The sequence below is a fragment of the Streptomyces sp. NPDC059398 genome (assembly GCF_042751845.1).
In the GTDB taxonomy this organism is placed as follows: domain Bacteria; phylum Actinomycetota; class Actinomycetes; order Streptomycetales; family Streptomycetaceae; genus Streptomyces.
Genome location: NZ_JBHYWP010000072.1, coordinates 1 through 43,575, shown reverse-complemented (window position 1 = coordinate 43,575; position 43,575 = coordinate 1). Strand labels below are relative to the sequence as shown.

Sequence of the window (43,575 nt, the reverse complement as noted above, 5' to 3'; positions counted from 1 at the left end):
ACTACAGCCATGACAACGAGGGCGGCTTCCTGCTGATCTGCAACGGGGCGACCACCACCACGGACGGCAACCGGGTGCACGACAACATCAGCATCAACGACCGCAACACCTCGGCCCCCTACGGGGTGATCTCGGTGGTCTGCGGCAGCACCACGGACACCCGCGTCTACCGCAACACCGTCGTCACCGACCGGCCGGGCACCGCGCTGATCTCCAACAACGGCCAGACCGGGACAGTCTTCTCGGACAATGTCCTCGTCGGAGCCGTGGGCGGTTCACCGGTCACCGACACCCTCAGCACCTACTCGGGCAACCTGTACTGGAACACCGCCCAGCCCCGGGACCACGCGGCCGTCGACGCCGACCCGCTGCTGCGCTCCGCACACCCCACGGCGCCGGACGGTGTCAGGCTGCGTGCCGGTTCGCCCGCGCGCGGCGCGGGCGCCCCGGTGGACGACGGCACGCTCACCGACTACTTCGGGCAGCGGATCCCGGCCCGCCCCAACCTGGGCGCGGACCAGGGGCGGCGGTAATTCGGGGGCGGGACCGCCCGTGGCCTGGGACCGTGCCCGGATGAACACCACCCGCACGAGCGCGTCCGCCCCCGTCCGTCTCACGGCAGCGGGGCCGGGCGACAAGTCCGTCCTGGCCCGTCTGCTGCAGCTGTACCTGTACGACTTCTCCGAGTTCCGCCCGGCGGAACTATCCGCCCAGGGCACCTATGAGTACCGGTATTTCGACCACTACTTCACCGGCTCGGCCGACCGGGAGGCATACCTGATCACCGCGGCGGACCGGCTGGCGGGGTTCGCGCTGGCCCGCCGCGATGTGGAGGGGGACGAAGGCACCTGGAACATCAGCGAGTTCTTCGTCGTACGCCGCCACCGCCGCCGGGGTGTCGCACGGGAGGCGGCGCGTCTGCTGTTCCAGCGGCATCCCGGGCCTTGGACCCTCTCCTACCTCTCCGCCAACGCTCCGGCCGCGTCCCTCTGGCCCGCCGTGGCGGACGCGGTGTCGCCCGGGCCGGTGGTCCGTACCGAGGGGCAGCCGTCCGACGACACCACTCTGCTGCGCTTTCACGTCCACCCCGCCCGCGTACGATGATCCGCGGCGAACGGCGCTCCGCGCCCGCGCCGCCGACCGGAACCGGCCGCGCGGGCCGGCCCCTCCTTACGGGCCTTACGGGCAGGAGAAGTGAGTCGTGAGCGCAGCGCCGGGGAGCGGCCGGGACCAGGAGTCGTACGTCGTCGGTGTGGACTTCGGCACCCTGTCGGGCCGGGCGGTGGTGGTCCGCGTACGGGACGGGGCGGAACTGGGCGCGGCCGAACATCCCTACCCGCACGGTGTGCTCGACGAGGCGCTCCCCGGCGGCGGCCCGCGGCTGCCGCCCGAGTGGGCGCTCCAGGTCCCTTCCGACTACATCGGGGTACTGCGCCACGCGGTACCCCGGGCGCTGGAGGCGAGCGGGGTGCCCGCCGAGCGGGTGATCGGCGTGGGGACGGACTTCACCTCGTGCACCATGGTCCCGGTGACATCCGACGGCACCCCGCTCTGCGAGCTGCCGGGGTACGGGGACAGGCCGCACGCGTACGTCAAGCTGTGGAAGCACCACTCGGCCCAGCCGCAGGCAGACCGGATCAGCGCCCTGGCGGCCGAGCGCGCCGAACCATGGCTGGAGCGGTACGGGGGCCGGGTCTCGTCCGAGGGCCAGTTCGCCAAGGGGCTTCAGCTCCTTGAGGAGGATCCGGAGCTGTACGGCCTGACCCGGCACTGGGCCGAGGCGACGGACTGGATCGTCTGGCAGCTCTGCGGCCGCTATGTCCGCAGTGCGTGCGCCGCCGGATACAAGGGTCTGCTGCAGGACGGCGCCCACCCGTCCGACGCGTTCCTCGCCGCGCTCAACCCGGCCTTCCGGGACTTCGTACGCGACAAGGTCGAGCATCCGACCGGGCGGCTCGGGGCCCGCGCGGGAGGTCTGACCGCCCGCGCGGCCGCCTGGACCGGACTGCCCGAGGGGATCGCGGTCTGTGTCGGGAACATCGACGCGCATGTGACCGTGCCGGCGACGGGCGCGGCCGGGGCCGGCCGGATGGTCCTGATCATGGGGACATCGGCCTGCCACATGGTGAGCTCCCCCGAGCCGAGCCCGGTGGTCGGCGTGTCCGGGGTGGTCGACGGCGGCATCGTTCCCGGGCTGTGGGGGTACGAGGCCGGGCAGAGCGGTGTCGGCGACATCTTCGCCTGGTTCCTGCGGACCGCGGTCCCGGAGTCCTGTGTACGGGAGGCGGAGCGGCTGGGCCGTACGCTCCACGGCCATCTGACCCGGCTGGCCGCCGCGCAGGCCGTCGGGGAGCACGGTCTGGTGGCGCTGGACTGGCACAGCGGGAACCGGTCGGTGCTCGCCGACCACGAGCTGAGCGGCCTGGTCGTGGGGCTGACACTGGCCACCCGGCCCGAGGACGTCTACCGCGCCCTGCTGGAGGCGACGGCCTTCGGCACCCGCCGCATCATCGAGGCCTTCGAGGAGGGCGGCGTCCCGGTCACCGGCATCACACTCGCGGGAGGTCTGCTGGAGAACACCTTCCTGAACCAGCTGTACGCCGATGTCACCCGGCGCCCGCTGAGCCTGATCCACTCGTCGCGGGGCCCGGCGCTCGGCTCGGCCATGCATGCCGCGGTGGCCGCCGGCGCGTACGAGGACATCCACGCCGCGGCGTCGGCGATGGGCCGGATCCGCCCGGCCGGGTACGCACCCGATCCGGCGAGGGCGGCGGCGTACGACCTCCTCTACGCGGAGTACGTCCGGCTGCACGACTATTTCGGCCGGGGCGGCAACGATGTGATGCACCGGCTCAGGCGGCTCCGCCACGCCGCGGTGACGGAATCGGCACAGCCCGTGACCGCAGATGCCTCATCCGGGCCGCCGCGCACCTGACCGCTCCCCCTGAGTACTGCGCGTACCGGCCGCTCCCCCTGAGTACTGCGCGTACCGGCCGCTCTCCCTTAGTACCGCACCGCACATACCGGCCGTCCCCTTAGTACTGCGCGCATCGACCACTCCCGCGCGTACCGGCAGCTCCTGCCCGTTCCGGCCGGCCGGTCCTATGCCCCGGTGGCCCCGTGCAGCATGTACTGGTCGAGCAGTTTGGTACGGGCGACCTCAAGGCGGGTGGCGAGGACCTCGGCGACGGAGCGCGCCAGGGCCAGGCCGAGCTCGTGGTCGCTCTCGCACACCTCCCGGGCGGTGACCGCGTCGAATTCGTGCGCCCGGACCGGGCTGAACGCCTCGGCGCCGAAGTGCCACCGGTGCGGCGGGAAGAGCCAGGACCAGCCGAGCAGGTCCCCGACCCCCAGGGTGTCGACCATCACCCTGCCCCGCTGCGGTACATGCAGATCGAGGGCCACGGTGCCGGTGTGGATGATCCAGAACTTGTCCGCGGGCGACTCCTCCTCGAAGATCCTCGCGTCCTGGGGAAAGAAGACGTCCCGGGCCAGGTCCATCAGGCGTTCACGGTGAAATGTGGGAAGTACGGTCATCAGCCGTGTCGTGGAAGTCATCGTGGGAACCTCCTCGCTGAGTGTCCCGCGCGCCACGGCCGCCGTATCACCGGATGGCGGGCGGGGTTCCCTTGATTCGAGGGTATCTCTGGTGGAGCCGTCCGTTCCGGCCCTGAGCCGTCTGCCTCCACGGGCCTCCAGGTCCGTCGCGCGGCGCTGCCGAACCGGGCCCGGACCGCCACCGCACCCAGCAATCCTGCGCAGACACAGCAGAGGCGAGTGCCCAGGCACAGCGCGGCGAGAGCCCAGGCACGGCACGGGCGAGAGCCCAGGCGCCGCAAGGGCGAGGGGCGGGGAGCCCGGGCCCGACTCCGGGAGGCAGCCGTGTACCCACCACAGCGTCCCTGAATCACCACGAGGCCCCTCAACCCTGTGACCCAGACGACTTTTTGGGCATTTTCGGGCACTTCACCAGGTGACACCAGCCACAGGACCTAGGTCACTTACGACCCGTGATAGTCGGCCCTCAACGCCACCCTGCCCCACAGAAGAGCCATGATTTCGGGCATTTCAGCTCATCTCACGATGAGGGGTAGTACAGGGGGTCATTGCCACCGCTGAAGACGGGCGCTAACCATGGTTCCCGGCAAGCACCGAGAACGAGCCTGCGACCCACGCCAGTCGGCGAACGCGGCCAAGACCCTCGGTTCACATCCACTGCGCCGCCGAAGGCCGCACGTCACGTCCCCCACCTGGAAGAGGCCAGCATGCCCCGCATCTCCATGCCCCGAATGCACCGAATGCCCCGCATTTCTGTGCCCCGTACCACTCGTAACCACAAGATCGCCGCCGCCGTCCTCGTGACCGTGGGAGCCAGCACCGCTCTGGCCGCCACCGCCGAGTCGAGCAGCGCCCAGATACCCGCGACGCAGGCGGCCGCCTCGGTCAAGCCGGTCTCCGTCAACGGCCTTCCCGCGAAGGACGCGCCGAAGAAGGACACCGCCAAGAAGGCCGCGGCCAAGCCCGCCAAGAAGAACGACAAGGACGAGAAGTCCACGAAGGCCAAGGCCGCGAAGAAGAAGGCCGCCGTCAAGAAGAGCGCCGCGAAGCACAAGGCCGCCGCGCCCGTGCACTACAAGAACAACCTCGACGGCTGGATCAAGGAATCGCTGGCCATCATGAAGGCCAAGAACATCCCGGGCACCTACGAGGGCCTGCACCGCAACATCATGCGTGAGTCCAGCGGCAACCCGAACGCCGTCAACAACTGGGACATCAACGCCCAGAACGGCATTCCGTCGAAGGGCCTGCTCCAGGTGATCCAGCCCACGTTCAACACGTACCACGTCGCCGGAACCTCCTTCAAGCTGACCGACCCGGTCGCGAACCTGACGGCCGCCGCCAACTACGCGGCTCACCGCTACGGCTCCATCGACAACGTCAACTCGGCGTACTGAGCCGGAGTTACACGGCGTGGAGCGGTCGAGCCCGGGTGAGTGAAAGCCCCCGGCGGCACGGCGGACACGAGCCCGCCGGTGACAGCGGATCCCCAGCGGACCGCGGTCACCGGCGGGCTCGCGCCGTCCCCTTCCCGCACTCTCCGTACCCGGCCGGGGTGCGAGCCGGGACGTGGAAGCCGGGACGGCGGCCGGGACTCCACCCGCCGGGTTGATCGTTCTCACGGGCCGCAGGCCACAGACTCAGCACACAACGGCTCCATCCGTCGTGCTGAAAGGCCTCATGTTCCGTGAATAGCCCCGGCGTCCCCAACGTCGCTGCCGCTGTCGTCGTCCCGCTCCGGCAGCTCACCCGCCGGCCCGCCGCACGGCCACCGCGCGAGAAACCGCACCCCGCCCTGGCCCTGGCCGTCCTCGCTTCCCTCCTGGCCGGGGCGGTCGCCTGCGGCAGCGGCGCCGAACGCCGTACGGCGGGCTCGCCCACCGCGGACACGGCCGGAACCGGAGTGCGCTGGGGCGCCTGCCCGGCCGCGGACACCGGCACGGGCGGCGCCGCCCCGGTCCGGCGTGATCCGCGCCAGCAGTGCACGACCGTCCGCGTACCGCTCGACTACCGCGCCCCCGGCGGACGCCGCCTCACCATCGAGGTGTCGCGGATCCGCTCCGGGGCGCCCCGGCCGAAGTCCCTCATGACGGGGCAGGGCGGCCCCGGCAGCAGCGGGCTCGACCTGCCCTCGCTGGACGTGTCCGCGCTGCCCGCCCGCGTCACCCGGGCCACCGACCTGTACGGGCTCGACTACCGGGGCATCGGCCACAGCGACCCGCTGCACTGCGGCATCGCGCGCGCCGACCGCACAGCGGCCGCCGGTGTCTCCTATCCGGCGGCCGACGGGAGCATCGACGCCAATGTGGCGTGGGCCCGGCGCGTCGCGGGCGCCTGCGCCCGGCACGCGGGAGCGGCCCTGCCCTTCTTCAACACGGTCAACATCGCCCGCGACATCGACCGCGTCCGGACCACCCTCGGGCTGCGCACCCTGTCCTACACCGGAACCTCGTACGGGACCTTCGTCGGCCAGGTCTATGCCTCGCTGTACCCCGCGACATCGGGACGGGTCCTCCTGGACAGCGTCGTCCCGCCGGGCGGGGTGAAGGCGGTCATCCAGAACAAGGGGCGCGGGGTCGAGGACGCCTTCGGCGGCTTCGCGCGGTGGGCCGCGGCCCGGGACGGCGCCTACCACCTGGGAGGCTCGGCGCCTGACGTGCGGCGCACGGTCCTGTCCACCGCCCGGGAGCTGAACGGAACGCCGCTGCCGCTGATGACCGGCCGGGGCCTCACCGGGAACAGCCTGCTGGAGGCCGCGGCGACCCTGCTCGAACAGCGCGACTCCTTCCCGGCGCTCGCGGAGCTGCTCGGTGCGGCCGGCACCGGCTCGATTCCGCCCGACCTCACGTCGAAGCTCCAGACTGGCAGGGTGCTCCCCGACAACTTCTTCAGCGCGCAGGACGCCATCGTCTGCAACGACAGCGTCTGGCCGAAGGGCGTCGCGGGCTACCGGCGGGCGGTCGCCCGCAGCGCGGCGCTGTTCCCGCTGACGGCAGGGTCCCCGGCCAACATCTGGCCGTGCGCCTTCTGGCCGTCGGCCGGCTCCGACCACCCGCCGAAGCCGGTTTCGCGCGGTCCGCACAACATCCTCATGGCGCAGAACACCGAGGATCCCTCGACCCCGCTGAGCGAGGCCCGCCGGACCCTGCGGGCCTTCGGCGGCCGGGCCGCCATGGTCACCGTCGAGGCGACCGGCCACGGTGTGGCCATGGCGAAGGGGTGCGCGGCCGACGCCGTGGCGGACTTCCTGCTGAGCGAGTCACCGGCACGCTCACGGCACTGCCCGGCGGCGCGCTGACACCCGGGGGCGGTGGCTGCGCGGCCGTCGGCGGTGGTCCCGGAGCGCGATTGGGTGCGATATCAGGCGGTACGCGCAGAACGGTCCTACCGTGGGCTGGTCAGCGATCCGCACTGTACGAGGAGCTGTAATGGGCGACGACAACGCCATGGACAAGATGAAGGGCAAGGCCAAGGAGGCCGCCGGGAAGATGACCGGCGACAAGCGCCAGGAGGCCGAGGGCAGGACCGACCAGGCGAAGGGCAAGACCAAGGACACCCTCGGTGACGCGAAGGACCGTGCCGCCGGCGCGAAGGACTCGTTCAAGGACTGACACCCTCGCCTGCCGCGGGGGCCGGCCGGCAGGCCGGGGCCCGGCCGCGGGTGGCCGGGCCGGGGGGTTTGGGGTGGCCGCCCCCCCCCCCAAAAACCACCCCCCCCCCCCCCCCCGGCCCCGCCCCCCCCCTCCCGCACCACCCCGGCCAGGGTCACTGCCTGCGTACGCCCTTGAGCTGCTGCGCGATGTCGCCCACCGCCGCCCAGCTGAACGTCATGGCAGGGCCGATGGTCGCCCCGGGCCCGGGATAGGTCTCCCCCATCACCGCGGCCGACACATTGCCCGATGCGTACAGCCCCTGGATGACGGTGCCGTCCTCACGCAGGACGCGCGCGGACCCGTCGGCCACCAGACCGCCCTTGGTGCCGATGTCCCCCGGGTGGACGGGGATGGCGTAGTACGGCGCCTTGTCGAGCGGCGCGAGGTTGGGGTTGAGCAGCGTCGGGTCGCCGTAGTACCGGTCGTAGACGCTCTCGCCCCGCTGGAAGTCCTCGTCGCGGCCCTTCCGCGCGAAGCCGTTGAACCGGTCGATGGTGGCGCGCAGCCGTTCCGGTTCCGCGCCGATCCGGGCGGCCAGCTCGGGCAGGCTCCGGGCCTTCTTGACGAAGCCGCTCGCCAGCCACTCCTTCGGGAAGGACTGGCCGGGGAAGAGGCCCATGAAGATGTAGCGGGCCTTGGAGCGGGCGTCGAGGATCAGCCAGGACGGCACGGTGGAGGCGTCCGGCCGGTCGTTGGCGTACATCTCGTCGACGAACTGGTGGTACGGAGCGGCCTCGTTGGCGTACCGCTCCCCCGCGCCGTTGACGATGACCATGCTGGGGATCCCGCGGTCGGCGACGAGGAAGAACGGCTTGTCGTCCGGTCCAGGCGGGACGACGGACGGGGCTCCCCAGACCTTGTCGAGCAGGTCCGTGGCGGCCCCTGCCTCGACGCCGATCCGCAGCGCGTCGCCGGTCTGGCCGTCCGACGCGGAGGTCCAGGCCGTCGAGGTGGGCGCGGGCAGGTACTTCTCGCGCAGCGTCTGGTCGTGCGAGAAGCCGCCGGAGGCGAGGACCACACCGCCGTGTGCCCGGATGGTGACGGGTGAGCCGTCGCGTTCGGCGCGTACCCCGGCGATCCTGCCGTCCTCCTCCACCAGGCCGGTGAGCGGGGTGGAGAGCCACAGCTCGCCGCCGAGCGCGTCGAGCGACTGGCGCATCCGGGCGATCAGGGCCTCGCCGAGCGCGATGGGTTTCGCACCTCTGGCCAGCGCCCCGGCCGCCTGCATGCCGACCTTCAGCGAGGTCCGCCGGCCCTTCCAGGTGCGGGCGACCATGTTGAGGAAGCGGAAGTCGTACGAGGTGATGGTGAGCCCGTACGTGGGCAGGCCGGCCCGGCGCATGGTGGCGCGGCGTTCGGGCGGCAGCTTCTTGAAGTCGAAGACCAGCGGCTCGATGGAGCGGCCCTGCGGGTAGCCGCCGAGTGCTTCGGGGAAGTAGTCCGAGTAGCCGGGGGTGTAGGCGAATCTGACCGTGGTGCGGTCGTGGAACTCGCGGACCATGCGCGGTCCGTGCTCCAGATAGGCGTCCTTGCGCTCGACGGGCACCCGGTCGCCGACGGTCGCGTCGAGGTACGCGCGCGCCTTGGCGGGGGTGTCGCCGAGCCCTGCGTCGTCCAGATGGAAGTTGCCCGGTACCCAGATCGCGCCGCCCGACAGGGCGGTGGAGCCGCCGTACAGCTCCGTCTTCTCGATCACCAGGGCGGTCAGGCCACGCAGCCTGGCGGTGATGGCCGCGGCGAGTCCGGCGGCGCCGGATCCGACGACGACCACGTCGTAACTGTGGTCCCAGCGGGTGTTCATGGTGCGGTCCTCTCCGGCCGGGCGCCGGCCGGCGCCGGCCCCCGGTCACATGGCACGGCTGTGGCGCGCCGCGGGCACGGGCGGCCGGCGCGGCCGGTGCGCGCGCCGCGGTTCATCGGAAGTCGCCCGCCGCGTAGGCGCTGCCGAAGTAGAGCAGCGGCGATCCGTCGGGCCTGGCTGCGAGTTCGAGCACTTCGCCGGTGACGACGAGGTGGTCGCCCGCCTCCTGGACGCTGTGCAGTGCGCAGTCCACGGTGGCCAGGGCGCCGTCGATCCGTACGGTGCCGTGCTCCGACACCGTCCAGCCGACGCCGTCGAACTTGTCGCCCCCGCGTCCGCCGAGCGAGGCGCAGACCTCGCGCTGCTCCTCGGCGAGGACGCTGACGGCGAAGCGTCCGGTCTCCGCGACGCGCGGCCAGCTGGTCGACGCCTTTCCGACGCAGAGCATGATCAGCGGCGGGTCGAGGGAGAGCGAGGCGAAGGACTGGCAGGCCAGGCCCACCGGTCTGCCGTCGCCGCCTGCGGAGGCGACGACCGTGATGCCGCTGGCGAACCGGCCGAGCACCTCGCGGAAGGCGGCGGGGGCGACCGGTTCCGTCAGCCGTTCCACTGGTGGCCCCAGAAGCTGTCGGCCGTCATCTCCTTGGCGACCCAGGTCGTGTCGTCCACGAGGCGGCCCTCGGTGCCGTACTCGACCTGGAAGCCGCCGGGGGCCTGGGCGTAGAAGGACACCATCAGGTCGTTGGTGTGCCGGCCGAGCGAGGACGCCACGGGGATGCCCGCGGCGTGCAGGCGGTCGAGCCCGCGGCCCACGTCGTCGAGGGTCTCCACCTCGACCATGAAGTGCACGATGCCGGGCTCGATCAGGCCGGGGAAGAGACCCAGGCTGTGGTGGCGGGGGTTGCACCCCATGAAGTGCATCCAGTGGAAGTCGCGGCCGGCCGGGGCGCCGGAGACCATCGTTGCGGGCAGCCGCATCGAGTCGCGCAGCCGGAAGCCGAGGAGCTTCTCGTAGAAGTCGTACGACTCCTCGATGGCGGGCGCGGGGAGCACCACATGGCCGAGGCCCAGGTCGCCGGTGACGAAGCGGTTGCCGTACGGGGTGACGGCCGGGCTGTGGTCCTGCGCCTGGCCCCAGAAGATCTCCAGCTCGTTGCCGGCCGGGTCCTGGCAGTGGAACATGCCCTGCACCCGCCGGTCGGCCAGCTCGTCCGCCTTGGCGTCCTCGATCCGCACCCCGGCCGCGGTGAGTTCCGCGCGGGCGGTGTCGAGCGCTGCGGCGTCGCGTACCTCCCAGCCCGCGGCGAGGAGCCGGTCGGTGGCGCCGCGGACGACGGTGATGCGGTGCGCGCGGTCGTCGAGACGCAGCCGCAGGGTGTCCTCGGTCGAACCGGGCGCCTCGATCATGCCGAGGACGTCGAGCGTGAAGGCACGCCACTCGTCGAACCTGGCGGTTTCCAGACGCAGATAGCCCAGTGTGCGAATGTCCATGAACCCGGTGCCTCTCAGTGCGTGAAGAAGTCGACGGCGAGCCGGTTGAACTCGTCGGCCTGCTCGGTCTGGGCCCAGTGGCCGCAGTGCGGGAAGACATGCAGCCGGGCGTCGGGGATCGCCTTGAGCGCCACCAGTGCTCCGTCGAGCGGGTTGGCCCGGTCCTCGCGGCCCCAGGTCAGCAGGGTGGGCGCGGTGATCCGGTGGGCCTCGCGCCACAGCATGGTGTCCTGCTGCCAGGCCGGGTTGGCGAAGGACGCGGCCATCCGGGCGTTGCCGAGCCTGGCGCCCGGTCCGGTGGCCTGGGCCCAGCGCTCCTCGATCAGCTCGTCGGTGACGATCGCCGGGTCGTAGGCGAGTGTGGTGAGGAAGGTGCGCAGCTGGTCCTTGGTGGACTCGGCCGCCGCGCTGAACTCGAAGAGCCGCTTGATGCCTTCGGTGGGGTCGGCGGCGAAGAGGTTGAGGGAGATACCGCCCGGCCCCATCAGCAGGAGCTTGCCGACCTTCTCCGGGTGGTTCAGGGCGATGCGTACGGAGGTGCCGCCGCCGAGCGAGTTGCCGATGAAGTGGGCGCGGGCGATGCCCAGTTCATCCATCAGGGCGGCCACGGCGTCCGCGCTGTAGCTGAAGAAGTCCTTGTCGAGTTCGGGCTTGTCCGAGCCGCCGAAGCAGGGCTGGTCGACGAGGAGGGTACGGAAGTGCTCGGCGAACACCGGCAGGTTGCCGCCGAAGTTGGACCAGGCGGAGGCGCCGGGGCCGCCGCCGTGCAGCATGATCACGACGGGCGCGCCGGGGTCCGCGGGCCCCGCCTCGTGGTAGTGGAGGGTGAGTCCGGCGGCCGTCGCGGTGCGCGAGGTGGAGGCGTGGTCGATCACAGCATCGTGTCCTGGGGGTCGAGGCCGAGGGCTCCCCGGCCGAAGAGGACGAGCGCGCGCTCGGGGTCGTTGGCGGCATGGCCGCGGGCGTTGTGGGCGTCGCGCCAGGCCCGCTGGATCGCGTTGTCCCCGGTGCGCATGGCGCTGCCGCCGGCGTTCTCCATCAGCAGGTCGACCGCGGCGACGGCCCGCTCGGTGGCGAGCACCTGGTCGCGGCGGGTGCGGGTGCGCAGCGCGGTGGGCAGATCGTCGCCGCGTTCGGCGCACTCGTACAGGTCCGAGATGTTCCTGATGAGCTGGAGCCAGGAGGCGTCGATGTCGCTGGCGGCGCGGGCGATGCGCACCTGGGCGAAGGGGTCCTCGGCGACCTGCTGCCCGTACGAGACGCGTATCCGCTCTCGGGTGGCGGCGACATAGCTGTCGTACGCGCCTTCGGCGATGCCGATCACCGGGGTGGAGATGGTGGTGGTGAAGACCGAGGCGTACGGCAGGCGGTAGAGCGGTTCCGGGTTGTGCTGGATGCCGGGGGCCCGCAGGGCGGTGACCGGTCCGAAGCTCAGGGCGCGGTGCTCGGGGACGAAGGTGTCCTCGATGATGATGTCGTTGCTGCCGCTGCCGCGGAGTCCGACGGTGTCCCACACGTCGTCGATGCGGTACTCGGTGCGCGGCACCAGGAAGGTCCGCATGTCGACCGCGGTGCCGTCGGCGTCGTGGATGATGCCGCCGAGCAGCGCCCACTCGGCGTGGTCGCAGCCGGACGAGAAGCGCCAGCGCCCGGAGAGCCGGAAGCCGCCTTCGACGGGGGTGACCTTGCCGGTCGGGGCGTACGAGGAGCAGATGCGGACCCGGTTGTCCCGGCCCCACACCTCGTCCTGGGCGCGCCGGTCGTACAGGCCGACGTGCCAGGGGTGCACGCCGACGACGGAGGCGACCCAGCCGGTGGACCCGCAGGCCCTGGCGATCTCTCTGACGGCGCGGTAGAAGACGGCGGGGTGTGCGGCGAAGCCGCCGTACGCCCTCGGCTGGAGGAGCCGGAAGAATCCGGTCTCGGCGAGTTCCTTGATGGAGGTGTCCGGCACGCGGCGCAGCGCCTCGGTCTCGGCGGCGCGCTCGCGCAGGGTCGGGGCAAGGGCCCGCACTGCGGCGAGGACATCGTCGGCACTCATGCGCATCCCCTCTCGGTCGTCCTGGATGGATGCGAGGAACCTACGCTTTTACTATTCCGAAACGAAATACCTTCTTCCCGCTGAGCGGGAACCGTGGAAGCCTCACGTCATGGCAGAGCAGCCGCCCTCACTGTTGGAGAAGGCCGCCCTGGTGCTGGGCGCGTTCGAAGGCCCGGCACCCCGGCTGACGCTGACCGATGTGATGCACCGGTCGGGCCTTCCGCGCTCGTCGGTGCACCGCATACTCGATCAGCTCGTACGTCTACGCTGGCTGGACCGGGAGGGCCGGGACTACCGGCTCGGTATGCGGATGCTGGAGCTGGGCGCCCTGGCCTCGCACCACAACCGGCTGCGCCGGGCGGCCCTGCCGCATCTGCACACGCTGCACGAGTCCACCGGGCATGTGGCACACCTCGCCGTCCTCGACGGGCCCGAAGTGGTCTATCTGGAGCGGATCGGCGGCGCCCAGGACGGGGGCGTGCCCTCGCGGGTGGGCGGCAGGCAGCCGGCGTACTGCACGGGGACGGGCAAGGCGATCCTCGCGTTCAGTGAGGACGCGCTCGTCGCCGAGACGGTACGGGCGGGACTGCGGCCGCGTACGGCGCGGACGATCACCCGGCCGCAGGCGTTCCACGAGGAGCTGCGGCGGATCCGGGAGCGGGGCGTGGCCTTCGACGTGGAGGAGGCGTTCCGCGGGGTGTCCTGTGTGGCGGCGCCGCTGCGGGGCGCGGGCCGGGCGATCGCTTCGGTGTCGCTCTGCGGCAATGGCACCCACCGCGAGCTGGAGCGGCTGGCCCCCGTGGTGCTGGCCACGTCCCGGGCGGTGTGGCGCTCGCTCTTCGGGCCGGGGCGCGCCGAGGCCCGTACGCGGACGGCCCCCGCCCCCGCGCCGCCGCCCGCCCCCGCGGTGGCTCCGCCCATCGACCCCGCCGAGATGGACAACATGATGTCGTGGCTGCGGTTCGCCGACTGGATGTGAGGGATCGGGCCCCGGGGGGGGGCCGGGCGGACCTGGACCGGGGCGCAGGCCGGGGCAGCCACGGGGCGGCAGGCAGGGCAGCTCAGGCAGACAGGCAGACAGGCAGACAGCTCAGGAGTAGCTGATGCTGATCCGCTCGCAGGCCGGCAGCGCCTGGCAGGCCAGGATGTATCCCTCGGCGCGGTCCTGGTCGTCCAGGACCTCGTCGTGGGCCACGGTGACCTCCCCTTCGAGCACCCGGCAGGCACAGGCGGCGCACGCCCCCTCCCGGCAGGAGTAGGGGGCGTCGATACCCGCGGCGAGCAGGGCGTCGAGCAGCGGTGTGGCGGCATCCCAGGCCACCCGGTGGGTCTCGCCGTCCAGCTCGACGACCGCCTCGGCGGCTTCGCCCCGGGCCCCGGCGGGCTGCTCGGCCGGAGCGGCCGGGACCGGGGCCCGGAAGACGTCGCCGCTGAGGGAGAAGAACCGCTCCCGGTGGATGGCGGCGGGCTCCGCCCCCGCCGCGCGGAGGGCGGTGTCCACCGCGTCCATGAAGGGCGCGGGCCCGCAGAGGTACGCGCGGTGGCCGGCGTAAGGGCCGAGGAGTCCGGTGAGCCGGTCGGCGGTCGGCAGGCCGTCGAGCACCTCCAGCCAGTGCAGGACGAGGAGACGCCGGGGATGGGCCTCGGCGAGTTCGCGCAGTTCGTCCCGGAAGATCACCGAGGCCGCATCGCGGTTGGCGTACAGCAGCACGACGCGCCCCTCGCCCCCGGCCAGTGCCGACTTGGCGAGCGAGATCACCGGGGTGATGCCGCTGCCCGCCGCGGCCAGCAGCACATCGCCGTCCGGCGGACCTGAGCCGAAGGTGCCGGCCGGTGGCAGCACCTCCAGTTCGTCGCCCTCGCCGATGTGGTCGCAGAGCCAGTTGGAGCCGTGGCCGCCCGCCACCCGCTTCACCGTGATCTTCATCGGTTCACCGGAGTGCGGGGAGCTGGCGAGGGAGTAGCACCGTGCGGCCACTCCCCCGTCCGGCCCCGGCAGTCTCAGGGTCAGGAACTGGCCCGGCCGGTAGGCGAGTGCGCCATCGGCCGGGTCCAGTTCAAAGGAGTACGCGTCCGCCGTCTCGGCCACCACAGCGGTGACCCGGACCCGGTGCGTCCGGGCCGCCGGCACCTGGGGCAGCTCAGGCATCGGCCACCGCCAGCCGTCCGTCACCGACGGCCCGGTCGATGCTGTCGCGCAGGGCCGCGCAGGTACGCATCCGGTCCCGGTACTCGTCGCAGACCTCTGCCGCCTCGGCCGTCCACTGCACCGAGGTGTGGGCCATGGAGAACTTCTCGCACAGGACCTGGTTGCCGCAGGCCGCGCACTCGACCGGTGTCATGTCAGCCCTCGCTCCGGTGACGCGCCACGTTCTCGTCGACCTCGCGCCGCCACGCGGCGGTGGCCCGGGAGGTGTCGATCTCGAACTCGAAGCGCTGGGTCATCTCGTCCTTGACGTCGCCCGCGTTCACATAGAACTGCTCGTACCAGCGGCGCAGTTGGTAGACCGGGCCGTCCTCCTCCGAGAGGAGCGGGTTGTCGATACGGGTCTTGTTCTTCCAGATGTGCACGTCCTGCTCGAAGCCGACGGCCAGCCCCTCCGATGTGAGCCGGGCGGCGTCGGCCGCCTGTTCGTCGGTCATACCGGGCAGCTTCTTGACGATCGCGCCGTACATCAGCAGGAAGCTGTCGGAGTCGATCGGATAGTGGCAGTTGATCAGCACGCTCTCCATGTCCACGTCCGCGCCGACATCGCTCCACATGTAGTCGATCATGTAGGAGGGGCCGTGGTACGAGGCGTCGGAACGGAGCACGCCCTCGGTGCTGAGAGTCCCGAGGTCGACGTCGCCGCGGGGTGAACTCTCCATGTACTGGGTGGCGGTGTGCCCCTCGAAGACGTTCTTGAAGTACGTCGGGAAGCAGTAGTGCACGTAGAAGAAGTGCGCCATGTCGACCACGTTGTCGACGATCTCGCGGCAGTTGGAGTTCTCCACCCGCAGGACGTTCCAGCTCCAGTCGCTCCACTCGTCGCTGAAGGCCCCTTCGATCCGCGGGATGACCACACCGGGCGGCGGCGGGTTTCCCTCGGGGTCGTGCCAGACGAAGAGCTGTTTGTTCTCCTCGGCGGTGGTCCAGGCCCGGGTCCTGGCCCGCGGCGGCACCCGGCGCGCGTAGGGGATCCCCGCGCAGCGGCCGTTGCCCGACCAGCGCCAGTCGTGGAAGGGGCAGGCGACGGCGTCGCCCTTGACCGTGCCCTGGGCGAGGTTGCCGCCCATGTGCGGGCAGTAGGCGTTGAGGACGTGCAGTTCGCCGTCGTCCTGGCCCTGGAAGACCACGAGCCGGGTGCCGAACGCCTCGATCTCGTGCGGCTGCCCGTCCTTGAAGGAGTCGGCGAGGCCGAGGCAGTGCCAGCCCCGCGCGAAGCGGGTGGGCGGCGCGGCCGCCTCAATGACGCGGACTTCCTCGCTTGCTGCGGTCATCTTGTGCCTCCTTGGTGGTGGTTGACGCGTCGGGACGGGCTCCGCGGCTGCTCCGGACCTGCCGGACCGGGGCCGGGCGGGGTGCCGGACCGGGGCCGGGGGTGCCGGGCCGGGTTCCGGGTCAGCGGTTGGTCAGCGGTCGGCGGAGAGTTCGAGCGCGATGTCGATCAGCTGGTCCTCCTGGCCGCCGACGAGCCTGCGCTCCCCCGCGCGCAGCAGGATCTCTGCGCCGGAGACCCCGTACCGTCCGGCCTGCCGGTAGGCGTGCTTGAGGAAGCTGGAGTAGACGCCCGCGTGCCCCATCAGCAGGGCGAGCCGGTCGAGCCGGCACTCGTCGTCCATCACGGGGCGTACGGCGTCCTCGGCCGCGTCGATGATCTTGAGTACGTCGATACCGGTACGGATGCCCATCTTGGCGCAGACGGCGACGAGCGCCTCCACGGCGGTGTTGCCCGCCCCGGCGCCGAGCCGGCGGGTCGAGCCGTCGATCTGCAGCGCTCCGGCCCGGATCGCGGCGATCGAGTTGCCGGTGCCGAGTGCGAGGTTCTCGTGGCCGTGGAAGCCCACCTGGGCGTCGTCGCCGAGTTCGGCGACGAGGGCGGCGGTCCGGTCGGTCACGTCGTCCATGACCATGGCACCGGCCGAGTCGACCACGTACACGCACTGGCAGCCCGCGTCGGCCATGATGCGGCCCTGCCCGGCCAGGGTTTCGGGGGTGGTGGAGTGCGCCATCATCAGGAAGCCGACGGTCTCCAGGCCCATCTCGCGGGCCAGCCCGAAGTGCTGGACGGAGATGTCCGCCTCGGTGCAGTGCGTGGCGATGCGGCAGATGGCGGCGCCGTTGGCGTGGGCGGCACGGATGTCGTCCTTGACGCCGAGCCCGGGGAGCATCAGGAAGGCGATGCGGGCCTGCTTCGCCGTCTCCACCGCGGTCTTGATGAGGTCCTGTTCGGGGGTGTGCGAGAAGCCGTAGTTGAAGGAGGAGCCGCCGAGTCCGTCGCCGTGCGTGACCTCGATGACCGGGACCCCGGCGCCGTCGAGTGCGGTGACGATCGACCGTACGTGCTCCACCGTGAACTGGTGGCGCATGGCGTGCGATCCGTCCCGCAGGGATGAGTCGGTGACGCGGATGTCGAGCGTGTCCGAGTAGGGCATCTGGTACTCCTCAGCGGCCGGACGCGAGGAGCGCCTTGGCGAACTCCTCGCCGACCTTGGTGGCGGCGGCGGTCATGATGTCGAGATTTCCGGCGTACGGCGGGAGGTAGTCGCCCGCGCCCTCCACCTCAAGGAAGACCGCGACGCGCGCCATGCCGCCGTTCTCCGGGGTGGGGTCGTCGAACTGCGGCTCGGAGCGCAGCCGGTAGCCGGGCACGTACGAGGCGACGTCCTCGGCGACCTGCTTCACGGAGAGGGCGATGGCGTCGCGGTCGGCGTCCTCGGGGATGGCGCAGAAGACGGTGTCGCGCATCATCACGGGCGGGTCCGCCGGGTTGAGGATGATGATGGCCTTGCCGCGCTCCGCGCCGCCGATGTCCTCGATGCCGCGGGAGGTGGTCCGGGTGAACTCGTCGATGTTGGCGCGGGTTCCCGGTCCTGCCGACACGGAGGAGACGGAGGCGACGATCTCGGCGTACCGGACGGGGGCGATCCGCGAGACGGCGTAGACCATCGGGATGGTGGCCTGCCCACCGCAGGTGATCATGTTGACGTTCGGCTGGTCGAGATGGGCGCGCAGGTTCGCGGGCGGCACCACAGCCGGTCCGACCGCGGCCGGGGTCAGGTCGATGGCGCGGATGCCGAGTTCGGCGTAGCGCGGGGCGTTGGCCCGGTGCACGCCGGCGGAGGTCGCCTCGAAGACGAGGTCCGGCCGCTCGTCCCCGTCGAGCAGCGGGCCGACTCCGTCGGAGCCGGCCTCGATCCCGGCGGCGCGGGCGCGGGCCAGCCCTTCGCTGGCGGGGTCGACGCCGATCATCCAGCGGGGCTCGATGTACGGGGACCGCTGGAGCTTGTACAGCAGGTCGGTCCCGATGTTGCCGGAGCCGACGATGGCGGCGGTCGCCTTGGTCCTGTTGGTCATCATCACCTCAGATGAAGGAGAGCGAGACCGGGCCGAGCCCGGTGAAATCGGCGGTGTACGTCTGGCCGGCCGCGACGTCGACAGCCCTGGTGCAGGAGCCCGGCAGTACCAGATGGCCCTTCTTCAGCGGGACGCCGAAGCGGGCCACGGTGCGGGCCAGCCAGGCCACGGATGCGGCGGGGTCGCCGAGTACGGCGTCGCTGCGGCCCGCGGCGATCTCCTCGTCGCCCCGGCGCAGCACGGCGTCGATGGCCTTGAGGTCCAGTTCGCGCGGGTCGCGCCCGTCACCCGTGACGTATCCGGCGGACGAGGCGTTGTCGGCGACGGTGTCGGCGATGGCGATGCGCCAGTCGGCGATCCGGCTGTCGATCAGCTCGATGGCGGGGACGACGCGTTCGGTGGCGGCGAGTACGTCCGCCGTGGTGCAGTCCTCACCCGGCAGGTCGTCGCCGAGTACGAAGCCGACCTCGACCTCGATGCGTGGCGCGCAGTAGCGGTCGACGCGGACCGGCCGGTCCGCGGAGAGCCGCATGTCGTCCAGGAGGTGGCCGTAGTCCGGCTCGTCGACGCCCATCATGCGCTGCATGACGGGTGAGGAGAGCCCGACCTTGTGACCGTGCACGGCGGCTCCGGCGGCGACCCTTCGGCCGATGCCGAGCAGTTGGATCTCGTAGGCGTCCTCGGTTCCGATGCCGGGGAACAGCTCGGTCAGCGGGGCGATGGGCCGCCGGTCGCGTTCGGCCGCGCCGAGGGCGTCGGCGGCGGTCTGCCGTTCACTGGCCGTGAGCATGGGCGGTCCTCCGCAAGGGTGTGGGACTGAGGAGTGGTGGGGCTGAAGGGGTGTGGGGCTGAAGGGGACTCGACGAGCCGGGCCCGTGGGGCCGTACCGGAACTGGTGGGACCACGCGTGGTGCGACGCCGGTGACGGGACTGTCCGCCGAGGCTAGGCCGCGGCCCCCGGCGACGCCGAGCGGCGGCTCCCGCTGAGTGGGAAACCCGCGCGTTCCTGTCCGGGGCGCGGGGCGGCGGGCGCGGCCGGGGGTGATGGTGTTCCCGCAGGCAGCGGGCGTGCGACGGCTGTACGGGAGGGGCGTCGGGGCCCAGTGGGGCGGGGCCCGGCCGGGTCCCGCGACAACCACGGCTGCGGCACCTCCCCCGGAGAGCGGATCCGCTGCTACCTTCCCGTCCAGCATCCGTCCGCCGGCCCCGCGGAGCAGCGCGGACGCCCTGTCCCCTGCCGTACTGGCCTGCCCGTTCCCGTACCGGGTGGACGTGGGCCGCCGCTGTCCGTACGGCACTTCACCGCCTGCCCGGCGGGCCCCGGTGTCCCGGACGGCCGGACCGGACCGCCGCTCCGGGGGACCGCCGCTCCGGGGGGATCGACTCATCGGGGCCGCCTTCATCGGGGCCGCCGACGGCGGGGCGGACCGGCCGCGCGGCACGCCCTCCGCGGCCACCGCACCGCTCCGGTCCCCGCACCTCACCCCTGCCCCTTTCCCTTCCCCACCCTGGGAGTTGTTCCGATGCCCCGTACCCGAAAGCCGATCCGGCGGGCGAACCCGAACCGGGCCGTCACCGGCGCCGTCACCGCCGTGCTCAGCACGGCCCTGGTGCTCACCGGCTGTTCCAGCACCTCCACCCCGTCCCACCCCTCGCCCAGGAGCACCACAGCTCCCGCCACCGGCACCGGAGCCGCGTCACCGGCCGCCCGGCACATCGCGCTCAAGGGCGCGGTCAACGTCCGTGACCTGGGCGGTTACCGGACCGCCGACGGCAAACAGCTGCGCTACGGCGTCGTGTTCCGCGGTGACTCACTCGGCAAGCTCACACCGGCCGATCTGACCGCGGTGTCGAAGCTCGGGCTCAAGTCGGTGGTCGACTTCCGGCTTCCCCTCGAAGTCAGGACGGACGGCACGGACCGGCTCCCGAAGGGGGCGTCCGCTGTCCCCCTGCCGATCGACGACACCGGGCTGTACGAACGGACGACGGCGGCCATCGGCAGCCGCGACCCGGCCACCCAGCAGAAGGCCCTGGGGGACGGCAGAGGCGCGGAGACGATGCGGCGGATCTACCGCACCTTCGTCACCGAGGCGGGGGCGCGCCGCCAGTTCGCCCGGGTGCTGGACACCATCGCCGAAGGCAAGGGGCTTCCGCTCCTCTTCCACTGCACATCGGGCAAGGACCGTACCGGCTGGATGAGTTACGTCCTGCTGCGGGCGGTGGGTGTCCCGGCCCGCACCGCCGAGTCGGACTATCTGCTCTCCAACACCATCCGCAGGGCCGCCGACCTCAGGACCCGCGCGGGGCTGAAGAGTTCGGGGGTCATGAAGGATCCGCAGCTGATCGTGCCGCTGCAGGAGGTCCGCAAGGAGTACATCGGTGCGGCGCTCGGCGAGGTGACCCACCGGTACGGCGGTTTCGACGGCTATCTCTCGAAGGGACTGGGCCTGGACGCCGGGACGCTGCACAAGCTCCGGGCGAGGCTGCTGACGTAGCGGATGCCCGGCCCCCGGATGCCGGGAACGCCGCCCGGCTGCCGGGGCGCCCGGCGGCGGCGCCCGGCCGGGGCCCGGCACCGGGCACCCGGCCGGGGTCAGGCCCGCGCCTCCTTCGGCAGGCCGAGCACCCGCTCCGCGATGATGTTGCGCTGGATCTCGTTCGACCCGGCGTAGATGGTGTCGGCGCGTGAGAAGAGAAAGAGCCGCTGCCAGTCGTCCAGGTCGTACGGCGCGCCGTCCGCCAGCATGCCGCCCGCGCCGCGGACATCCATGGCCAGCTCGCCGAGCTCCTGGTGCCAGGTCGCCCAGTAGATCTTGCTGATGGATGCCTCCGGCCCGGGAGCCCCGGCGGCGGCGCCGTCCAGCATCCGCAGGGCGTTGAACCGGATGATCTCCAGACCGGTCCAGGCGCGGGCAAGCCGGTCGCGGACCAGCGGGTCGTCCGCCGCGCCGTTGCGCCGTGCCAGAGCGATCAGCGCCTCCAGCTCGCGCCGGAACCCGACCTGCTGGCCGAGGGTGGAGACGCCGCGCTCGAAACCGAGGGTGGCCATGGCGACCCGCCAGCCGTCGCCGGGATCCCCCACGACGTTCTCCGCGGCGGTGCGGGCCCCGTCGAAGAAGACCTCGTTGAATTCGCTGGTGCCGGTCAGCTGAGTGATGGGCCGTACGTCGATCCCCGGCTGGTCCATGGGCACGAGCAGACAGGAGAGCCCCTCGTGCCGGCGGGCGCCCTGGCCGGTGCGGGCCACCAGGAAGCACCACTGGGACTCATGGGCCAGCGAGGTCCAGATCTTCTGGCCGGTGACCGACCACCCGTCCGCGTCCCGCTCGGCCCGGGTACGGACATTGGCGAGGTCGGAGCCCGCTTCGGGTTCGCTGTATCCCTGGCACCACAGTTCGCCGACCGATCTGATCCCCGGCAGGAAGCGGGCCCGCTGCCCGTCCGTACCGAAGGCGATGAGTGTGGGGCCGAGCAGCTGTTCACCGATGTGCCCCACCCGGGCCGGGGCGTCGGCCAGTGCGTACTCCTCGTGGAGGGCGACCTGCTCCTCCAGGGTCGCGCCGCGTCCGCCGTACGCCTCCGGCCAGCCGACGCAGGTCCAGCCCGCAGCGGCCATATGCCGCTCCCAGGCCAGCCGTTCGGCGAACGCCTCGTGCTCCCGGCCGGGACCGCCACGGCCCCTGAGCGCGGCGAACTCTCCGGTGAGCGCGGACCGCAGCCACGTACGGAACTCCGAGCGGAACGTCTCGGTACTGCCCATGACACCTACACCTGCCAAACGATCGCTGGGGAGAGGAGATAAGGGAGAAGAGGGGTGGCACGGCCGGCGCTGTACCCTCCGGCGGGCCGGCCGCCGCGCCGGTGTCAGCCGAGGCGCTCCGCACCGGCCCCGGGCGGCCCGGCCAGGGCACCCCGCGCTCCGGCCAGGGCCCCGGGCGGTCCGATCACCGCCTCGGCGATACGGTCGCGGTGCCCGGCCGGTGAGCCGAAGAGCCGGGCCGAGCCGTGGGCCCGTTTGAAGTAGCGGTGGGCGTCGTGCTCCCAGGTGATGCCGATTCCGCCGTGCAGCTGGATCATGTCCCCGGCCACCGCCGAGAATGCCTCGGAGCAGGCGGACTTGGCGACGGCCGCGTACCGCGACAGGTCGGCCGAGCCGTCCGCCGCGGCCCAGGAGGCCCCGAGTGCGGCGGAGCGCGCGGACTCGACCCGTACGAAGGCGTCGGCGAGCCGGTGCTTCACCGCCTGGAACGAGCCGATCGGCCGGCCGAACTGCACCCGGTCGCGCACATGGGCGACGGTCAGTTCGAGACAGCGCTCCGCTGCGCCGACCTGCTCCGCGGCCAGGGCCGTACAGGCCAGATCCCTGACATGGGCGAGGACCTGGTCGCCGTCGGCTGCGACGGGTCGGGCCTCGGCCCCGTCGAAGGTCAGCGTCGCCTGCGGCCGGGTCAGATCCATGGTGGTGTGCGTCTTCCGGGTGACACCGCCGGCGTCCGGCGGGACATGGAAGAGCGCGAGACCGGCCTCGGTACGGGCGACGGCCAGCAGTACATCGGCGTCGGCCCCGTCCAGGACGTGCTCCTTGACCCCGCTGATCCGCCAGCCGCCGGGGCCGCGTACGGCATGGGCCCGTACGGCTTCCGGCCGCCACGATCCGTTCTCCGCCCAGGCGAGAGCCCCGGTGCTCCCGCCGTCCACCAGCGCGGGCAGCAGCTCGGTGTCGCCCGCGGCCAGCAGCGCCTGGGTGACGAGGACGGCGGAGCCGAGATACGGGACCGGGGCCAGGGACCTTCCCAGCTCCTCCATGACCACATGGACCTCGACGGGGCCGCACCCCGCACCGCCGTACTCCTCGGGAACGGCCAGTCCCGCGGCCCCGATCTGGCGGGTCAGCGGCCCCCAGGCGGCGGCCCCTTCGTGCCGGGCCAGCAGCGACCGTACGGCCGTGCGCAGTTCCTGGTGCTCCTCGCCGAATCTCATCGGCTCTCTCCTTCCGGGTCGGCCTCTTGCGGGTTGGCCTCTTCCTGGCGGGCCCTCTCTTCGGCGCGCCGCAGCCGGGCCTTGAGGATCTTGCCGCTGGCGTTGCGCGGCAGCTCCGGGACGACATGGAAGCGGCGCGGGACCTTGAAGTTGGCGAGCCGTTCCCGGGTCCATGCGGTGAGTTCGGCCGGGTCGGGGCGCTGCCCGCCCTCGGTGACCAGATAGGCGACGCCGACCTCGCCGAGCCGTTCGTCGGGGGCGCCGACCACCGCGGCCTCGGTGATCAGGGGATGGCAGCGCAGGACGTTCTCGACCTCGGCGGGGTAGGCGTTGAAGCCGCCGACGACGTACATGTCCTTGAGCCGGTCGGTGATCGAGAGGTAGCCGCGTGCGTCCAGTACGCCGATGTCGCCGGTGTACAGCCAGCCGTCGCCGTCGATGACGCGGGCGGTGGCCCCCGGGTCGTCGAGGTATCCGCGCATGACCTGGGGGCCGCGTACGGCGATCTCCCCGGCGCGGCCCGGCGGCAGCGCGTCACCGGCCGGGCCGCCGGGGCCGACGATGCGGATCTCGGTTCCGGGGAGCGGCAGACCGACGGTGTGCGAGACGCTCCACGCGTCGGCGTCGACGGGGCAGACGGCGACGACCCCCATGCACTCGGTGAGCCCGTAGGCCGTGAACACGCCGGGTACGCCGAGCCGTTCGCGTATCTCGTCGACGAGTTCGACCGGTACGACGGAGGCCCCGGTGCCCGCCAGGCGCAGCGCTCCGAGGTCGTGGCCCGCGAGGCGCGGGTGGCGTACCAGGCCGTGGAAGACGGTCGGCGGGGCGAGCAGCACGCTGATGTGCTCCTCCGCGATCCGGCGCAGTACCCGGTCCACGTCGTAGACCGCCTCGGGGACCATGGCCGCGCCGCGCAGCAGGCAGGCGACGAAGCCGGCCTTGTATCCGAAGGTGTGGAAGAAGGGGTTGAGCAGCAGATAGCGGTCGCCCGGACGCAGGGTGACGGCCCGGGACCAGGCCCCGATACCGGCGAGCACCTGCCGGTGGGTGCTCATGACGCCCTTGGGGAGGCCGGTGGTGCCCGAGGTGTAGAGGATGTCGGCGAGGTCGTCCGGCGCGACGGCGGCGGCGCGGGCGGACCGGTGGGCCTCGGAGACCTGCCGGCCGCGTGCGAGACAGTCGTCCCAGCCCAGCGCGGGTCCGGTCGCCCCGCCCCGGAGTACGACGACGGTTTCGAGCGCGCCGAGGTCCTCTCCGGAGTCCCGCAGCATGGCGACGTAGTCGATACCGAGGAAGCCGCGTTCGGTGAGAAGGGTGCGGGCCCCGCTGCGGCGGATGATGTCGGCGGCCTCGGCCGCTTTGTAGCGGGTGTTGAGGGGCACGAGGACACCCCCGGCCGAGAGCGCGCCGAGGGCTGCGGTGATCCATGCGCGGCTGTTGGAGGCCCATAGCGCCACCCGGTCGCCCGGTTCCACGCCGAGGGCGATGACGGCTCGCGCCGCGGCGCGGACCGCCTCGTCCAGCTGTCCGAAGTCCCAGCGCACCTCTCCGTCGGCGAGGGCGTCGAGATCCCCGTGGGCGCGGGCCGCGAAGTCCGTCAGCTGCGCGAGGGTGGTGGGCGGTGGCACCTGGTCCGTGCTGATGATGACCCTCCCTACTTGACGTGCGGGCGTGGCCGGTATCCAATCACACGTGTTTCGGTTAGGCATACACCTAGTAGGAACATTGGAGGCAGCATGCCGACCCTCACACCCCACTCCACGCCGGGATTCGACGACTCCATGCGGGAGGTACTCAGCAGTTTCTGCACCGGGGTCGCGGTCATCACCGCGATCCAGAGCGACGGACGCCCCACCGGAATGGCCGTCCAGTCCTTCTCAGCGGTATCTCTGGATCCGCCGCTGATCTGCTTCTGCCCGGCCCTCACCTCGACGACCTGGCCGCACATCCGCGCGGCCGGCCGCTTCGCGGTGAACATCCTCGCCGCCGAACAGCAGCCGCTGTGCAGGCAGTTCGCGGTGACCGGCCAGGAGAAGTTCCGGGACGCGGGCTGGCGGCCCGGCGCCAACGGCGCACCGCTGCTGGACGGGGCGCTGGCCACCGTCGAGTGCGAGCTCGCGGACACCTTCCCCGGCGGCGACCATCTGATCGCGCTCGGCCGGGTCACCACGCTGGAGCGGCACGGCGAGGCCGGGCCGCTGCTGTACTTCCGGCGGGGCTACGGCCGCCTGCGCTCCAGCTCCTCCAGGTCGGCGAGCATCGAGTCGGCCAGATCGCGCTCCGAAGCGTAGTACCGCTCGGCCCACTTGAGGGTGAGGGTGGGGTAGGCCCACGCCTCCTCGTCCCGCGCCCCGGCGATGTCGACCTCGGCGCGCTGCCGCATCTTCTCCGCGTACTCGCGGTGGGTGCCGAGCACATCGCGCATCTGCCGGGCCTCCAGCAGGTGGCCGAGCCAGATCCGCAGCATGACGCCGTGCTTGAGCACGGGCGGCTCGACGGGCGCCTCGCGCGCCCATTCCCGTACGGCGTCCATCCCCTCGGCGGTGATCGCGTAGACCCGCTTGTCCCGGTTGCCGGTCTCCTGGGCGACCATCCGGGAGGTCACATAGCCGACCTTGTCCAGCCGCTTGAGCTCCCCGTAGATCTGCGAGAACGACGGGCTCCAGTAGAAGAACCGCAGCGACCAGTCCGACCACTTCTTCAGGTCGTAGCCGGACAGCTCCTCGCCGAAGGAGAGCAGCCCCAGCACGGCCCAGCTGGTCGCCGGGAGCGCCGGCCTGCCGGACCCGGCGCCCCGCTGTCCGCCCTGCTCGCCGCCCTGTTCGCTGCTCGTCCGCTTCTCCGCCACGCCCCGCAGTCTACGGTCCGGCCGCGTCCGGGCAGACCACGGCGGGCGGCCGGGGCCCCGCCCCTTCCGTCCTCCACCTATGCCTGATAGAAGTATTCCTAATCGAAATACTCGGAGGCATCCCATGAAGTTCTCCATGATCTTCGAGGCTCAGCTCTCGAACCCGACCCCGGAACGCGAACGCCAGGTCATCAACGACTGCGTCGAACAGGCCGTGTACGCCGAGGAGGTGGGCTTCGACCGGATCTGGGCCGTCGAGCACCACTCGCTCTCGCAGTACGCGCACATGAGCGCGTCCGAGATCTTCCTGACCTGGGTCGCCGCCCGGACCTCCCGGATCCGCATCGGCCACGGCGTCGTCACGATGCCCTTCGGGTACCAGCACCCGGTCCGGGTCGCCGAGCGCGCGGCCATGCTCGATGTGCTCTCCGGCGGACGCGTCGACATCGGCTCGGGGCGCGGCGCGACGAAGCAGGAGATGTCCATGTACGGGGTGCGCCCCGAGGACACCTATCCGCAGATGGAGGAGGCGCTGCGGATCTTCTCCGCCGCCTGGCGCGAGGAGCGCTTCGAGTGGCACGGCTCGATCGACATCGGCCCCGGCGCCATCCTGCCCCGCCCTGTGCAGGACCCGCATCCGCCCCTCTTCATGGCGTGCAGCAAGCACGACACCCTCAAGCTCGCCGCCGAACTGGGCATCGGCGCCCTGGTGATGGGCTTCGCGGGGGCCGACGACGTCCGTGCGATGCGTGCGGTGTACGACGAGGCCATCGCCGCCAGGAGCGGCGAGCGGTGTGTGTCGACCGAGGTCAACGACCACTTCTCGGCGCTCTGCCCGACGATCGTCCTCGACGACGCGGAGCGCGCGCTGCGCATCGGCACCCGGGGCCAGCGCTTCTTCGCCGAGTCCATCGCGCACTGGTACGGGAACTCGCCCGCCCCCACCGGGGACGACGAGGACGAGGACCATGTGGCGGTGCTGGCCCGCGAGCGTGACGAACTGGTCGCCAGGCTGCACGACGCCAACATCCCGGCCCGCCCGGTCGACACCGGCACCTACAACGCGGACCACGCCTACGGCACCGCGGACACCGCCATCGCCTATGTCGAGAAGCTGCGGCAGATCGGAGTGGACGAGGTGATGTGCCTGATCCAGATGGGCACGGTGCCGCAGGAGGCGTGCATGGAGACCATCCGCCAGTGGGGCGAGACGGTCATCCCGCACTTCCGGGCGCTGGACGGCGAGAAGTGACCGCCCGGGAGGCCGCGGACGCGGCAGCGGCGGCAGCGGACGCAGTACGGCTGGACGGCAAGGTGGCGCTGATCACCGGAGCCGGCCGCGGCCAGGGAGCCGTCGAGGCACGGCTGTTCGTCGCATCGGGCGCCCGGGTCGTGATCACCGATGTCCGGGAGGAGGAGGGCCGCGAGGTCGCCGCCGGTCTCGGCGGGGCCGCGGTCTTCGTCCCGCACGATGTGACGGACGCGGCGAGCTGGGAGACGGCGGTCGAGACGGCCGTACGGAGTTTCGGGCGGCTGGACATCCTCGTCAACAACGCCGCCCTGTGGCGTACCGCCCCGGTCGATGCCGAGACGCAGGAGAACTTCGAACTGCTGTTCCGCGTCAATCTGCTCGGGCCCTTCCTGGGCATCAAGGCCGCGCTCCCCGCCCTGAGGGACGCGGGAGGCGGATCCATCGTCAACATCTCGTCTACCGCGGGAATGGTGGGCATCGCGCAGCACGCGGCCTACGGGTCGAGCAAGTTCGGGCTGCGCGGGCTCAGCAAGCACGTCGCCCTGGATCTCGCGGCGGACGGCATCCGGGTCAACTCGGTGCATCCCGGGATGGTCGACACCCCGATGGTCGCGGGGGCGCTGGGCGAGGACGCCGGGCAGCGGGAGCACCCGCGGGTGCCACTGCGGCGCATGGGCAGACCGGACGAGATCGCCGAACTGGTCCGCTTCCTGGCGTCCGACGCCTCCTCCTACATCACCGGAGCAGAGTTCACCGTGGACGGGGGGCTGACCACCGGATGAGCCTCACCCCTGCCGCACGCCGCTTCGCCGACGCACTGGCCCACGGTTTCCCCGACCCGGTCGACGGCCCCCTGGACGTGGCCGCCCTGCGCGCCGCCTCATCGGCCGGACCGGCCCGCGGGCTCCCGGAGATCGCGCGGGTGGGCGACGCGTACGTACCGGGCCCAGCGGGCGCTTCACCCGTGCCCGTACGGATCTACGAACCCGATCCGCACCGTACGGACGGCGGCCGGCCGCTCATCGTCTTCTGCCACGGCGGCGGCTGGGTGATGTGTGGCCTGGACACCCATGACGGGCTCTGCCGTGAACTCGCCTCGCGCACCGGGGCGCTGGTGGTGTCGGCCGACTACCGCCGGGCGCCCGAGCACCGGTTCCCCTGCGCGCTGCTCGATGTCCACGCCGTCCTGGAGTGGGCAGCCGGGCGCGCCCGTGAGCTGCGCTGCGACCCGTCCCGGCTGATCGTCGCGGGCGACTCCAGCGGCGGCAACCTGGCGGCGGCGGCCGCCCTGATGGCCCGGGACTCCGACGGTCCGGCCATCGCGGCCCAGCTGCTGGTCTACCCGGTACTCGACCACCGTCTGGAGACCGCTTCGGCCACCGAGTACGCCACCGGATTCTTCCACACCACCGCCCATATGCGCTGGTACTGGCAGCAGTACCTCGGGCCGGACGGCGACGGCGCTGAGCCCTACGCGTCCCCGGTGCGCGCGGGCGACCTGGGCGGGCTGCCTCCCGCACTGCTGATACTGCCCGAGTGCGACCCGCTGCGGGACGAGGGCAGGGACTACGCGGAGCTGCTGCGCGAGGCGGGCGTCCCGGCCGAAGTGCGCGTGGAGCGGGGGATGTTCCACGGCTTCCTCGGCGGCGCCGGTGTCCTCCCGGAGGCGGACGCGGCGCTCGGCGCGGCGGCCCGGTGGCTGCTGGACGTGTGACGGGGCCGGACGGCCGCGCCGCCCCTCGCGGACGTACGCGAAGACGCGAAGACCGCGGAGGGGCGGCGCGCCGGACTCCCGCCCGTTCCTACGGGCGCGGGCCGATGGGTTTCTCCCCGTCGTGGACGGCGATGGCCATCGCCGGGCAGATGTCCGCGGCGTCCAGGGCCCGTTCGTCCTCCTCGATCTCGCTGCGGAGCGCACGGGCCCGGTCGTGGTCGAGGGCGAAGAGATCGGGGGCGGCTCCGGCGCACATCCCCGACGCCATGCACTGGTTGCGGTCCACCTCCACATGCCAGGTCATCGGCTCACCACCCCACCGGCATGACCCGGGGGCCGCGGACCAGCATCTCGCCCTTCCAGACGATGTCACCGGCCAGCCGGAGATCCGGGAAGCGGGCGGTGAGCGCGCCCAGTGCCTCCTGGAGTTCGAGCCGCGCCAGCGGGGCGCCCAGGCAGTGGTGGACGCCATGGCCGAAACCGAGGTGCTGGTTGGCCGCGCGTGAGAGGTCCAGCTTGCCAGGGGCCGAGAAGCGCAGGGCGTCCCGGTTGGCCGCGCCCACCGCCACCAGGACGGGAGAGCCGGCGCGGACCAGGGTCCCGCCGACCTCGATGTCCTCCTTGGCGTAGCGTGGCTGGCCCGCGCCGCTGCCCAGCGGTACGAAGCGGAGCAGTTCCTCCACCGCGCCGTCGATCAGGCCCGGCTCGGAGCCCAGCCGCTGCCACTCCCCCGGGTGGTCCAGCAGGGTATGGACGAAGTTGGGGATCTGGCTCGCGGTGGTCTCGTGCCCGGCGACCAGGATCCCGACGCAGAGGTCGACCAGTTCGAGTTCGGAGAGCCGGTCGCCGCCGTCCCTGGCCTCGATCAGGGCCGTCATCAGGTCGTCACGCGGATCGGCGCGGTGCTGGGCGATCAACCCGGCCATATAGGCGCGGAGTTCTTCACGGTTGGCGTCGAACTCCTCGGCCGTCAGCGAACTCGTCGAGAGCGCGGCGTCACTCCAGACCCGGAACTTGGGCCGGTCCTCCTCCGGCACACCCAGCATCCGGCAGATCACGGCGACCGGGATCGGCAGCGCGTACTCCTCGACCAGGTCGACCGGCGGTCCGGCGGCCTCCATCCGGTCCAGCAGCGAGGCGGTCAACTCCTTCACCTGGGGCCGGAGTTTCTCGACCTGACGGACGGTGAACGCCTTGGCGACCAGCGAGCGCAGCCGGGTGTGGTCCGGCGGGTCCATGCCCAGGATGCCGCTGTCCCTGCGGCCCTCGCCCTGACGGGGTTCGTCGTGCTTGTACCCCTCGGCCCGGCTGAAGCGCAGGTCACCGAGGACGAAGCGGGCCTCCTCGTAGCGGGTGACGAGCCAGGCCGGCTCGCCGTAGGCCATCCGGACCCGCAGCAGTCCCGGGCGGTTGCGTACCTGTTCGTACTCCTCGGCCAGGGCAAGCCCCTCGGCCGCGTTGAAGGGATAGGCGAGAGGTTCCGTGCTGGCTGTGGTCACGCTGCTCTCCTCTTTTGTAAGCACCTGCTTACAAACGCTAGATGCGCGACAGGGCACCGTCAACGGCGGTATACGGCCGTTATGCTGACGCCTCATCGAGGAGGAAACGGATCATGGGGGAACACCCGGCCGACGGACCTGCCGAGCGGCGCCGTGACGCCCGGGGCACCCGGCGACTGCTCCTCGACGCGGCGGCGAAGCTCTTCGCCGAGCGGGGATACGAGGCGGCGACGGTACGCGACATCGCCGCGCACGCGGGGGTCAACCAGGCTCTGCTGTTCCGCTACTTCGGCTCGAAGCAGGCGCTGCTCACCGAGGTGATGGCGTCCGGGGGCCAGGAGCAGGTGCGCACGACGGCGCCGGAGCGGCTGTTCGCCACCGCTCTGCGCGGGATGCTCACCGATGGCGGGAAGGAGACGGCCGATCTGCCGCTGGCCGTCTATCTGCGGTCCATCGGGGCCGGTGGCGAGGTGGGCGACATGGTCCGGGCCGTGGGCGACGCGTACTCGGCGGCACTGTCCACCCTGTCCGCAGAGGAGGACAGTCTCCTGCGCGCGGATCTGGCCATGGCGTGGCTGCTCGGGATCGGCCTGATGCGGGTCGTCGTGGCCAGGGAACCCCTGGCGAGCGCCGCTCCCGAGGAGATCTCCCGGCTGGTGCTCGGCGCGCTGGGGAGTCTGCTGGAGGACCTGCCGCCCGACGGGGCCGGGAGCTGAACGCTCCGGCGGCGGCGCCCTGAGGGGCGCTCTCGTCCGGCATCCCCCGGTGGGGCGTGCGGACAGCCTTGCGGGGCGGCCCCCAGGGGACCGCCCCGCAAGGAGGGAACAACGGATGTCAGCCGGTGAAGGCCGCGGTTCCGTTGGGGGTGCCGAGGCCGCTCGGGCCGTCGTAGCCGGCCTTGCCGGTGCACAGGTAGGACGAGCCACAGCTGCCGTTCGAGCCGCTGGTGACGTCATTGAGCGAACCGGTGTGCGCGTACGGGAACGACGCCGGGGTGGAGCCCGACGACGGGGTGCCCGCGAGTGCGTAGACCGCCGCGATCAGGGGCGACGACGCGCTGGTGCCGCCGAAGACCATCCAGCCGGTGCCGGGGCTGTACGAGTCGTACACGGCGACGCCGGTGTTGGGGTCGGCGACCGCGGACACATCGGCGACCGTGCGCTTGGCGCAGCCGGTGTCCTTCTGCCACGTGGGCTTGGCGTCATAGCCGGAGCAGCCCGAACCGGCGCCGCTCCACACCGTGTCCACCCATCCGCGCGTGGAGGAAGCGGTCTTGAGCGACGTACCGCCCACAGCGGTGACATAGCGCGACGACGCCGGGTACTCGGCGCCGTAGCCGTCGTCACCGGAGCTCACGGTGACGGCCACACCGGGGTGGTTGAAGTACTTGGTGTCGTACGAGCTGTCGGAGGAGGACTCGCCGCCGCCGTAGCTGTTGGAGACGTACTTGGCGCCGAGCTTGACGGCCGTGTTGACCGCGGTGCCCAGGTTGGCCATCGTCGGTGACGTGGCCTCCACCAGGAGGATGTGGCAGTTGGGGCAGGCCGCGCTGACCATGTCGAGGTCGAGGGATATCTCCTCGGCCCAGCCGCCGTCGGCCGAAGGCAGGCTGGAGGTGCCGGACTGGCCGACCTTCTTGAAGCAGCCGTTGGCCGTGGTGCACGCCGAAAGCCCGTACTGCTTACGGTAGGTCGCCAGGTCGGACTCGGCCTTCGGGTCGTCGTACGCGTCGACGATCGCCACGGTCGCACCCGAACCCGCCGATGCGGACGGGAGTTTGTACGCCGCCTGGAGCGAGGACGGGCCGAGGCCCGACGGCGCCGCGGCCGCGGTCAGGTTGCGCTCGGCGTTCGCCGACGCGGGGGTGCCGGACGTGACATGGAGTGCGTTGCACGCCATGTAGTCCTTCTTCGTCGGCTGCGCACACGAGCGGGCGACCTTGACGCCATGGGCGGATGAGCCCGAAGAGGCGGGCGCCGCCTGGCCGATGGGTGCGGCCAGCGCGAGCGCGGCGGCGGCCATACCGGCCACCGCCGTGAGGGAAAGGGATCTGCGCAACAACTTTCTGCCTCCGTCTTGTGGGGGAACGAGGAGCTGTGCGGGTGCCTTTGCTGCCCCGGCCTGCGGGGTACGCGGCGAGGCGGCCACAACCTACGTTCGCCAGGAACACGTCAACAAGATGACCGGGGGCGTCTGTACCCGCGTTTTACTCTCGGGGGCAGCCGATGGGTGTCCCATGGCCAAAGGCTTGCCTGCTGGGGAGAGTGAGCAGAGGCGATACGGGGGTGGCACCGAACGGCGCTTGAGCGCAGGGGTGTTGGGGATGCGGTGACGGACCGGCCCGGCTCCTCCCACGGGCGCCGCCGGTCAGCCCGCCCCGCTCGAACGGGATCTGCGCAGAACGGCGGGGCCCTTCTGCCGTGGATCGCGGGCTGCCTCTTACGGGTGGGCGACTGCCGGTTGGCGACTGCGGATTGGCGACTGCCGGTTGGCGACTGCCGGTACCCGACCTGACAGCACGTGCCCGCAGGAGCCGGGAACGCCTACGGGGTCGGTCCCGGCGCGCCGGCCGGCCCGGTGCAGCGTTCGGCCACAGCATGGCGTTCCGTCACGGCGTGATGTTCAGGCACAGCGGGCTGACGTCCGGTCACGGCGTGGCGCCCAGCCTCCGCGTAACGCCCAGCCCCTGCTCAGCCCCCACCGGTCTCCCCTACTCGGCCGGCCCCGGCGAGAGCCGGGCCCCCACGTCACCGGGATGCAGCGGGGTCACGGTGAACAGACCGCCGTCCGGGTCGCACAGTGTCGCCTCCATACCGGAGGGCGTCGAGTGGCGGGCGACCACGGTGCCGCCGTGCGCGAGCGCCGCCGCTACACAGACCGAGACGTCGGGCACCGGGAAGTGCACCTGCCAGTGCGGCCGGATCGCCGGATCGCGAGCCGCCTCCAGCGCGCCGGAGCTGAGGCGGGCGACCACGTGACCCCCACTGCGCAGGACCACCTCGTCCTCCTCGTACTCGACCTCGCAGCTGCCCGGGAGCCCGGTGGCCCAGTCGAGCACTCCCCCGTAGAAGATCGCCGCGTCGAAGGCGTCACGGGTACGCAGCCGCAGCCAGGCGGGGGTGCTGTCGCGCCACGCCTCCCAGCCGGAGAGGAGCTGTCCCTCCCAGATCCCGAAGACCGCGCCTTCCCGGTCGGCGGCCAGCGCTCCGCGCCCCGAGACGAGGGAGACCGGTCCGATGGCCACCGTGCCGCTGCGCTCCCTGATCCGGGCGGCTGCCACGTCCACGTCGGAGACGGCGAAGAACGGGGTCCAGGCGACGGCGACCTGGAGGGTGGGCGCGAGCGCACCGATACCGGCGACCGGGGATCCGTCCAGAAGGGCGACGCTGAACTCCTCGCCGAGCTTCGCCGGCCGGAACCGCCAGGACATGACGGCGCCGTAGAAGTCCTGGGCCGCCACCAGATCCCGTGCGGTCAGGTTGACCCAACAGGGGGCCCCGGAGACCGCGTCGCTCCATTCCACGCCTGCGGCATCCACCGGGATCTCCTCCTCGTCCGCCGGGAACCGTCCGGTTCCGCCGCCCCACGCCCGCCGCGTGTCGGGGCGGCGCTGCGCTGAGGGGCCGGGCGCCGCCGACGGCGCCTCGTCCGGTGCTTCCAGTCTGCCCATACCGGACAGCCACCGCTCGTCGGCCGCTCGTCGGCCGCCCGGCGGAGAGGCTCCGTCGGGCGGCCGGCTGGGCGGTGGCTGCCCCGGCCGCCGGATGGCACGGCTCAGGCGTGCGTACCGCCGTCGATACGGAGCTCGGTGCCCGTCACGAACGCGCCGTCGTCGGACGCGAGCATGGCGATCACACCCGCCACCGTCTCCGGCCCGGCGAAGCCCTGGCCGATGGCCGGGGAGAGCTTCGCGAGCAGGCTGAGGTCGGCGTCCGCGGGCAGGCCCGGGTCGCTGGTCATGCCCGAGGCGATGGAGCCCGGCGCGACACAGACCGCCCGCAGCCCCTGCTTGGCGTACTCGATGGCTATGGCGTGGGTGAAGGACTGGATACCGCCCTTGGTCGCCGCGTAGGCCGCCATGTACGGGTGGGCGAAGCTCGCGGACGTGGAGCTGAAGTTGACCACCACGCCCTTGCCGTCCGCCAGCAGCGCGGGCAGCGCCTCGCGGGTGACCAGGAAGGTGCCGGTCAGGTTCACCGCGAGCATCCTGTTCCAGAACTCCAGGCTCGTGTCCGCGGTGTGCGAGGACCGCAGAATGCCCGCCGCGTTGACCAGCGCGTCCAGGCCGCCCAGATCACTGATGGCGCCGCCGATGGCCGAGCGCACCGACGCCTCGTCCGAGATGTCGGCCACGACCGTGGTGAGCCGGCTCTCGGTCCCTGCCGCGCGCGCCTGCTCGCGGGTGGTGTCGAGGCCCGCCTCGACGATGTCGGCGGCGACGACGGTGCCGCCCTCGGCGAGGATGCGGGCCACAGTGGCCTGCCCGATGCCCGAGCCACCACCGGTGACCAGTACGCGGCGTCCGTCAAAGCGGTTCATTGTTCCTGTCTCCGTTCCGGGCTCGCCTTCGAACCCTTCTTCTGCACGGTACGCCTTTATGGCACGTTGTGCCAGAAAGGCAGATCGAGCAGGACAGCGGCACCGGGACATACCCTTGGGGCATGCCAGACACGCCCCGGACAGCCACCGGCCGGCCCTCGCTCACCGAGCGCCGCAAGGCGGCGACCCAGCTGGAGATCGCCCGCACCGCCGCCGCCCTCTTCGCCGAACGGGGCGCCGACGGCACCACAGCCGAGGACATCGCCCGCGCATCGGGCATCGCGCTGCGCACCTTCTACCGGTACTTCCGGACGAAGGAGGACGCGGTCGCCCCCCTGCTCTCCAGCGGCGTGCGGCAGTGGATCGCCGATCTGCGCGACACCCCGGGCGACCTGCCCGCACCCCTGGCGCTCGAACGCGCCACGCTGCGCGCGCTCACCCCCACCGACGAGGCCGAGACCCAGGCGCTGCACTGGACCCGGGGGCTGATCCGCGCGATGGACACCCATCCGGGCCTGCTCTCCGTCTGGCTCCGGGTGACCCACGACGCCGAGGAGGAACTCACCCCGGTGCTCGCCGCGTTGGCGGGCGGTGGGGCGGACCCGCTGGAGATCAGGCTGGCCTCCGCCGCCGCCAACACCGCGATGCGTGTCGCCGTCGAGGTCTGGGCCGCGTCGGACGCACCGGACCACGGCCCCGGCGGCCCGGCCGAGCTCGCGGCCCGTTGTGTCCACGGGCTGACCGTCGGCCTGCGGCTGTGGGACGGCCCCGCCACGGCGGCGCCCACGGACTGACCGGAGCTGGTGCAGCCGTCCCCGCGTCCGACGGATGCCCCGGTGAGCGGCTCAGGGGCTGCCCGGCGGATCGTGCCGCAGTCGCGGGGTCCGGCCCGCCCAGGCCCGATCGGGAGCAGCTGACAGACCGGTCGAAGCCCTACGAGCCCACTGCGCGTTGCACGAATCGCCGAAGGTGTGCACGCACGACGTCGGGCTGCTCCAACCAGGGCTCGTGCCCAGCGCCCTCGATCCGCGTCAGCGGAAGACCGAGCCGGAGCGCGAGTGATTCCAGAGCCGATACGGGGCGGGGATCGTCGGCGCCACCGACAAGCTCCGCCCGCGCGGGCAGGCACGCGCGCAGCTCGGCAAGATGCTCATCGAGCGGGTCCGCGCGCCCTGCCTTGCCGAGATCACCGTTCATGGCCCAGTTGACGGGGCGACGCCGCCGGGCACCCTGCGCGGCCCAGCGCCACCCCCGTTCGGCATCGGCGTGATCGGTGAACCAGGCCAGCGTGAGCAGCTCGACTTCCTGCTCCTCCGTGCGGTGCGGCAGTTCCTCCAGTTCGCGGAGCCGTACCTGCTGAGCTGCGGACATGCGGCGGTCTCGCTCCGCTCTGTCCTCCGTGCGCCAATCGCCGACGAACGGCCCGCACATCAGCAGCATCGCGGCAACCCGGTCCGGGTGCGCCAGGCAGAACCGACTCGCCAGGTCAGTTCCGTAGGAGTGCCCGATGAGCACAGCCCTGGGCACGTCCCATGCGTCGAGCAGCTCCACGAGATCGTTGACATGCCGGGCGAAGGAATGGCGGCCCCGCCACCGGGAGTGGCCCGTGCCGCGCTGGTCGTACCGGTACACGGGCGCGAGGTCCGCGACCATGGGGGCGACTTGGCTCAAATAGTCCGGTAGACCCGGCCCGCCGTGGAGCATGACCACGGCGGGCCGCCGAGTCATGTCCCCCAGCGCCCTCCAACTCAACTGCGCCTCGTCGGTCATCGACGCGAGGCCCTGCGTCTCCATCAAGGTCACTGCGGAGAATCTACTGCCGCCGCTGAGGCCCCGCCAAGGGTTGAAGAACAAGCTGAGAAGTCGCTCCAGTTGGCGGGTCAGCGGTATTTGATCAGAAAGGTGGCTGGGCGGTGAAGGCGGTGGTGAGGACAGCTTGGGGCAGGTGGGCAGGCATGTTCGGGCCGAGGTGGTCAGCGTGGTGAGGGGAGAGGAACAACACGTGCCTTCTTCTGTGCAGGTGGAGCAGGACATCAGGGCCGGGTGACGCTCAGGCCCGTGTCGGCGGCGGCCTCGAAGCCGTCGTCTACGGCGGTGACCTTTCGTCCGGTCGCGTCCAGAAGGGAAGCGGCGGTCGCCGCCCGCATACCGCCGGCGCAGTGCACCCACACCATGCCGTCGGGTATCTCGCCGACCCGACCGTGCAGCTCGTGGAGCGGAATGTGCACGGAGCTCTCGATGAAGCCGTTCGCACGTTCGGAATCCCGGCGCACATCCAGTACCACCACGTCCTCGCCCCGCTTGCGTGCATCGGCGAGGTCGGCGAAGCGGGCGCGAGGGAAGGAAGCGAGCTGTTCCCCCTCACGAATCCAGGTGACCGGATCTCCGGTGCTGGCGGCGGCCGGGCGGTCGATGCCGACCCGGGTCAACTCCCGCTGCGCGTCGGCAATCTGCGCCGGGGTGTCGCCGAGCAGGGTGACCGGCTTGCCCCACGGGATCAGCCAGGCCAGATGGGTGGCCAGCTTGCCGGTGCCCTCGAAGTTGAACGATCCGGCCACATGGCCGTCGGCGAAGGCGACCCGGCTGCGCAGGTCCACCACCCACTCCCCCGCCGCCAGCCGCCCGGCGATCTGTGCGGCGTCGGCGGGCTCGGGCGGGGTCAGGTCGACCGGCGCGGGGCCGGCGGCGTTGGCCGGACCCATGTGCGCGTAGTAGGCGGGTACGTCTTCCAGGCCAGCCAGGACCCGCTTCACGAAGGAGTCCACATCCAGGGTGAGAGCGTCGTTGCTGGTGCGTTCCTTGCCGATCGTGGTCGCATCGCCCTCGGCCTGCGAGGAGGAACAGAAGCTGCCGAAGCCGTGCGTGGGCAGCACGGGCACCTGGTCGTCGAGCGTTGCCGCCAGCCGGTGGGCGGAGGCGTGCTGCGCGCGGGCCAGGCGTTCGGTCAGCCGTGGGTCCACCAGGTCCGGACGCCCCACGGTGCCGATCAGCAGCGAGCCGCCAGTGAAGACCGCCACCGCGCGTCCCCCCTCCTCCAGTGCGTACGAGGTGTGGTGCGGGGTGTGGCCCGGGGTGGCTATCGCACGCAGCACCAGGTGTTCGTCCACATCGAACGTGTCGCCGTCCGTGACGGGAGTGCGCGGGAAGGAGACGTGGGCGTCGGCCGGGACCAGGTAGCGGGCGCCGGTGAGGCGTGCCAGTTCCAGACCGCCGGTGATGTAGTCGTTGTGCACGTGCGTCTCCGCCACGCAGGCGATGCGCACCCCCCGCCGGGCGGCAGCGGCGATCACCTGGTCGACGTCACGGGGCGGATCGACCACGACCGCTGCTCTCGGACCGCCGGCCAGGTAACTGCGGTTGCCCAGCCCCTCGAACTCCAGGGTGTCGACAGAAAACACGCTATGGTTCCTTTCTGAAATTCCGCACCCGCTGCAATTCCCGTTTCGGGAAATCGCCGCCCACCGCATGAACGAGCCCCGACTCAAATGGCGGTAGGGAACTCCCGAAGGGTGCGGGGCGGGTGGCGTACCCGGCCGGCCTCACGCCGGCGGACGTATGCGGCGGTTATCCGCCGGTTCTGCTTTCGTCAGACCTTATGTACCGCAGCTCCGGCACGGTTGCCGTTGTTCGCCGAGCCCCCGCGGTCGGGGAGGGCAACCGGCAAACCAGCCGCTTCCCATGCCTCAAGGCCGCCTGTCACGCTGTAGACGGAGGAGCGGCCCCCTTGGATCGCCCGCGCGCCGCCCTGCATGCTGCGATTTCCCGTGCGGCAAATGAAGGCCAGGGGGCCGTCAGGCACATCCGACAGCGAGGCCGGAAATGTACTGAGCGCGGCGTGGACGGCGCCCGTCGGGTGACCCGCCGCCCATTCATCGTCCTCGCGGACATCGACCAGCGTGAGCTCCCCGTCCACAACGCGGCGACGCGCCTCCACCGGAGACAGGCCGACGGGCGTGTGACCATCTCCGGAACCCGGCCTCTGCGCAGGCAGGACCGTCCGGATCGCCTCGTAGTTCGAGGCATGGGCGACGGCTATCCGCTGTCCCAGCATCGGGCAGACGTTCATCGCCTCTTCCCAGTGAGCGGTGGACTCCCATTCCGCCACATTGACGAGAGAGAATTCGCTCCCTGGAACGATCGTGCGGAACATGTACGTCCGAATGAAACCGGGTTGAGCTGCCATCACGTTCGCAGCATCCTGCCAGGCGTCGAGATACGAGCTTTCCTTCTCCTCGTCGATCTCAATCGGAATGATCACAACATGGCGATTTTCCATCCGCAACCCCATCTGTCCTGTAAGGGAATCGTGAACCAGCGCTTTCTGGACGCAGTCTGCGCGCACATGCCTTTGGGTGGCAAATAGCCTTGCTGAAATCGCAAATCGGTCGGTGCGGTCCGATACGGCGTCCGCGGATCGGGTGGCCACCACTGGCGCAGCCGAGGCGGACACGTCTCACAGCGGACGCAGACGTGTCCGCGATCAGCGCCGGCGGGCGTGGAGCTGTCCGCCGCTGGTGGAGAACAGGGCCAGGATTTCGGCTGCCGCGTCGCGACCGGAGCCGTTCAGTGCGTGGGGTATGCGGGTGTCGAATTTTCCACCGCGGGTGAGAGGGACGAAGGTGGTGCCGTTGTTGCGGATCGGTTTGACGTGGACGCGGGGCCACCGGTGGGCGGGGCCAGGACGACCCGGCAGACGTGGGCCGGCGGCAGCAGGAGGTCCAGGTCACTCGGCCACCACTGCCCGGCGTCCACCATCGCCCGATGACCTCGCGGGTCTGGACCGAGGTCAGCACGGCGGCGCCCCGGCCAGGCCCCGGCGAAGCCGGACGAAGTCGACCTGCCGTTGACTGGGTCCTCCGTACAGGGCTACTTGACCACGACGGTGTTCCGGCGCGGGTGACAGGTCGACCAGCGTCCGCACCGGCCCGTCCGTACACGACAATCCGTCCGGAGATGTGACGCCTTCTCGGACCCGTCCCGCAGGACACCCTGATACACCGAACTCACGACCACAGCCTTCGCCCTGACTCCTCTGGCTCTGTGACGGAGGTACGGATCAGCCGGAGGCCACGACTACGGCCACGTCCACGACCGCGACCACGTCCGGTGACTGCAGAAGCCCTCACCTGGTTCGAGCCGCGTTCGATCGCGGACCGTAACGACAAGCTAAGATCCCCGGCCAGTGATCCGGTCCGTCACACCCGCCATAAGTCCGCCACACCCGCCATAAGGGAGTCGCCCCATGGACATCGGCCGACGCACGGTCTTCACCGCTCTCGGCGCCGCCGCCGCTCTCGGCGCCGGCCCCGGCAGCGCATCGGCGACGCAGCGCCCCGCGGCTGCCCGGGCGCTGGCACGGCTCCTCCCCCGCCACTGCGACCAGTTCTCCTTCCGCACCGTGCCGGCCAGGGACGGCGCTGACGCCTTCCGGGTGTCCGGGACGGCCGGCCGGATCGTGGTCGAGGGCAACACCCCGGCCGTACAGCTCACCGGCGTGCACCACTACCTGAGATCGGCGGCGCACGCCCACTTCTCCTGGAACGGTGAGCAGACCGCCCTCCCCCTCCGGCTGCCCGGCCTGCGGACCCCGCTCGTCAAGTCCGCCAACGTCGCGCACCGGTTCGTCCTCAACGACACCAACGACGGCTACACAGGCCCGTACAGCGGCTGGGACTACTGGGAGCACGAACTCGACGTGCTGGCCCTGAACGGCTACAACGAGGTCCTCGTCTACGCCGGTGCGGACACCGTCTACCACCGCACCTTCCAGGAGTTCGGGTACGGCGACGCCGAGCTGCGGGCGTGGATACCGGGCCCCGCGCACCAGCCGTGGTGGCTGCTGCAGAACATGTCGGGCTTCGGCGGGCCGGTCTCCCAGCAGCTTCTGGACCGGCGGGTGCGCCTCGCGCAGCGGATCGTCGGACGGGTGCGCGAACTGGGCATGACCCCGGTGCTCCCCGGCTACTTCGGTACGGTGCCGCCCGGCTTCGCCGACCGCAATCCGGGCGCCCATGTGGTGCCGCAGGGAGCCTGGACCGGTTTCACCCGGCCCGACTGGCTGGATCCGCGCACCGCGGTCTTCGGACGCGTCGCCGAGACCTTCTACCGGATCCAGCGCGCCCTTCTCGGGGACTCGGACATGTACAAGGTCGACCTGCTGCACGAGGGCGGAGACCCCGGGGACGTACCCGTCGGCGAGGCCGCGAAGGCCGTGGAGAAGGCCCTGCGGACCGCGCGTCCCGGGGCCGTCTGGAACGTACTGGGCTGGCAGACCAACCCCCGCCGCGAGATCATCGAGGCCGTCGACCGGTCGAAGATGTTCATCGTGGACGGCCTCTCGGACCGCTACCCGACCGTGACCGACCGCGAGCAGGACTGGGCCGGGACGCCGTACGCCTTCGGTTCGATCTGGAACTTCGGCGGGCACACCACGATAGGGGCCAACACCCCCGACTGGGTCGCTCTGTACGAGCAGTGGCGGACGAAGCAGGGCAGCGCGCTGAGCGGCATCGCGCTGATGCCGGAAGGCGCGGACAACAATCCGGCGGCCTTCGCGCTCTTCAGCGATCTGCCCTGGAGCGACGGACCGGTCTCCCTGGCCGCCTGGTTCGACCGGTGGTCGGCCGAGCGGTACGGGGCGCCCGACCGGCACGCGCGGGCGGCCTGGGACATCCTGCGCCGCACCGCGTACGGGACGACCCGCGAGGACAGTTGGAGCGAGGCACCGGACGGGCTCTTCGGCGCCCGCCCCTCGCTGACCGCACGGAGCGGCGCGGCCTGGTCGCCGGGCGGCCTGCGCTACGACACGGCCGAGTTCGCCCGCGCCCTGCCCGAACTCCTCGCCGTACCAGCCGCGTTGCGGCGCAGCAGCGCCTACCGTTACGACCTGCTGGACGTCACCCGCCAGACCGTCTCCCACCACAGCCGCACCCTGCTCCCCCGGATCAAGGCGGCGTACGACGGCGCGGACCTGACGGCGTTCCGGCGGCTCACCGCCGAGTGGTTCGAGTGGATGGGGCTGCTGGAGGAGACCGTCGCCACGGACCGCCGGTTCCTGCTGGGGCGCTGGATCGCCGACGCCAGGTCCTGGGGCGCGGGCAGCGCGGAGAAGGACCGGCTGGAGCAGGACGCGGTGTCGCTCCTCACCGTCTGGGGCGGTCGCGCCGCCGCGGACGACGGCGGGCTGCGCGACTACGCGAACCGTGAGTGGTCCGGTCTTGTCGGCGGTCTCTACACGCTCCGCTGGAAGACCTACTTCCAGGAGCGGGGCTCCGCACTCGCCGGGAACCGCGCGCCCCGGGACATCGACTGGTACGCCGTCGAGGAAGGCTGGATCCGCGACCACCCCCCGTATCGCACGGAACCGGCCGGCGACATCGTACGGATCGCCCGCAGGGTCGCCGGAGCCGACCGCGGCTGAGATGCCCCTCGGGCGGTACCAGCGGCCGGCACCTTCGCCGGGTGCCGCCCGACGGGCACCAGGCGCCGGGACGGAGGTCCAAGTGCCCTCCACTTCTGTCCATGGCCGGGGCACCGGGGCTCCGGATACCGTCCCGGCCATGTTCAGAGAACTGCTGCGGACCAAGGCCGTACTGACCGCGCTCGCGGCCGCCGTCGCCGGTCTGGCACCGACCGCCGCTGCCGCCGCCCAGCCCCGCACGGGCACCACTTACTACGTGGACTGCCGCGGCGGCAGCGACAGTTCGCCGGGCACCAGCGCGGCCCGCGCCTGGCACAGCCTCGCCAAAGCCTCACGGGCCTACGCCCCGGGCGACCGGCTGCTGCTGCGGCGCGGGCGCGGCTGTACGGGGACGCTCGCCCCCACCGGTTCGGGCACGGCCACCGACCCCATCCGGCTCGGCGCCTACGGCAGCGGGGCCAAACCGCACATCGAGGGGGCGGGCGCCCGCGCCGCCGTCCTGCTGCGCGACTCCGAGGGCTGGGAGATCCGCGACCTCGACCTCTCCGACACGGGCCCGGCCACCACGACGGACCGCCGGGCCGGACTGCTCGTCCTGCTGCGGGACTTCGGCACCGGCCACCACTACGTCGTCGACGGCGTGGACGTCCATGATGTCAACGGCTCCGACAGCAAGGACCCGGACCCCAGCGGCGGCATCCTCTTCGTGGTGCAGGGGTCCGCCGTGCCGACCCGCTTCGACGGCGTACGGATCACGCGCTCCACCGTCAGGCACACGGACCGCACCGGCATCGGCACGGCCTCGACCTGGAGCCACCGGGCCGCGAACCCCGACGGAACAGGCAGCAGCTGGGAGGCCATCACCGGCCTGGTCATCGACCGGAACAAGGTCTCGGACGCGGGCGGGGACGGCATCGTCGTACAGAACGCACGCGGTGCGCTGGTCGAGCACAACCGCGTGGACGGCTTCAACATGCGCTCCGCCGCCTACAACGCCGGTGTGTGGGCCTGGAATTCGGATGACGTGCTCTACCAGTACAACGAGGTGAGCGGGGGGCACGGAACGCGGGACTCCATGGCGTACGACATCGACGGCGCCAACACCCGGAACGTCTACCGCTACAACTACAGCCATGACAACGAGGGCGGCTTCCTGCTGATCTGCAACGGGGCGACCACCACCACGGACGGCAACCGGGTGCACGACAACATCAGCATC

At 71.7% G+C, this 43,575-nt stretch carries 39 protein-coding genes and 1 pseudogene; 16 read left to right on the top strand and 24 right to left on the bottom strand.

The annotated features are described in order from the left end of the window. From ACFXBC_RS23745 to araB, 3 genes and pseudogenes are all read left to right on the top strand, one after another. Nucleotides 1–533: pseudogene (locus ACFXBC_RS23745) on the top strand (hypothetical protein); the annotation flags it as partial. Between the two features lie 40 nt (nt 534–573). After that, entirely contained in the window at nt 574–1,104 is a 531-nt protein-coding gene (locus ACFXBC_RS23740; protein ID WP_385027860.1) for a GNAT family N-acetyltransferase, read from the top strand. Between the two features lie 97 nt (nt 1,105–1,201). Next, on the top strand, nt 1,202–2,935 hold the full coding sequence (gene araB, locus ACFXBC_RS23735; protein ID WP_385027857.1) for a ribulokinase: 1,734 nt from the start codon (nt 1,202–1,204) through the stop codon (nt 2,933–2,935). A 167-nt stretch (nt 2,936–3,102) separates the two neighbouring features. Here the strand turns inward: araB and ACFXBC_RS23730 are convergent, their stop codons facing one another. Further along, nucleotides 3,103–3,558: a cyclic nucleotide-binding domain-containing protein gene (locus ACFXBC_RS23730; RefSeq protein ID WP_385027854.1), complete on the bottom strand. Its 456-nt coding sequence runs from the start codon at nt 3,556–3,558 to the stop codon at nt 3,103–3,105. Between the two features lie 740 nt (nt 3,559–4,298). On the opposite strand from ACFXBC_RS23730, the gene ACFXBC_RS23725 reads away from it, so the two are divergent. The 3 genes from ACFXBC_RS23725 (at nt 4,299) to ACFXBC_RS23715 (ending at nt 7,169) form a co-directional block, all read left to right on the top strand. Continuing rightward, complete coding sequence (locus ACFXBC_RS23725) at nt 4,299–4,955, top strand: transglycosylase SLT domain-containing protein (protein WP_385027851.1); 657 nt, start codon at nt 4,299–4,301, stop codon at nt 4,953–4,955. A gap of 290 nt (nt 4,956–5,245) precedes the next feature. Then, nucleotides 5,246–6,856 carry an alpha/beta fold hydrolase gene (locus ACFXBC_RS23720; RefSeq protein ID WP_385027848.1) on the top strand — a complete coding sequence of 537 codons (1,611 nt, stop codon included), beginning with the start codon at nt 5,246–5,248 and terminating at the stop codon, nt 6,854–6,856. Nucleotides 6,857–6,986: 130 nt separating this feature from the next. Next, complete coding sequence (locus tag ACFXBC_RS23715; RefSeq protein WP_385027845.1) at nt 6,987–7,169, top strand: CsbD family protein; 183 nt, start codon at nt 6,987–6,989, stop codon at nt 7,167–7,169. A 154-nt stretch (nt 7,170–7,323) separates the two neighbouring features. On the opposite strand, the gene ACFXBC_RS23710 is transcribed toward ACFXBC_RS23715, so the two are convergent. From ACFXBC_RS23710 to hsaA, 5 genes are all read right to left on the bottom strand, one after another. Continuing rightward, nucleotides 7,324–9,012 (bottom strand): FAD-dependent oxidoreductase, encoded by a 1,689-nt coding sequence (locus ACFXBC_RS23710; RefSeq protein ID WP_385027842.1) that lies wholly within the window; start codon nt 9,010–9,012, stop codon nt 7,324–7,326. 112 nt (nt 9,013–9,124) lie between these two features. After that, entirely contained in the window at nt 9,125–9,622 is a 498-nt protein-coding gene (locus ACFXBC_RS23705; RefSeq protein ID WP_385027839.1) for a flavin reductase family protein, read from the bottom strand. Next, a complete protein-coding gene (locus ACFXBC_RS23700) occupies nt 9,610–10,503 on the bottom strand; it encodes a VOC family protein (RefSeq protein WP_385027836.1) in 894 nt (297 codons plus the stop codon). The genes ACFXBC_RS23705 and ACFXBC_RS23700 overlap by 13 nt, the downstream gene beginning before the upstream one ends. A gap of 14 nt (nt 10,504–10,517) precedes the next feature. After that, nucleotides 10,518–11,378 (bottom strand): 4,5:9,10-diseco-3-hydroxy-5,9,17-trioxoandrosta-1(10),2-diene-4-oate hydrolase, encoded by an 861-nt coding sequence (gene hsaD, locus ACFXBC_RS23695; RefSeq protein ID WP_385027833.1) that lies wholly within the window; start codon nt 11,376–11,378, stop codon nt 10,518–10,520. Next, the gene (gene hsaA / locus ACFXBC_RS23690; RefSeq protein ID WP_385027830.1) at nt 11,375–12,544 is read right to left on the bottom strand and encodes a 3-hydroxy-9,10-secoandrosta-1,3,5(10)-triene-9,17-dione monooxygenase oxygenase subunit; all 1,170 of its coding nucleotides are present in this window, start codon (nt 12,542–12,544) and stop codon (nt 11,375–11,377) included. Before hsaA ends, hsaD begins: the two co-directional genes overlap by 4 nt. 109 nt (nt 12,545–12,653) lie before the next feature. Between hsaA and ACFXBC_RS23685 the strand changes: the two genes are divergently transcribed. Then, nucleotides 12,654–13,523 carry an IclR family transcriptional regulator gene (locus ACFXBC_RS23685; protein ID WP_385027827.1) on the top strand — a complete coding sequence of 290 codons (870 nt, stop codon included), beginning with the start codon at nt 12,654–12,656 and terminating at the stop codon, nt 13,521–13,523. 111 nt (nt 13,524–13,634) lie between these two features. On the opposite strand, the gene ACFXBC_RS23680 is transcribed toward ACFXBC_RS23685, so the two are convergent. The 6 genes from ACFXBC_RS23680 to ACFXBC_RS23655 all read right to left on the bottom strand — a co-directional run bounded on the left by ACFXBC_RS23680 (nt 13,635) and on the right by ACFXBC_RS23655 (nt 18,891). Beyond that, entirely contained in the window at nt 13,635–14,693 is a 1,059-nt protein-coding gene (locus ACFXBC_RS23680) for a 2Fe-2S iron-sulfur cluster-binding protein (RefSeq protein WP_385027824.1), read from the bottom strand. Beyond that, entirely contained in the window at nt 14,686–14,886 is a 201-nt protein-coding gene (locus tag ACFXBC_RS23675) for a hypothetical protein (RefSeq protein WP_385027821.1), read from the bottom strand. Before ACFXBC_RS23675 ends, ACFXBC_RS23680 begins: the two co-directional genes overlap by 8 nt. 1 nt (nt 14,887) lies before the next feature. After that, a complete protein-coding gene (locus ACFXBC_RS23670) occupies nt 14,888–16,024 on the bottom strand; it encodes a Rieske 2Fe-2S domain-containing protein (protein WP_385027818.1) in 1,137 nt (378 codons plus the stop codon). A gap of 132 nt (nt 16,025–16,156) precedes the next feature. After that, complete coding sequence (gene dmpG, locus ACFXBC_RS23665; protein ID WP_385027815.1) at nt 16,157–17,179, bottom strand: 4-hydroxy-2-oxovalerate aldolase; 1,023 nt, start codon at nt 17,177–17,179, stop codon at nt 16,157–16,159. A gap of 10 nt (nt 17,180–17,189) precedes the next feature. Continuing rightward, nucleotides 17,190–18,101 (bottom strand): acetaldehyde dehydrogenase (acetylating), encoded by a 912-nt coding sequence (locus tag ACFXBC_RS23660; RefSeq protein WP_385027812.1) that lies wholly within the window; start codon nt 18,099–18,101, stop codon nt 17,190–17,192. A 7-nt stretch (nt 18,102–18,108) separates the two neighbouring features. Then, nucleotides 18,109–18,891, bottom strand: a complete 783-nt coding sequence (locus ACFXBC_RS23655; protein ID WP_385027809.1) for a 2-keto-4-pentenoate hydratase — start codon at nt 18,889–18,891, stop codon at nt 18,109–18,111. Nucleotides 18,892–19,624: 733 nt separating this feature from the next. Between ACFXBC_RS23655 and ACFXBC_RS23650 the strand changes: the two genes are divergently transcribed. Then, the gene (locus ACFXBC_RS23650) at nt 19,625–20,596 is read left to right on the top strand and encodes a tyrosine-protein phosphatase (RefSeq protein WP_385027806.1); all 972 of its coding nucleotides are present in this window, start codon (nt 19,625–19,627) and stop codon (nt 20,594–20,596) included. A gap of 98 nt (nt 20,597–20,694) precedes the next feature. On the opposite strand, the gene ACFXBC_RS23645 is transcribed toward ACFXBC_RS23650, so the two are convergent. The 3 genes from ACFXBC_RS23645 to ACFXBC_RS23635 all read right to left on the bottom strand — a co-directional run bounded on the left by ACFXBC_RS23645 (nt 20,695) and on the right by ACFXBC_RS23635 (nt 24,712). After that, entirely contained in the window at nt 20,695–21,861 is a 1,167-nt protein-coding gene (locus ACFXBC_RS23645) for an acyl-CoA dehydrogenase family protein (RefSeq protein WP_385027803.1), read from the bottom strand. 104 nt (nt 21,862–21,965) lie between these two features. Then, nucleotides 21,966–23,081 carry an acyl-CoA dehydrogenase family protein gene (locus ACFXBC_RS23640; protein ID WP_385027800.1) on the bottom strand — a complete coding sequence of 372 codons (1,116 nt, stop codon included), beginning with the start codon at nt 23,079–23,081 and terminating at the stop codon, nt 21,966–21,968. Beyond that, complete coding sequence (locus ACFXBC_RS23635; protein WP_385027797.1) at nt 23,078–24,712, bottom strand: FadD3 family acyl-CoA ligase; 1,635 nt, start codon at nt 24,710–24,712, stop codon at nt 23,078–23,080. Before ACFXBC_RS23635 ends, ACFXBC_RS23640 begins: the two co-directional genes overlap by 4 nt. Nucleotides 24,713–24,820: 108 nt before the next feature. Between ACFXBC_RS23635 and ACFXBC_RS23630 the strand changes: the two genes are divergently transcribed. Further along, nucleotides 24,821–25,375, top strand: a complete 555-nt coding sequence (locus tag ACFXBC_RS23630) for a flavin reductase family protein (RefSeq protein ID WP_385027794.1) — start codon at nt 24,821–24,823, stop codon at nt 25,373–25,375. On the opposite strand, the gene ACFXBC_RS23625 is transcribed toward ACFXBC_RS23630, so the two are convergent. Continuing rightward, a complete protein-coding gene (locus ACFXBC_RS23625; RefSeq protein WP_385027868.1) occupies nt 25,303–25,833 on the bottom strand; it encodes a PadR family transcriptional regulator in 531 nt (176 codons plus the stop codon). The genes ACFXBC_RS23630 and ACFXBC_RS23625 overlap by 73 nt on opposite strands. Before the next feature lie 223 nt (nt 25,834–26,056). Between ACFXBC_RS23625 and ACFXBC_RS23620 the strand changes: the two genes are divergently transcribed. From ACFXBC_RS23620 to ACFXBC_RS23610, 3 genes are read left to right on the top strand one after another with little or no spacing between them, the layout of a single operon-like run. Next, nucleotides 26,057–27,184 carry an LLM class flavin-dependent oxidoreductase gene (locus tag ACFXBC_RS23620; protein ID WP_385027791.1) on the top strand — a complete coding sequence of 376 codons (1,128 nt, stop codon included), beginning with the start codon at nt 26,057–26,059 and terminating at the stop codon, nt 27,182–27,184. Beyond that, the gene (locus tag ACFXBC_RS23615) at nt 27,181–27,966 is read left to right on the top strand and encodes an SDR family NAD(P)-dependent oxidoreductase (protein ID WP_385027788.1); all 786 of its coding nucleotides are present in this window, start codon (nt 27,181–27,183) and stop codon (nt 27,964–27,966) included. Before ACFXBC_RS23620 ends, ACFXBC_RS23615 begins: the two co-directional genes overlap by 4 nt. Next, nucleotides 27,963–28,898, top strand: a complete 936-nt coding sequence (locus ACFXBC_RS23610) for an alpha/beta hydrolase (RefSeq protein ID WP_385027786.1) — start codon at nt 27,963–27,965, stop codon at nt 28,896–28,898. Before ACFXBC_RS23615 ends, ACFXBC_RS23610 begins: the two co-directional genes overlap by 4 nt. Nucleotides 28,899–28,986: 88 nt before the next feature. Here ACFXBC_RS23610 and ACFXBC_RS23605 read toward each other — a convergent pair whose 3' ends face one another. Beyond that, nucleotides 28,987–29,202, bottom strand: a complete 216-nt coding sequence (locus ACFXBC_RS23605; RefSeq protein ID WP_385027782.1) for a ferredoxin — start codon at nt 29,200–29,202, stop codon at nt 28,987–28,989. 4 nt (nt 29,203–29,206) lie between these two features. Then, complete coding sequence (locus ACFXBC_RS23600; protein WP_385027779.1) at nt 29,207–30,397, bottom strand: cytochrome P450; 1,191 nt, start codon at nt 30,395–30,397, stop codon at nt 29,207–29,209. Nucleotides 30,398–30,510: 113 nt separating this feature from the next. On the opposite strand from ACFXBC_RS23600, the gene ACFXBC_RS23595 reads away from it, so the two are divergent. Then, entirely contained in the window at nt 30,511–31,113 is a 603-nt protein-coding gene (locus ACFXBC_RS23595) for a TetR family transcriptional regulator (RefSeq protein WP_385027776.1), read from the top strand. 118 nt (nt 31,114–31,231) lie between these two features. On the opposite strand, the gene ACFXBC_RS23590 is transcribed toward ACFXBC_RS23595, so the two are convergent. The 3 genes from ACFXBC_RS23590 to ACFXBC_RS23580 form a co-directional block, all read right to left on the bottom strand. Continuing rightward, nucleotides 31,232–32,419, bottom strand: a complete 1,188-nt coding sequence (locus ACFXBC_RS23590; protein WP_385027866.1) for a peptidase S8 — start codon at nt 32,417–32,419, stop codon at nt 31,232–31,234. A gap of 688 nt (nt 32,420–33,107) precedes the next feature. Next, complete coding sequence (locus ACFXBC_RS23585) at nt 33,108–34,067, bottom strand: VOC family protein (RefSeq protein WP_385027773.1); 960 nt, start codon at nt 34,065–34,067, stop codon at nt 33,108–33,110. A 104-nt stretch (nt 34,068–34,171) separates the two neighbouring features. Continuing rightward, nucleotides 34,172–34,936 carry an SDR family NAD(P)-dependent oxidoreductase gene (locus tag ACFXBC_RS23580; protein ID WP_385027769.1) on the bottom strand — a complete coding sequence of 255 codons (765 nt, stop codon included), beginning with the start codon at nt 34,934–34,936 and terminating at the stop codon, nt 34,172–34,174. Nucleotides 34,937–35,058: 122 nt separating this feature from the next. Between ACFXBC_RS23580 and ACFXBC_RS23575 the strand changes: the two genes are divergently transcribed. After that, on the top strand, nt 35,059–35,730 hold the full coding sequence (locus tag ACFXBC_RS23575; protein ID WP_385027766.1) for a TetR family transcriptional regulator: 672 nt from the start codon (nt 35,059–35,061) through the stop codon (nt 35,728–35,730). Between the two features lie 139 nt (nt 35,731–35,869). Here the strand turns inward: ACFXBC_RS23575 and ACFXBC_RS23570 are convergent, their stop codons facing one another. The 3 genes from ACFXBC_RS23570 to ACFXBC_RS23560 form a co-directional block, all read right to left on the bottom strand. Next, entirely contained in the window at nt 35,870–36,730 is an 861-nt protein-coding gene (locus ACFXBC_RS23570) for an alpha/beta fold hydrolase (RefSeq protein ID WP_385027863.1), read from the bottom strand. A gap of 239 nt (nt 36,731–36,969) precedes the next feature. After that, nucleotides 36,970–38,334 (bottom strand): rhodanese-like domain-containing protein, encoded by a 1,365-nt coding sequence (locus ACFXBC_RS23565; RefSeq protein ID WP_385027764.1) that lies wholly within the window; start codon nt 38,332–38,334, stop codon nt 36,970–36,972. A gap of 188 nt (nt 38,335–38,522) precedes the next feature. After that, nucleotides 38,523–39,386, bottom strand: a complete 864-nt coding sequence (locus tag ACFXBC_RS23560) for a rhodanese-like domain-containing protein (RefSeq protein WP_385027761.1) — start codon at nt 39,384–39,386, stop codon at nt 38,523–38,525. A gap of 792 nt (nt 39,387–40,178) precedes the next feature. Between ACFXBC_RS23560 and ACFXBC_RS23555 the strand changes: the two genes are divergently transcribed. Both ACFXBC_RS23555 and ACFXBC_RS23550 read left to right on the top strand, forming a co-directional pair. Continuing rightward, the gene (locus ACFXBC_RS23555; protein ID WP_385027758.1) at nt 40,179–42,356 is read left to right on the top strand and encodes an alpha-N-acetylglucosaminidase; all 2,178 of its coding nucleotides are present in this window, start codon (nt 40,179–40,181) and stop codon (nt 42,354–42,356) included. Nucleotides 42,357–42,495: 139 nt separating this feature from the next. Next, a partial coding sequence (locus tag ACFXBC_RS23550; protein ID WP_385027755.1) for a right-handed parallel beta-helix repeat-containing protein occupies nt 42,496–43,575 on the top strand: 1,080 nt, incomplete at its 3' end.

Excerpts from the sequence above, each read along its gene's own strand:
- ACFXBC_RS23675 (WP_385027821.1), bottom strand. The coding sequence starts at position 14,886 with ATGACACCGGTCGAGTGCGCGGCCTGCGGCAACCAGGTCCTGTGCGAG.
- ACFXBC_RS23685 (WP_385027827.1), top strand. The coding sequence starts at position 12,654 with ATGGCAGAGCAGCCGCCCTCACTGTTGGAGAAGGCCGCCCTGGTGCTG.
- ACFXBC_RS23585 (WP_385027773.1), bottom strand. The coding sequence starts at position 34,067 with ATGGGCAGACTGGAAGCACCGGACGAGGCGCCGTCGGCGGCGCCCGGC.
- ACFXBC_RS23575 (WP_385027766.1), top strand. The coding sequence starts at position 35,059 with ATGCCAGACACGCCCCGGACAGCCACCGGCCGGCCCTCGCTCACCGAG.
- ACFXBC_RS23605 (WP_385027782.1), bottom strand. The coding sequence starts at position 29,202 with ATGACCTGGCATGTGGAGGTGGACCGCAACCAGTGCATGGCGTCGGGG.
- ACFXBC_RS23655 (WP_385027809.1), bottom strand. The coding sequence starts at position 18,891 with ATGCTCACGGCCAGTGAACGGCAGACCGCCGCCGACGCCCTCGGCGCG.
- ACFXBC_RS23680 (WP_385027824.1), bottom strand. The coding sequence starts at position 14,693 with ATGCCTGAGCTGCCCCAGGTGCCGGCGGCCCGGACGCACCGGGTCCGG.
- ACFXBC_RS23645 (WP_385027803.1), bottom strand. The coding sequence starts at position 21,861 with ATGGGCAGTACCGAGACGTTCCGCTCGGAGTTCCGTACGTGGCTGCGG.
- ACFXBC_RS23555 (WP_385027758.1), top strand. The coding sequence starts at position 40,179 with ATGGACATCGGCCGACGCACGGTCTTCACCGCTCTCGGCGCCGCCGCC.
- ACFXBC_RS23650 (WP_385027806.1), top strand. The coding sequence starts at position 19,625 with ATGCCCCGTACCCGAAAGCCGATCCGGCGGGCGAACCCGAACCGGGCC.
- ACFXBC_RS23670 (WP_385027818.1), bottom strand. The coding sequence starts at position 16,024 with ATGACCGCAGCAAGCGAGGAAGTCCGCGTCATTGAGGCGGCCGCGCCG.
- ACFXBC_RS23610 (WP_385027786.1), top strand. The coding sequence starts at position 27,963 with ATGAGCCTCACCCCTGCCGCACGCCGCTTCGCCGACGCACTGGCCCAC.
- ACFXBC_RS23570 (WP_385027863.1), bottom strand. The coding sequence starts at position 36,730 with ATGGAGACGCAGGGCCTCGCGTCGATGACCGACGAGGCGCAGTTGAGT.
- ACFXBC_RS23580 (WP_385027769.1), bottom strand. The coding sequence starts at position 34,936 with ATGAACCGCTTTGACGGACGCCGCGTACTGGTCACCGGTGGTGGCTCG.
- ACFXBC_RS23590 (WP_385027866.1), bottom strand. The coding sequence starts at position 32,419 with ATGGCCGCCGCCGCGCTCGCGCTGGCCGCACCCATCGGCCAGGCGGCG.
- ACFXBC_RS23730 (WP_385027854.1), bottom strand. The coding sequence starts at position 3,558 with ATGACTTCCACGACACGGCTGATGACCGTACTTCCCACATTTCACCGT.
- ACFXBC_RS23660 (WP_385027812.1), bottom strand. The coding sequence starts at position 18,101 with ATGACCAACAGGACCAAGGCGACCGCCGCCATCGTCGGCTCCGGCAAC.
- ACFXBC_RS23595 (WP_385027776.1), top strand. The coding sequence starts at position 30,511 with ATGGGGGAACACCCGGCCGACGGACCTGCCGAGCGGCGCCGTGACGCC.
- hsaA (WP_385027830.1), bottom strand. The coding sequence starts at position 12,544 with ATGAGTGCCGACGATGTCCTCGCCGCAGTGCGGGCCCTTGCCCCGACC.
- ACFXBC_RS23620 (WP_385027791.1), top strand. The coding sequence starts at position 26,057 with ATGAAGTTCTCCATGATCTTCGAGGCTCAGCTCTCGAACCCGACCCCG.
- ACFXBC_RS23640 (WP_385027800.1), bottom strand. The coding sequence starts at position 23,081 with ATGAGATTCGGCGAGGAGCACCAGGAACTGCGCACGGCCGTACGGTCG.
- ACFXBC_RS23740 (WP_385027860.1), top strand. The coding sequence starts at position 574 with ATGAACACCACCCGCACGAGCGCGTCCGCCCCCGTCCGTCTCACGGCA.
- ACFXBC_RS23700 (WP_385027836.1), bottom strand. The coding sequence starts at position 10,503 with ATGGACATTCGCACACTGGGCTATCTGCGTCTGGAAACCGCCAGGTTC.
- ACFXBC_RS23725 (WP_385027851.1), top strand. The coding sequence starts at position 4,299 with ATGCCCCGCATTTCTGTGCCCCGTACCACTCGTAACCACAAGATCGCC.
- ACFXBC_RS23715 (WP_385027845.1), top strand. The coding sequence starts at position 6,987 with ATGGGCGACGACAACGCCATGGACAAGATGAAGGGCAAGGCCAAGGAG.
- ACFXBC_RS23630 (WP_385027794.1), top strand. The coding sequence starts at position 24,821 with ATGCCGACCCTCACACCCCACTCCACGCCGGGATTCGACGACTCCATG.
- ACFXBC_RS23710 (WP_385027842.1), bottom strand. The coding sequence starts at position 9,012 with ATGAACACCCGCTGGGACCACAGTTACGACGTGGTCGTCGTCGGATCC.
- dmpG (WP_385027815.1), bottom strand. The coding sequence starts at position 17,179 with ATGCCCTACTCGGACACGCTCGACATCCGCGTCACCGACTCATCCCTG.